The organism is Streptomyces sp. NRRL WC-3742, assembly GCF_000720635.1.
GTDB lineage: Bacteria > Actinomycetota > Actinomycetes > Streptomycetales > Streptomycetaceae > Kitasatospora.
The window spans coordinates 1-56,480 of the sequence record NZ_JOCF01000042.1 but is presented as its reverse complement, the minus strand read 5'-3'; the positions used below and the strand labels follow the sequence as shown (position 1 = coordinate 56,480).

52 protein-coding genes and 2 pseudogenes (1 of these 54 running past the window's edge) are annotated in these 56,480 nt (G+C 73.7%); 35 read left to right on the top strand and 19 right to left on the bottom strand.

Annotation, left to right across the window (positions count from 1 at the left end):
- Positions 1 to 464, top strand: the 3' portion of a protein-coding gene (locus IH61_RS0123055) for an ABC transporter ATP-binding protein (RefSeq protein WP_031072819.1). 262 nt of this gene lie to the left of the window's left edge; only the last 464 of its 726 coding nucleotides appear in the window; its start codon lies beyond the left edge, outside the window; its stop codon occupies positions 462 to 464.
- Positions 465 to 666: 202 nt separating this feature from the next.
- Here IH61_RS0123055 and IH61_RS0123050 read toward each other — a convergent pair whose 3' ends face one another.
- Together IH61_RS0123050 and IH61_RS0123045 are read right to left on the bottom strand one after the other, a co-directional pair.
- The gene (locus IH61_RS0123050) at positions 667 to 2,283 is read right to left on the bottom strand and encodes an alpha/beta hydrolase (RefSeq protein WP_037973235.1); all 1,617 of its coding nucleotides are present in this window, start codon (positions 2,281 to 2,283) and stop codon (positions 667 to 669) included.
- A gap of 218 nt (positions 2,284 to 2,501) precedes the next feature.
- Entirely contained in the window at positions 2,502 to 2,840 is a 339-nt protein-coding gene (locus IH61_RS0123045; protein ID WP_158845189.1) for a hypothetical protein, read from the bottom strand.
- A gap of 103 nt (positions 2,841 to 2,943) precedes the next feature.
- Here IH61_RS0123045 and IH61_RS0123040 point away from each other — a divergent pair, with 103 nt between their 5' ends.
- Complete coding sequence (locus IH61_RS0123040) at positions 2,944 to 3,603, top strand: TetR/AcrR family transcriptional regulator C-terminal domain-containing protein (protein ID WP_031072813.1); 660 nt, start codon at positions 2,944 to 2,946, stop codon at positions 3,601 to 3,603.
- Here IH61_RS0123040 and IH61_RS0123035 read toward each other — a convergent pair.
- On the bottom strand, positions 3,600 to 4,160 hold the full coding sequence (locus IH61_RS0123035; RefSeq protein ID WP_031072811.1) for a TetR/AcrR family transcriptional regulator: 561 nt from the start codon (positions 4,158 to 4,160) through the stop codon (positions 3,600 to 3,602). The two genes, IH61_RS0123040 and IH61_RS0123035, sit on opposite strands and share 4 nt — an antisense overlap.
- 222 nt (positions 4,161 to 4,382) lie before the next feature.
- Positions 4,383 to 4,976 (bottom strand): TetR/AcrR family transcriptional regulator, encoded by a 594-nt coding sequence (locus IH61_RS0123030; protein WP_031072808.1) that lies wholly within the window; start codon positions 4,974 to 4,976, stop codon positions 4,383 to 4,385.
- A gap of 124 nt (positions 4,977 to 5,100) precedes the next feature.
- Between IH61_RS0123030 and IH61_RS0123025 the strand changes: the two genes are divergently transcribed.
- The 11 genes from IH61_RS0123025 (at position 5,101) to IH61_RS0122975 (ending at position 20,760) form a co-directional block, all read left to right on the top strand.
- On the top strand, positions 5,101 to 6,210 hold the full coding sequence (locus tag IH61_RS0123025; protein WP_031072806.1) for an FAD-dependent oxidoreductase: 1,110 nt from the start codon (positions 5,101 to 5,103) through the stop codon (positions 6,208 to 6,210).
- A gap of 55 nt (positions 6,211 to 6,265) precedes the next feature.
- Entirely contained in the window at positions 6,266 to 7,741 is a 1,476-nt protein-coding gene (locus IH61_RS0123020; RefSeq protein WP_031072805.1) for a hypothetical protein, read from the top strand.
- 476 nt (positions 7,742 to 8,217) lie between these two features.
- A complete protein-coding gene (locus IH61_RS0123015) occupies positions 8,218 to 9,390 on the top strand; it encodes an FAD-dependent monooxygenase (protein ID WP_031072803.1) in 1,173 nt (390 codons plus the stop codon).
- A 51-nt stretch (positions 9,391 to 9,441) separates the two neighbouring features.
- Positions 9,442 to 9,963, top strand: a complete 522-nt coding sequence (locus IH61_RS0123010; RefSeq protein WP_031072801.1) for a MarR family winged helix-turn-helix transcriptional regulator — start codon at positions 9,442 to 9,444, stop codon at positions 9,961 to 9,963.
- 117 nt (positions 9,964 to 10,080) lie between these two features.
- The gene (locus IH61_RS0123005; RefSeq protein ID WP_051837732.1) at positions 10,081 to 10,560 is read left to right on the top strand and encodes a hypothetical protein; all 480 of its coding nucleotides are present in this window, start codon (positions 10,081 to 10,083) and stop codon (positions 10,558 to 10,560) included.
- Entirely contained in the window at positions 10,557 to 11,420 is an 864-nt protein-coding gene (locus IH61_RS0123000) for an NmrA family NAD(P)-binding protein (RefSeq protein WP_031072798.1), read from the top strand. The genes IH61_RS0123005 and IH61_RS0123000 overlap by 4 nt, the downstream gene beginning before the upstream one ends.
- A 369-nt stretch (positions 11,421 to 11,789) precedes the next feature.
- Complete coding sequence (locus IH61_RS0122995; protein WP_078911325.1) at positions 11,790 to 15,746, top strand: Pls/PosA family non-ribosomal peptide synthetase; 3,957 nt, start codon at positions 11,790 to 11,792, stop codon at positions 15,744 to 15,746.
- A gap of 50 nt (positions 15,747 to 15,796) precedes the next feature.
- Complete coding sequence (locus IH61_RS41260; protein ID WP_051837750.1) at positions 15,797 to 17,170, top strand: M1 family metallopeptidase; 1,374 nt, start codon at positions 15,797 to 15,799, stop codon at positions 17,168 to 17,170.
- A 173-nt stretch (positions 17,171 to 17,343) separates the two neighbouring features.
- Positions 17,344 to 18,744 (top strand): serine hydrolase domain-containing protein, encoded by a 1,401-nt coding sequence (locus tag IH61_RS0122985; protein ID WP_031072795.1) that lies wholly within the window; start codon positions 17,344 to 17,346, stop codon positions 18,742 to 18,744.
- Positions 18,745 to 19,078: 334 nt separating this feature from the next.
- Complete coding sequence (locus IH61_RS0122980) at positions 19,079 to 19,957, top strand: GNAT family N-acetyltransferase (protein WP_051837731.1); 879 nt, start codon at positions 19,079 to 19,081, stop codon at positions 19,955 to 19,957.
- Complete coding sequence (locus IH61_RS0122975; RefSeq protein WP_031072791.1) at positions 19,954 to 20,760, top strand: lysophospholipid acyltransferase family protein; 807 nt, start codon at positions 19,954 to 19,956, stop codon at positions 20,758 to 20,760. The genes IH61_RS0122980 and IH61_RS0122975 overlap by 4 nt, the downstream gene beginning before the upstream one ends.
- A 13-nt stretch (positions 20,761 to 20,773) precedes the next feature.
- On the opposite strand, the gene IH61_RS43125 is transcribed toward IH61_RS0122975, so the two are convergent.
- Positions 20,774 to 21,694, bottom strand: a complete 921-nt coding sequence (locus IH61_RS43125) for an MFS transporter (RefSeq protein ID WP_267884048.1) — start codon at positions 21,692 to 21,694, stop codon at positions 20,774 to 20,776.
- 125 nt (positions 21,695 to 21,819) lie between these two features.
- On the opposite strand from IH61_RS43125, the pseudogene IH61_RS50350 reads away from it, so the two are divergent.
- Positions 21,820 to 21,987, top strand: a pseudogene (locus IH61_RS50350) (TetR/AcrR family transcriptional regulator); the annotation flags it as partial.
- Positions 21,966 to 22,391 carry a TetR/AcrR family transcriptional regulator C-terminal domain-containing protein gene (locus tag IH61_RS50345; RefSeq protein WP_078911324.1) on the top strand — a complete coding sequence of 142 codons (426 nt, stop codon included), beginning with the start codon at positions 21,966 to 21,968 and terminating at the stop codon, positions 22,389 to 22,391. The pseudogene IH61_RS50350 and the gene IH61_RS50345, both read left to right, overlap by 22 nt.
- 56 nt (positions 22,392 to 22,447) lie before the next feature.
- Here IH61_RS50345 and IH61_RS46150 read toward each other — a convergent pair whose 3' ends face one another.
- Positions 22,448 to 22,732, bottom strand: a complete 285-nt coding sequence (locus IH61_RS46150) for a hypothetical protein (RefSeq protein ID WP_031072785.1) — start codon at positions 22,730 to 22,732, stop codon at positions 22,448 to 22,450.
- A 62-nt stretch (positions 22,733 to 22,794) separates the two neighbouring features.
- Between IH61_RS46150 and IH61_RS49645 the strand changes: the two genes are divergently transcribed.
- Positions 22,795 to 22,926, top strand: a complete 132-nt coding sequence (locus IH61_RS49645; RefSeq protein ID WP_267884047.1) for a hypothetical protein — start codon at positions 22,795 to 22,797, stop codon at positions 22,924 to 22,926.
- Positions 22,927 to 22,995: 69 nt separating this feature from the next.
- Complete coding sequence (locus IH61_RS0122950) at positions 22,996 to 23,994, top strand: YdcF family protein (RefSeq protein WP_031072783.1); 999 nt, start codon at positions 22,996 to 22,998, stop codon at positions 23,992 to 23,994.
- A gap of 115 nt (positions 23,995 to 24,109) precedes the next feature.
- Here the strand turns inward: IH61_RS0122950 and IH61_RS0122945 are convergent, their stop codons facing one another.
- Complete coding sequence (locus IH61_RS0122945) at positions 24,110 to 24,658, bottom strand: PaaI family thioesterase (protein ID WP_051837730.1); 549 nt, start codon at positions 24,656 to 24,658, stop codon at positions 24,110 to 24,112.
- 202 nt (positions 24,659 to 24,860) lie between these two features.
- Between IH61_RS0122945 and IH61_RS0122940 the strand changes: the two genes are divergently transcribed.
- Positions 24,861 to 26,375: an alpha/beta hydrolase family esterase gene (locus IH61_RS0122940; protein ID WP_078911322.1), complete on the top strand. Its 1,515-nt coding sequence runs from the start codon at positions 24,861 to 24,863 to the stop codon at positions 26,373 to 26,375.
- A 23-nt stretch (positions 26,376 to 26,398) separates the two neighbouring features.
- On the opposite strand, the gene mca is transcribed toward IH61_RS0122940, so the two are convergent.
- Positions 26,399 to 27,319, bottom strand: coding sequence for a mycothiol conjugate amidase Mca (gene mca, locus IH61_RS0122935; protein ID WP_031072776.1), 921 nt, complete (start codon positions 27,317 to 27,319; stop codon positions 26,399 to 26,401).
- A 144-nt stretch (positions 27,320 to 27,463) separates the two neighbouring features.
- On the opposite strand from mca, the gene IH61_RS0122930 reads away from it, so the two are divergent.
- From IH61_RS0122930 to IH61_RS44770, 3 genes are all read left to right on the top strand, one after another.
- Complete coding sequence (locus IH61_RS0122930; RefSeq protein WP_078911321.1) at positions 27,464 to 28,192, top strand: TetR/AcrR family transcriptional regulator; 729 nt, start codon at positions 27,464 to 27,466, stop codon at positions 28,190 to 28,192.
- 96 nt (positions 28,193 to 28,288) lie between these two features.
- Positions 28,289 to 28,969 (top strand): DUF6445 family protein, encoded by a 681-nt coding sequence (locus IH61_RS0122925; RefSeq protein WP_031072771.1) that lies wholly within the window; start codon positions 28,289 to 28,291, stop codon positions 28,967 to 28,969.
- Between the two features lie 156 nt (positions 28,970 to 29,125).
- Positions 29,126 to 29,968 (top strand): N-acetylmuramic acid 6-phosphate etherase, encoded by an 843-nt coding sequence (locus tag IH61_RS44770; protein WP_078911330.1) that lies wholly within the window; start codon positions 29,126 to 29,128, stop codon positions 29,966 to 29,968.
- On the opposite strand, the pseudogene IH61_RS0122920 reads toward IH61_RS44770, so the two are convergent.
- Positions 29,851 to 30,354 (bottom strand): annotated as a pseudogene (locus tag IH61_RS0122920) (isochorismatase family protein); the annotation flags it as partial. The gene IH61_RS44770 and the pseudogene IH61_RS0122920 overlap by 118 nt on opposite strands.
- 10 nt (positions 30,355 to 30,364) lie before the next feature.
- Positions 30,365 to 31,051 carry a TetR/AcrR family transcriptional regulator C-terminal domain-containing protein gene (locus IH61_RS0122915; RefSeq protein WP_051837729.1) on the bottom strand — a complete coding sequence of 229 codons (687 nt, stop codon included), beginning with the start codon at positions 31,049 to 31,051 and terminating at the stop codon, positions 30,365 to 30,367.
- A gap of 171 nt (positions 31,052 to 31,222) precedes the next feature.
- Between IH61_RS0122915 and IH61_RS0122910 the strand changes: the two genes are divergently transcribed.
- Positions 31,223 to 32,602, top strand: a complete 1,380-nt coding sequence (locus IH61_RS0122910) for an MFS transporter (protein WP_063763250.1) — start codon at positions 31,223 to 31,225, stop codon at positions 32,600 to 32,602.
- A 248-nt stretch (positions 32,603 to 32,850) separates the two neighbouring features.
- Positions 32,851 to 33,417 (top strand): hypothetical protein, encoded by a 567-nt coding sequence (locus IH61_RS0122905; RefSeq protein ID WP_031072764.1) that lies wholly within the window; start codon positions 32,851 to 32,853, stop codon positions 33,415 to 33,417.
- Between the two features lie 129 nt (positions 33,418 to 33,546).
- Here IH61_RS0122905 and IH61_RS0122900 read toward each other — a convergent pair whose 3' ends face one another.
- Entirely contained in the window at positions 33,547 to 35,040 is a 1,494-nt protein-coding gene (locus IH61_RS0122900; RefSeq protein WP_031072762.1) for a glutamate synthase subunit beta, read from the bottom strand.
- 363 nt (positions 35,041 to 35,403) lie between these two features.
- Between IH61_RS0122900 and IH61_RS0122895 the strand changes: the two genes are divergently transcribed.
- Positions 35,404 to 36,114: a response regulator transcription factor gene (locus tag IH61_RS0122895; protein WP_031072760.1), complete on the top strand. Its 711-nt coding sequence runs from the start codon at positions 35,404 to 35,406 to the stop codon at positions 36,112 to 36,114.
- Positions 36,111 to 37,499, top strand: coding sequence for a HAMP domain-containing sensor histidine kinase (locus IH61_RS0122890; RefSeq protein ID WP_031072757.1), 1,389 nt, complete (start codon positions 36,111 to 36,113; stop codon positions 37,497 to 37,499). The genes IH61_RS0122895 and IH61_RS0122890 overlap by 4 nt, the downstream gene beginning before the upstream one ends.
- A 100-nt stretch (positions 37,500 to 37,599) precedes the next feature.
- Here the strand turns inward: IH61_RS0122890 and efeB are convergent, their stop codons facing one another.
- The 3 genes from efeB to IH61_RS0122875 form a co-directional block, all read right to left on the bottom strand.
- Positions 37,600 to 38,910: an iron uptake transporter deferrochelatase/peroxidase subunit gene (efeB, locus tag IH61_RS41245; protein WP_078911320.1), complete on the bottom strand. Its 1,311-nt coding sequence runs from the start codon at positions 38,908 to 38,910 to the stop codon at positions 37,600 to 37,602.
- The gene (gene efeU / locus IH61_RS0122880; protein ID WP_031072753.1) at positions 38,910 to 40,976 is read right to left on the bottom strand and encodes an iron uptake transporter permease EfeU; all 2,067 of its coding nucleotides are present in this window, start codon (positions 40,974 to 40,976) and stop codon (positions 38,910 to 38,912) included. Before efeU ends, efeB begins: the two co-directional genes overlap by 1 nt.
- A gap of 239 nt (positions 40,977 to 41,215) precedes the next feature.
- Positions 41,216 to 41,548 (bottom strand): hypothetical protein, encoded by a 333-nt coding sequence (locus tag IH61_RS0122875; protein WP_031072751.1) that lies wholly within the window; start codon positions 41,546 to 41,548, stop codon positions 41,216 to 41,218.
- A 389-nt stretch (positions 41,549 to 41,937) separates the two neighbouring features.
- Between IH61_RS0122875 and IH61_RS0122870 the strand changes: the two genes are divergently transcribed.
- Positions 41,938 to 43,593 (top strand): cytochrome b, encoded by a 1,656-nt coding sequence (locus tag IH61_RS0122870; protein WP_031072749.1) that lies wholly within the window; start codon positions 41,938 to 41,940, stop codon positions 43,591 to 43,593.
- Between the two features lie 71 nt (positions 43,594 to 43,664).
- Here the strand turns inward: IH61_RS0122870 and IH61_RS0122865 are convergent, their stop codons facing one another.
- Positions 43,665 to 44,063 carry a hypothetical protein gene (locus IH61_RS0122865; RefSeq protein ID WP_051837728.1) on the bottom strand — a complete coding sequence of 133 codons (399 nt, stop codon included), beginning with the start codon at positions 44,061 to 44,063 and terminating at the stop codon, positions 43,665 to 43,667.
- A 227-nt stretch (positions 44,064 to 44,290) separates the two neighbouring features.
- On the opposite strand from IH61_RS0122865, the gene IH61_RS0122860 reads away from it, so the two are divergent.
- The 4 genes from IH61_RS0122860 (at position 44,291) to IH61_RS0122845 (ending at position 47,889) form a co-directional block, all read left to right on the top strand.
- On the top strand, positions 44,291 to 44,908 hold the full coding sequence (locus IH61_RS0122860; RefSeq protein WP_031072746.1) for a TetR/AcrR family transcriptional regulator: 618 nt from the start codon (positions 44,291 to 44,293) through the stop codon (positions 44,906 to 44,908).
- Positions 44,909 to 44,946: 38 nt separating this feature from the next.
- On the top strand, positions 44,947 to 46,581 hold the full coding sequence (locus IH61_RS0122855) for an FAD-dependent monooxygenase (RefSeq protein ID WP_078911319.1): 1,635 nt from the start codon (positions 44,947 to 44,949) through the stop codon (positions 46,579 to 46,581).
- A gap of 111 nt (positions 46,582 to 46,692) precedes the next feature.
- A complete protein-coding gene (locus IH61_RS0122850) occupies positions 46,693 to 47,349 on the top strand; it encodes an NADPH-dependent F420 reductase (protein WP_031072742.1) in 657 nt (218 codons plus the stop codon).
- A gap of 108 nt (positions 47,350 to 47,457) precedes the next feature.
- Entirely contained in the window at positions 47,458 to 47,889 is a 432-nt protein-coding gene (locus tag IH61_RS0122845) for a YchJ family protein (RefSeq protein WP_031072740.1), read from the top strand.
- Between the two features lie 15 nt (positions 47,890 to 47,904).
- Here IH61_RS0122845 and IH61_RS48720 read toward each other — a convergent pair whose 3' ends face one another.
- Positions 47,905 to 48,963, bottom strand: coding sequence for a polysaccharide deacetylase family protein (locus IH61_RS48720; protein ID WP_051837726.1), 1,059 nt, complete (start codon positions 48,961 to 48,963; stop codon positions 47,905 to 47,907).
- 189 nt (positions 48,964 to 49,152) lie between these two features.
- Here IH61_RS48720 and IH61_RS0122835 point away from each other — a divergent pair, with 189 nt between their 5' ends.
- Positions 49,153 to 49,680, top strand: a complete 528-nt coding sequence (locus IH61_RS0122835; protein WP_031072735.1) for a GNAT family N-acetyltransferase — start codon at positions 49,153 to 49,155, stop codon at positions 49,678 to 49,680.
- On the opposite strand, the gene IH61_RS0122830 is transcribed toward IH61_RS0122835, so the two are convergent.
- The gene (locus IH61_RS0122830) at positions 49,661 to 50,572 is read right to left on the bottom strand and encodes a carbohydrate kinase family protein (protein WP_031072733.1); all 912 of its coding nucleotides are present in this window, start codon (positions 50,570 to 50,572) and stop codon (positions 49,661 to 49,663) included. The genes IH61_RS0122835 and IH61_RS0122830 overlap by 20 nt on opposite strands.
- A gap of 296 nt (positions 50,573 to 50,868) precedes the next feature.
- Here IH61_RS0122830 and IH61_RS0122825 point away from each other — a divergent pair, with 296 nt between their 5' ends.
- The 3 genes from IH61_RS0122825 (at position 50,869) to IH61_RS0122815 (ending at position 53,139) form a co-directional block, all read left to right on the top strand.
- On the top strand, positions 50,869 to 52,272 hold the full coding sequence (locus IH61_RS0122825; protein ID WP_234327299.1) for a M1 family metallopeptidase: 1,404 nt from the start codon (positions 50,869 to 50,871) through the stop codon (positions 52,270 to 52,272).
- Positions 52,273 to 52,511: 239 nt separating this feature from the next.
- The gene (locus IH61_RS0122820) at positions 52,512 to 52,868 is read left to right on the top strand and encodes a hypothetical protein (RefSeq protein ID WP_031072729.1); all 357 of its coding nucleotides are present in this window, start codon (positions 52,512 to 52,514) and stop codon (positions 52,866 to 52,868) included.
- 43 nt (positions 52,869 to 52,911) lie between these two features.
- Entirely contained in the window at positions 52,912 to 53,139 is a 228-nt protein-coding gene (locus IH61_RS0122815; protein WP_031072726.1) for a hypothetical protein, read from the top strand.
- A 14-nt stretch (positions 53,140 to 53,153) separates the two neighbouring features.
- Here the strand turns inward: IH61_RS0122815 and IH61_RS0122810 are convergent, their stop codons facing one another.
- The gene (locus IH61_RS0122810; protein ID WP_031072724.1) at positions 53,154 to 54,689 is read right to left on the bottom strand and encodes a sigma-70 family RNA polymerase sigma factor; all 1,536 of its coding nucleotides are present in this window, start codon (positions 54,687 to 54,689) and stop codon (positions 53,154 to 53,156) included.
- A 134-nt stretch (positions 54,690 to 54,823) separates the two neighbouring features.
- Positions 54,824 to 55,732 (bottom strand): CAP domain-containing protein, encoded by a 909-nt coding sequence (locus IH61_RS0122805; protein ID WP_051837723.1) that lies wholly within the window; start codon positions 55,730 to 55,732, stop codon positions 54,824 to 54,826.
- Positions 55,733 to 56,076: 344 nt separating this feature from the next.
- Between IH61_RS0122805 and IH61_RS0122800 the strand changes: the two genes are divergently transcribed.
- On the top strand, positions 56,077 to 56,286 hold the full coding sequence (locus IH61_RS0122800) for a ferredoxin (protein WP_031072720.1): 210 nt from the start codon (positions 56,077 to 56,079) through the stop codon (positions 56,284 to 56,286).
- The last annotated feature ends 194 nt before the right edge of the window (positions 56,287 to 56,480 follow it).

The following is a 56,480-nucleotide window of genomic DNA, read 5'->3' as shown; positions in this document are numbered from 1 at the left end:
ACGGCCGGCTGGCCCTGCGCCGCGAGCGGATCGGCTTCGTCTTCCAGTCCTTCGGGCTGATCCCGATGCTCACCGCCGCCGAGAACGTCGGCGTCCCGATGCGGCTGCGCAAGGTCTCCCCCGCCGAACGCGAGGAGCGCGCCCACACCCTGCTCGCCCTGGTCGGCCTCGCCGACCACGCCAACCAGCGCCCCGGCGAGCTCTCCGGCGGCCAGCAGCAGCGCGTGGCCATCGCCCGGGCGCTCGCCAACGAGCCCGCCCTGATCATCGCGGACGAGCCCACCGGCCAGCTGGACTCCGAGACCGGCCGCTCCATCATGGAACTGCTGCGCGCGGTGGTGGAGAGCGAGGGCGTCACCGTCCTGGTCGCCACCCACGACCCGACGCTGATGGGCCTGGCCGACCGGGTGATCGAACTGCGCGACGGGCAACTCCTGGAGGCGGCCGCGGAACAGGCTGCCTGATTCTGCAGGAATTCCTCCCGGTCCCGGTCGTCGTCGCGGCCGGGACCATTTCCGTACGCCGATTCGTCGGCGAACTCTGAAAACGTACTTCCCTCTCCCCGAAAACGCGGATGTGGTGGCCGGCAACATCGCCGGCCACCACATCCGTATATCCGTTCTCAGGCCGTCACACCGGCCGTCGCACCGGTCATCACACCGGTCGTCACACCGCCGGGAAGATCTCCAGGTCCGGCTTGAGCAGCTGACCCGGCTGCGGCGCGGTGCCGTCCACCAGGTAGCGGGTGACGAGGCCGTTCAGGGCCTTGCTGCGGCCGACCGCACAGTGCTCGATCGAGTCGACACTGACCAGCACCGCGTTGCCCAGCTGCTGCTGCATCCGCTCGGCGAACTTGTACTGCGTCGCCGGGTCGTACAGGTTGCCGACGACCATCACGGTGTTGGAGGTCTTCCGGTTCCACGGACCCTTGAAGCGCTCGGCGTCGCGGGCCGGGGCCGGCCAGCTGGCGCAGGCCGGGGAGTCGAACGCCTGGTAGCGGCCGAAGGTCGGCGACTCCTTCTCCCACACGTTGGCCGCGTTGGCGAAGACGCTGTCGTTCGACGGGTACGGCTTGTCCTGGCAGTTGACGCCCAGGTACGAGTCGTCAGCGGTGTACTCGGAGTCGACGGGGGCCTCGCGCAGCGCGTGCTTCAGCGGCACGGCCAGCAGGTCCTCGTCCGGGTCCGCGGCGGTGGCCTTGGGCGCGAGCAGCGCGGCCGGGGCCGGCTTCATCGCCCGGTAGGACGCCTGCAGCGACTTGGCCAGCGGGGCCAGCTTGGCCTGCGAGTACAGCGCCCCGGCGACCTCGCTGGTGAAGCTGCTCAGCGTGACCTGCTGGCCGCTCGGCAGGGTGACCGGGCTGGTGCGCAGGTGGTCGCGCAGCTCGTCGAACTTGGCGCGGGTGTCGCCGTCGCCGAAGGCGCAGCGCGGGGCACCGGCGGTCTGACAGCGCTTGAGGAACTCGGCCAGCGCCAGCTCGAAGCCGCCCGCGCGCTGGCGGTCGTACTCCAGGCCGTTGTGCAGGCGCAGGTTGGGGTCGACGTTGCCGTCGACGATGATCGCGCGCACCTTGCTCGGGTACATGTTGGCGTACGTCGCACCGATGAGCGTGCCGTACGAGAACCCGGCGAAGGTCAGCTGGGAGTCGCCGACGGCGCGGCGCATCCGGTCGAGGTCGCGGACCACGTTGATGGTCGACATGTGCTCGATCAGCGGGCCGGCGTTCTGGCTGCAGGCGTCCGTGTAGTCCTGGTCGGCGTCCAGGGTCTCGTCGATCTCGGCCTTGGTGACCGGGACACCGACCATGCGGTTGTTGACCGCGTCGGCGTCCTCCTGGGTCTTGAAGCACTTGAGCGGGTTGCTCCGGGCCACACCGCGCGGGTCGAAGCCGACCAGGTCGAACTTCGCCTGCACCTCGGCACCGAAACGGGTGGTGGTCGCCCACATGTAGCCACTGCCACCCGGACCGCCGGGGTTGAGGAACAGCGAGCCGATGCGCTTGGACGGGTCGCTCGCCCGGTGCCGCAGCATGGCGATGCCGATCTTCGCACCGTTCGGGTCGTCGTAGTCGAGCGGGACCTGGTAGGTGGCGCAGTCGTAGACGCCTGGGTCCGGCTTGCTCGGGTCCGGGTTGCACGGGGTCCAGGCGACAGGGTCGACCTTCGCCTCGGACGCCGTGCCCGGCACCTGGTCGATCGGCGCAGCGGACGCGGCGACGGCGGTGCCGGTGACGAGGGCGAGCGCGCACGTGACGGCGCCGGCCAGCGTGGATATGCGGGTCAAGGAACCTCCTCCGTAGGAAAGGGCGGCCCAAGCCTGTCAGTCTGAGAACTCCGTGTGAAGACCCTCAAAGCACCGTAAATGTTCCAGGCGGCTTCCATTTAGAGGCCGGAATATTCTGTGAATAAACGGACTTGAGACTTCGTTGACCTGACCGGGCGCCAATCCGGCGCTCGGCCCACGGCCGCCCCTCCCCCGGGGTCGAGCCCCCTCGACTCCCGTCAGCCCGCGAGCGGCTTCGACAGGTCGTCCTCGGCGAGCACCTGGTAGACGGCGTTCAGGGTCGGCGGGCCGACCAGGCCCTTGATCCGCTCGAAGCGGCGCGCCTCGACCGGCGCCATCCGCTCGATCCACGCCTGCATCGACTCGGGCCCGTGGTCCCCCTCGATCAGGGCGATCGTGATGATCTCCCGCGAGTCCTCCAGTGCCGAGGCCGAGATCACCTTGGTGCGCGGGTCGTCCGGGAAAACCTCGTCCGGAATCCAGCCCTTGCGGAACTCCTCGTAGTCCACACCCTCGTTGAGCTTGCGCACCATTACGGCGACCAGTCGCATCGTCATCCCCCTCAGTGTTTTTCTTGCAGTGCAAGAAACTGACGTCGACTAGTGTTCTCTTGCACTGCAAGAATTGTCAAGCACCGATCCGCAGCCGGAGGAGCAGCAGATGCCGAGCCGAAGCAGCCGCCCCAGGACGGGCCTCACCCGCGAGAAGGTCATCGACGCCGCCCTCGCCCACGTCGACGAGTTCGGTCTCGCCGCGCTCTCCAACCGCAAGCTCGGCGCCGCCCTCGGCGTCGAGGGAATGACGCTCTACCACTACGTGCCCAGCAAGGCCGCCCTGCTCGACGGCATGGTGGAACGCCTCCTGGAACTCTCCGCCGGAGACCTCTTCGTCGACCCCACCGGCCCCTGGACCGACACCGTCCGCGACTTCGCCGTCGCCCTGCGCCGGATGCTCCTCGACCACCCCGCCATGCTCACCGTGCTCGCCACCCGCCCCGCCGCCACCCCCGCCGCTCTCGCCCTCCTCGAACGCGGCCTCACCGTCCTCGACCAGGACGGCGTCCCCCTCGCCGACGCCCTCGACATCCTCAACTCCGTCGTCCAGTGGACCCTCGGCAACACCCTCGCCGAAGCCGGCGAAACCCCCGACCACGAAGGCACCGAACCCGACCCCGCCCAGTTCGCCTCCCTGGACGCCGACACCTACCCCCACCTCTCCCGGGCCTTCACCACCGGGGCCGGACTCGACGCGGAACAGCGCTTCCACCGCACCCTGCGCATCCTGCTCGCCGGCTACGCGGCCGAACTGCGCGGCGCCTAGGCGCCCGTTCTCAGGGCGGCGGCCACCAGCCCCTCGATCTCCTCCACCCGCACCCCGCCCCCGCCCACCAGCCGGTCGAACACCAACCCGTCGACGCAGGCCAGCAGGGTGGTCGTCCGCGCCTCCGGATCGGGCACACCCTGATCGGCGAGGAACGCCCGCACGGCGGCGCGCCCCGCGTTCTCCCTGGGCACGAGGATCTCCCGCAACTCCGCGTCCCGCACGCTCTCCACCGCACACGCGTACCGGGCCAGCGAGCGGCGGCGCCCCTCACCGGTGAGCCGCCGCTCGATCAACTCGGCGATCCCGTGCACCAGTTCGGCGGACGATCCGATCGTGACCCGCTCCCCCGCCGCCTGCAGCTCGCCCTGGTCCAGCTCCACCAGGCGCCGCACCAGCGCCGTCAACAGCGCCTGCCTGGTCCGCAGATAGGCCGAGGTCGTCCCCACCGGCAGCCCGGCCGCCGCATCCACCGCCCGGTGCGTCAGCCCCCGCACCCCGGCATCCGCGAGCACCCCGATCGCGGCGTCCGCCAACACCGTCCGCCGATCACTCACCGCGCTTCGGCGCCGACCGCGCGCCACCCGTCCGCCACCGGCCGCTCCCCGCCGCCGACCGATCGCCGCAGCTCAGCCACCGCCTCTTCAACCAACGAACCATGGCGTACCGGGCGAACAGTCATACCCCCGACACTACCGCCCACCTGCCCACACGATTCCCGGCGAGCAGCCGCCCGCTCAACCCGAACGGCAGCGCACCGCCGGCACCGCAGGCCGGGGTCAGTTTCCCGGATGGGAGGCCGCCCAGCCGTGTTCGAGCAGCGCGAAGACCTCGTCGGCGGCCCGGCGCGGTTCGGCGTGCCCCAGGATCAGGCTGCGGGACTCCAGGGCGAAACGGGCCAGGGCCGCGCAGCTGACGTCGTCCTCGGGCGCGCCCACGGCCTCGGCGATGGCCCTGGTCAGGGCCGATTCGTAGCGCGTCCACATCCGTTGGGCGTAGTCCCGCAGCGCGGGGGTCTCCTGCACCATGCGCGCGAAGTCGGCGAACCGTGGATCGGCGGCATGGACGGCGAGTTGGCTCTGGCTCATCAGCAGGTGATCACGCAGCGCCTGCGGGATTGACTGGCCCGGGGGCCGGTCGCGCACGGCGGCGACGAGGGCCGCCTCCAGGTCGTCGTCCTGGTCGAAGACCAGGGCCTCCTTGCCGGTGAAGTGCTTGAACAGAGTCGTCACCGAGACATCCGCGGCGTCGGCGACGTCCTTGACGCCGACCTGGTCGTAGCCGCGTTCGAGGAAGAGCTCGAGTGCGGCGTCGGCCAGGGCCTGGCGGGTCTGGGCCTTCTTGCGCTCGCGGCGCCCGGTCGGTTCGGTCACTCTCCCACCGTACCTCAAGGTGCATTCGCTCCAAACACGTAGTCGTTGCACTTATTTAGCGAGTGTGCTTTTGTGGTGATGCCGGACCTCCCGGCAGCTCATCCACCTCCCGAGGAGCACTCCCGTGAACCTTTCTCCTGAACCCCGCATCGCGATCGTCGGCGCCGGCCTCGGCGGCCTCACCTGCGCCCGGGTCCTCCAGCGGCACGGTCGCGCCGTCACCGTCTTCGAACGCGAGGCATCCGCCGACGCCCGCCCGCAGGGCGGCACCCTCGACATGCATGCCGACACCGGCCAGGCCGCCCTGCGTGCGGCGGGCCTCCTCGACCGGTTCCACGACCTCGCCCGCCCCGAAGCCGACGAGTGGCGCGTGCTCGACTTCGCCACCGCCGCCCCCCTGGCGAAGCAGCCGCCGTCCGCCGGCGACGACCGACCGGAGATCGACCGCGGCCAACTGCGCGGCCTGCTCCTGGACTCGCTCACCGACAACACGGTCCAGTGGGACCGCGCCGTCACCGGGGTCATCCCCCTGCCGGACGGCACCTGTCGCCTCCTCTTCGCCGACGGCAGCGCCGAGGACTTCGACCTGGTGGTCGGCGCCGACGGCGCCTGGTCACGCGTCCGCCCGGCGCTGTCCCCCGCCGCACCCCGCTACACCGGCGTCACCTTCCTCGAGACCGGCTTCGACGACTGCGACACCCGCCACCCCGACCTCGCTCGCCTGGTCGGCAACGGATCGATGCTGGTGAAGGGCGCCGGCCGGTCCCTGGTCGCCCAGCGCAACAGCAACGGCCACATCCGCGCCTACATTGCGCTCCGCGAGCCGCAGGACTGGCACATGGCCGCCGGCGTCGACCTCGACGACCACCGGGCCGTACGGACGCAGCTCCTCAGGATGTTCGACGGCTGGGACGAGAGCCTGCGCTACATCCTGCGCAACGGCGACACCGGGTTCGTCAACCGGTCCCTGTTCGTCCTGCCCGCCCCCCACACCTGGGAGCACGTCCCCGGCGTCACCCTGCTCGGCGACGCCGCGCACCTGATGCCCCCGGTGGGGCTGGGCGCCAACCTCGCCATGCTCGACGGCGCCGACCTCGCCCACGCCCTGCTCGCCGAATCCACCATCGGCGCCGCCGTCCGCACCTACGAGAGCGTCATGCTGCCGCGCTCGGCCGAGGCCGCGACGGCCAGCGCACAGGGCCTCGACCATCTCGTCCCGGCGACGGCCCCCTGAACCGGCTCCCGTTCCCAGCGGCGTCACACCGAAGCCCACCTGGCATGCTGGCCGCATGGATGCTGACGATCTGACCCCGGTTCACCTCGACCAGGTGATGGACGGGTTGGCGACAAATTCCGCCCTGCCGGCTCCCATGGTCCGGCGACTGTTCGCATGGCGGCGGGGCGGGGGGAAGGTGGCGATGCGTCCGGACCTCACCGAGGACATGATCGCCGAGATCCTCGCGATCGACGACCACAGGCTCCTGCACAGCCTGGCGCTCAACGACCGGCTGCCGGACCGGTTCCGCCTCCGACTGGCCGCGCATCGGGACGGGGCGGTGCGGGCCGCGCTCGTCATCCACGCCGCGACCGCACCGAGGGAGATGCTGGAAGAGCTCATCGACGACCCCGATCCACGGGTCCGTACGTACCTGGCCCAGGGCCACGAAACGCCGCCCGACCTCCGGGCCCGCCTCGCCGCCGACCCGGACCCCGCGATCCGGGCCGCGCTGGCGAGGCACTGGCCAGGAGCACCGGAGGCGGTCCGCCGGATTCTGTTGACCGATCCCGAGGCCAGGGTCCGCGCTGCGGCCTGTTCGACCTACTACGCGCACGGGCCGCATCCGACACCGCCCTCGGACCTGCTGCCGGCGCTGTTGGCGGACCCGGTGACGCGGGCGGGCGCGGTCATCCGCGCCGTTCTCGACGCGGACACCCTCCAGCGGCTCGCCGCGGATCCGGACAGCAAGGTTCGCGCCGAGCTCGCCCGGCACCCTGACCTTCCGCCACCGGTTCGCGAGGCCCTTGCGGTCGATCCGGACTTGAATGTCCGTGTGAAGGTCTTCGCCCGGCCGGACACGCCCGAGCACGTGCGGGCGCAGATCCACGCCTCGGTCCACGAGCTGTCGCGCTCGGCGGCTGATCCGGACCCTGACGCGGACGACGAAGCGGTCCTCCAGTGGTACGAGAACGCGTTCGCGCCCACCGAACTGCGGATCCTGCGGCTGCCCTGGGTGACGGCCGATCCGCTGCCGCACATCGACTCGCCGTACGTCAGCTTCCGCGTCTCCGCGGCCATCGCCGGCAAGACCCTTCCGGCCGACGCGGTGGCCCGACTGCTCGACGACGAGGAGATGGTCCGCCTCACCATGGCGCACATTGCCCCGCACCTGGTCGATCTCGCGACCGCCGAGAGCATCGAGCGCCGCTACCGGCCCCGGCAGGACAAGTTCACGTTCTGGTGGGACGAGGCGGGGGTGCTGACGTTCCCGCCGGCAACCCTGCGCCGCTTCGCCACCGACCCTGAGCCCCGGCTCCGCTCCTTCGCACCCCGCGATCCGAATCTGCCCCTGGAACTCGCCGAGAAGCTGGCCGCCGACCCCGAAGACCGCGTCCGCCGCGCGGTCGCGCCCCACCGTAACCTCCCGCTCCCCTCCCTGCTCCGTCTCCTCTCCGACTCCTCGGAGCGCGTCGCGGAAGCGGCCGGCGCCTCACCCTTCCTTCCGGGCGAGCACATGGAGCGGCTGCTGAACAGGGCGGGTCTGTAGACCAATTCGCCCAGGCCCTGTACCGGGCCCGCACCGTACAGCCGCCGTGGCGAACCGAGCAGGAGGCGGCGCGCAAGGGCGGCCTCCAGGCCCGGGAGATCAGCATCGACGCCGGCTGGTACTTCGGCCACGGTTTCCGCGTCGTCGTCCTCGACCCCGACTGGGACCACGAGGCCGTCTCCTTCACCACCCCCGATCTCGGCGAGTTCGTCGCCACCCTCGAAGGGTGGATACGCATGATCACCCAGCGGGGGGGAGCTCCCCACGTCGTGAGGTCGGCCCGCGCAACAGGGGTCGGGGCCCGGAGCACCCGGTCACGCAGGCTCAGCGCGCAGAGCAGCGCGCCCACCAGCACGCACGCAAGCACGCCTTGTCCGGAATCCGCGCCACCCCCTCGGCCTCGCCGCCCGTAAGCGAGCAGTACGCTCCTTCTACATCTGTAGAAGACCTGTGGCGAACGAGGGGAAGGGCCGGTCATGAGCGGCAGGAACGCGGTGGTGGTCGGGGGCGGCATCGGCGGGCTGGCGGCGGCGATCGGGTTGCGGCTGGCCGGATGGGAGGTGACCGTGCTGGAGCGGGCCGCCGTCCTGGACGACGCGGGCGCCGGCATCTCGCTCGCCGCCAACGGGATGCGCGCCCTGCAGGCCCTCGGGGTCGGCGAGCGGATCGAGGCGGCCGCCCGGCGCCAGTACACCGGCGGCACCCGCACCCCCGACGGGCGGCAGCTGGCCCGGATGGACGGGCGGGCGCTGGAGCGCGAGCTGGGCGCGCCGATCGTCGGCATCCCCCGCGCGGAGCTCCACCGCGTCCTGCGCGAGGCGCTGCCCGCCGGCTCCCTGGTGGTCGGCGCGGAGGCGACGGTGGTCGCCGGCACCCCCGACCGGCCGCTGGTCCGCCACGGCGACACCGCGCTCGAGGCCGATCTCGTCGTGGCGGCGGACGGCATCCACAGCCGCCTCCGCCGCAACCTCCTCCCTGCTCACCCCGGACCGGTCTACAGCGGCTCGACCGTCCTGCGCGCGATCACCGAGCACCCCGTCGAGGGTCTGCGCACCGACTTCGAGCTGACCTGGGGCCACGGCGCCGAGTTCGGCCACATCGCCTTCCCCGACGGCCGCGCCGAGTGGCACGCCGTCCTCACCGCCCCCGCCGGGGTCCGCCACCGGGACCCGCTGACCGAGATGCGCCGCCGCTTCGCCCGCTGGCACGAGCCGATCCCCGCACTGCTCGCCGCCACCGACCCACGAGCGGTGCTGCACCACGACATCCACGAGCTGGCCACCCCGCTGCCCTCCTACGCGGTCGGCCGGGTCGCGCTGCTCGGCGACGCCGCGCACGCGATGACGCCCTTCCTCGGCCAGGGCGCCTGCCAGGCCCTCGAGGACGCCGTCACCCTCGCGGCGGCCGTCGCCGCAGGCCCCACCGTCGAGGGCGCGCTCGCCCGCTACGACGCGGCGCGCCGCCCGCGCAGCCAGACCGTGGCCCGCGACGCCCGGCGGGCGGGCCGGATGGGCCAGCAGCTCACCAACCCGCTCGCGGTCGGCCTGCGCAACGCCGCAATCCGGCTCACCCCGCCCGGCGCGATGATGCGCACCGTGCTGCGCCACGCCGACTGGACACCGCCCCGGATCGCCCCGCGCGCCGTATGAGTGCGCCCTAGCCACTTGACCGCAGATCTGATTAGGCGCCATATTAGATCCGTGACCGAGCAGCCGACCCCGGATTCAGCCGCCCCCAACCTCGACCAGGCCCGACGCCAGATCGCCCGCTACGGCCTGTCGGCCGACCCGCAGGCCATCCTGGTCGCCGCCCGGCTGATGGCCGCGGGCGCCAGGGTCGGCCAGGCCGGGGAGGTGCACTTCGGGCGCTTCGGGCTCTCCACCGGCCGCTACCGGCTCCTCGCCGACCTGGAGGACCACGGCGGCGAGAAGTCGCCCTCCCAGCTGGCCGCGAGCCTGGGCGTCTCCCGGGCGACGGTGACGGGCCTGGTCGACGGGCTGGAGCGGGAGGGCCTGGTGGCCCGGCGGCCGTCCACCGAGGACGGCCGGGGCAACGTGGTGATCCTCACCGCCCGCGGCGCGGACCGGCTGCGCGAGCTGGCCCCCGAGCACTTCGCCCGGATGCAGGCCATGGTCGGCGGGCTCTCCGTCGAGGAGCGCACGACCTTCCTGGACCTCCTGGGCCGGGTGGTCGCGGGCATCGACGCCCTGACCGCCGACTGACCGGAACACCCCGAGGCGGGCCGCCCCACACCGGCGGCCCGCCTTCCCTCAGCCCCAATACTTAGCCACCTAACCACAAATGCTTAGCCACCGAATCAAATCCCGAGAGGACACCGCATGAGCACCAAGGTCCCCGGCGCTCCCCCGCCCTTCGTCCTGTGGCGCGAGGTCCTGACCGCCTACGCCATGCCCGCCCTCATGGCGGGCGCGGGCGGGGCGATCACCCGACAGCCGGAACTGGTCGCCGCCGCCCTGACCACCATCGGCGGCACCTCCGCCCTCGTGGCCGCCACCCTCGGCGCCCTGCTGCGCCACCGCCCCGTCCGCACCCGGCCGCCGCGCACCCCGCGCGCCCTGGCCGCCGCCCTCCTCGGGCTGGTCTCCGCCGCACTCGGCCTCGCCGTCGGACTGGCGGCCGCGCACTGGCTCCCGCACCTCCCGCACCTGGCCGACAGCCCCTGGCCCCGCCGCCTGCCCATCGACCTCCCGCTCTCCTCGGCCATCGCCGCCACCATCGTCACCTGGCGCTGGCGCGGCAGCCGACGGATCCCCACCGACACCGCCACCACCCCCCTCCCCGAAAGGCAGAACGCATGATCGTCGTCATGGGCGCCACCGGCGCCACCGGAGGCGCCACCCTGCGCAGCCTCTCCGCCCTCGGCGTACCCACCCGGGCCCTGAGCCGCGACCCCGCCCGCCTGGCCGCCGCGCTGGACGGCCCCGCGCTCGCCCTCGCCCGGCCCGTCGCGGCCGACGCCGCCGACCCGGCCTCGCTCCGGGAAGCCTTCCAGGGGGCGAAGCAGCTCCTGCTCACCATGGCCAACGGGCCCCGGCAGGTGCAGTACGAGCTGAACGCCGTCGAGGCCGCGCTCGCCTGCGGGGTGGAGCACATCGTCAAGGTCTCGGCCCCCGCCGCCGAGCCGGACTCCCCCGTCGCCGTCTCGCGCGGACACCACCTCGTCGAGGAGCGGCTGCGCGCCTCCGGCGTCCGAACCACCGTCCTGCGGCCGTACGCCTTCATGCAGAAGCTGCTCCTGCAGGCCCCGGCGATCGCCGCAGGTGTCCTGCCCGGCGCGATGAAGCGGGCGCGGTGCAACTACGTGGACGTTCGGGACGTCGGCGAGGCGGCGGCCGAGGTGCTGACCCGCCCGGAGTCGGCCGGCGGCACGGTGCCGCTCACCGGCCCCCGGCCGTACAGCCACCAGGAGCTCGCCGCCCTGCTGCACGAGCTGCTCGGCCACCCCGTGCGCCACCTGGAGCTGAGCCCGTCCGAGTTCCACGCCCACCTGGCCGGGCGCGCCGGGATGCCCGACTGGCTGGCCACCCACGTGGTGGAGATCCAGCAGCTGGCCACGCTCCGTGAGGAGGAGCCCGACGACGCCTTCACCCGCCTGACCGGACGGGCCCCGCGCACGCTGGAAGCCTTCCTCGGCGAGCACCTGCACCACTTCCGCTGACCGTCGGTGACACCCCGGCGGGCCGGGTTACCAGCCGGTAGCCCGGCCCGCCGCCCGAAGGGAGCACCATTCCCTGTGGCATGGGTCACGATCAGAAAATCGACCTGACGATCCGTCAATTCGACTGACCCACCGTCACCATCGAGGCTCCGGGCCACAGTTGCGAACTGATGCTGCGTCAGATTCGGCCACGGAAGGCCCAGTTGGGCCGAGTGTCACCCTCTGCAACCAAGGCCGTACGGGTCTACCATCGGTCGGGTTGTCCGCTCCGGCCCTGGAGTGGGGTCACCCGATCCGGTGAGTGCTCCCACCGCCCCCAAGGGCCGGGCATCGATCGGGACGGGGCGAGGACGAGGAGCACGGACCGCCATGACCACCGAACCGAGCCAGACACACGAGAGCACGCAGCCGCCGCACAGCGCACCGCAGGCCGTGCCCCAGGCCGTGCCGCACACCGAGCAGGCCGAACCACAGGCTGAGCTGGAGGCCGAACCGAAACAGGCCCTCTTCCGGGGCCGCCCGGCCGCCGAGCCGCGCACCCTGGTCGACGTCCTGGACGCCACCGTACGCGCCCACGGCGACGAGCCGGCGCTGGACGACGGGCGCACCGTGCTCAGCTACCGGGCCCTGGCCGCCGAGGTCGAGCAGCTGCGCCGCCGCCTGACCGCCGCCGGGATCGGCGTCGGCGACCGGGTGGGCGTGCGGGTGCCCTCCGGCACCAACGACCTGTACGTCTCCATCCTGGGCGTGATCGCCGCAGGCGCCGCCTACGTCCCCGTCGACGCGGAGGACCCGGACGAGCGCGCCCAGCTGGTCTTCGGCGAGGCCGCCGTCGCCGCCGTGCTCGGCGCCGAGCGCGCCCTGACCGTCACCTGCGAGCGCGCGCCCGCCCTGGAGCGCCGCCCCACCCCGGCCGAGGACGCCTGGATCATCTTCACCTCCGGCTCCACCGGCAGGCCCAAGGGCGTCGCGGTCACCCACCGCAACGCCGCGGCCTTCGTGGACGCCGAGGCCGCGCTCTTCCTCCAGGAGGAGCCGATCGGCCCCGGCGACCGCGTGATGGCCGGACTGTCCGTGGCCTTCGACGCCTCCTGCGAGGAGATGTGGCTGGCCTGGCGCCACGGCGCCTGCCTGGTACCCGTGCCCCGCTCCCAGGTGCGCAGCGGCGCGGACCTGGGCCCCTGGCTGGCCGAGCAGGAGATCACCGTGGTCTCCACCGTCCCCACCCTGGCCGCGCTGTGGCCGGCCGAGGCGCTCAACGAGGTCCGGCTGCTGATCTTCGGCGGCGAGGCGTGCCCGCCCGAGCTGGTGCAGCGCCTGGTCACCGAGGGCCGCGAGGTGTGGAACACCTACGGCCCCACCGAGGCGACCGTCGTCGCCTGCGCGGCGCTGCTGACCGGCGAGGGCCCGGTGCGCATCGGCCTGCCGCTGGACGGCTGGGACCTCGCCGTCGTCGACGAGGCGGGCGTGCCCGTGGCCCCCGGCGGCACCGGACAGCTGGTGATCGGCGGCGTCGGCATGGCCCGCTACCTGGACCCGGAGAAGGACGCCGAGAAGTACGCGCCGCTACCCTCGCTCGGCTGGGAGCGCGCCTACCGCAGCGGCGACCTCGTCGAGGCCGACCCGGAGGGGCTGCTGTTCCTGGGCCGTACCGACGAGCAGATCAAGCTCGGCGGGCGCCGCATCGAGCTGGGCGAGGTCGACGCGGCCCTTCAGGCCCTGCCCGGCGTGGCCGGCGCGGCGGCGGCCGTGCGCACCGCGCGCGGCGGCAACCAGCTGCTGGTCGGCTACCTGGTGACCCAGGAGGGCTTCGACCGCGAGCTGGCCGTGGAACGGCTGCGCGCCGAGCTGCCCGCCGCCCTGGTGCCGCTGCTCGCACCCGTGGACACCCTGCCCACCCGCACCTCCGGCAAGGTCGACCGGGCCGCGCTGCCCTGGCCGCTGCCGGAGCTGGAGAGCGCCGGCCCGTCCGAGCAGCTGTACGGCACCGAGGCGTGGCTGGCCGAGCAGTGGTCCGAGATCCTCGGCGTGCAGGTCGGCGGCGCCCGCGACGACTTCTTCGCCATCGGCGGCGGCAGCCTGGCCGCCGCCCGGCTGACCACCCTGCTGCGCTCGCGCTACCCGAACGCCTCCGTGCTGGACGTCTACCAGCACCCGACGCTGCGCAAGCTCGCCCGGCACCTGGAGAGCACCGCCGCCGAGAGCGGCGAGGCGCGCACGATCGCCCTGGTGCCGACCAGGGCCAAGCTGCTGCAGCTGCTCCTGCTGATCCCGCTGTTCACCGTGGTGGGCCTGCGCTGGACGGTCGCCCTGCTGGCCGCCGGCAACCTGCTCACCCACCTGGGCGACTTCCCGTGGGCGCCCACCGCCTCCTGGTGGTGGGTCGGCGCGGGCGCGCTCGCCCTGTACACCCCGGCCGGTCGGCTGGCCATCGCCGCCGGCGGGGCGCGGCTGCTGCTGCGCGACCTGCGCCCGGGCACCCACCCGCGCGGCGGGTCCGTGCACCTGCGACTGTGGACGGCCGAGCGGCTGGCCGAGCTGAGCGGCGCGACCGGGCTGTCCGGCGCCTGGCTGACCCGCTACGCGCGGGCGCTGGGCTGCAAGGTGGCGCCCGAGGTGGACCTGCACTCGCTGCCGCCGGTCACGGGCCTGCTCAAGCTGGGCCGGGGCTGCGCCGTCGAGGCCGAGGTGGACCTGTGCGGCTACTGGCTGGACGGCGACCTGCTGGAGGTCGGCGCGGTGAAGGTCGGCTCCGGCGCGACCGTCGGCACCCGTTCGACGCTGCTGCCCGGCGCCAGGGTCGGCAAGCGCGCCCAGGTGCTGGCGGGCTCCAGCGTCGTCGGCCAGGTGCCGACCGGCCAGCGCTGGGGCGGCGCGCCCGCCGCCAAGCTCGGCCGCGCCGAGCGGAACTGGCCGAAGTCCCGCCCGCGTCGCCGGGCCCACTGGGCCGCGATGTACGGCGCCGGCGGCGTGGTGCTGGCCGCGCTGCCGGTGCTGCCCGCGCTCGCCGCGCTGGTGGTGCTCTCCCGCTTCGTCGAGCAGGGCACGGACCTCGGCGGGGCGCTGGGCGGCGCGATGCTGGGCCTGCTGCCCGCCACCCTCGCCTACGGCGCGGTGTACGCGGCGCAGCTCGTGGTGCTGGTGCGGCTGCTGAGCCGCGGGCTGACGCCGGGCGTGCACCCGCTGCACGGGCGGGTCGGCTGGCAGGCGTGGACGGTGACCCAGCTGATGGACCAGGCCCGGGAGGTGCTGTTCCCGCTGTACGCGGGGCTGGTCACCCCGCTGTGGCTGCGGGCCCTGGGGATGCGGGTCGGCCGGCACGCGGAGGTCTCCACGGTTCTGGCCCTGCCGAGCCTGACCACGGTCGGTGACGGCGCGTTCCTGGCGGACGACACCCTGATGGCCCCGTACGAGCTGGGCGGCGGCTGGGTGCGCCTGGGCGAGGCGAAGGTCGGCGAGCGGGCGTTCCTCGGCAACTCGGGGATGACGGCGCCGGGCCGCTCGGTGCCCAAGCGGGGCCTGGTGGGCGTGCTGTCGGCGACCCCGGCGAAGGCGAAGAAGGGCGGCTCGTACCTGGGCATGCCCCCGGTGCGGCTGCCGCGCTCGGCCGACGAGTCCGACCAGAGCCTCACCTACGAGCCCCCGGCGCGGCTGCTGTGGGCGCGCGGGCTGGTCGAGGTGACGCGGGTCGTGCCCGTGGTCGCCTCGGGGGCCCTGGGCCTGCTGACGGCGGCGGCGCTGACCTGGCTCACCGACACCTCCCCGCTGCTGGCCGCGGCGCTGTCGGGCCTGGTGCTGCTGGCGGCGGGAACCGTCGCCTGCCTGGTCGCGGTGGCGGCGAAGTGGCTGCTGGTCGGGCGGTTCCGGGCGGTGGAGCACCCGCTGTGGAGCGGTTTCGTGTGGCGCAACGAGCTGGCGGACACCTTCGTCGAGGTGCTGGCGGTGCCGTGGCTGGTCGGCTCGGTGCCGGGCACGCCGGTGCTGAACCTGTGGCTGCGCTCGCTCGGCGCCAAGGTCGGCCGGGGCGTGTGGTGCGAGAGCTACTGGCTGCCGGAGGCGGACCTGGTCACCCTCGGTGACGGCGCGACCATCAACCGTGGCTGCGTCGTGCAGACCCACCTCTTCCACGACCGGATCATGCGGATGGATACTGTGGTCCTCCGCGAGGGCGCCACCCTGGGCCCGGGCGGGATCGTGCTGCCCGGCAGCACGGTCGGCGCGCGCAGCACCCTGGGCCCGGCCTCGCTGGTGATGCGCGCCGAGTCCGTCCCCGCCGACACGCGGTGGCTGGGCAACCCCATCGAGGCGTGGCAGACCACGTCGTGACCACCCGTCCCGGCCCCACGAGCGCCGGCCCCCAGGAAGTGCACGCCCCCGTGAAGCCCAAGCACCTCCCGGCCGTCGCCGGCGCCCCGGACCCGTACTTCCCCGACAGCGGCGACCACCGCTTCCGGGTGCACCGGTACGAGCTCGCGCTGGACTACCGGCCCGGCCCCAACCGGCTGGCCGGGTCGGCCCGGCTCAGCGCAGTGGCCGACACGGCGCTGGACGCCTTCGCCCTCGACCTCGCCGAGTTCCGCATCGGCCGGGTGCTGGTCGACGGCAAGGCCGCGAAGTACACCCACCGCGGCGGCAAGCTGCGCATCCGCCCGGCCCGGGCGCTGGCGGCGGGCGCGGCCTTCACTGTCGAGGTGCACTACACCGGCAACCCGCGCCCGGTGCGCAGCCCCTGGGGCGGCGTGGGCTGGGAGGAGCTCGAGGAGGGCGCGCTGGTGGCCAGCCAGCCGATCGGCGCGCCGTCCTGGTACCCGTGCAACGACCGGCCGGCCGACAAGGCCACGTACCAGATAGCGGTGACCACGCCCTCGCCGTTCACCGTGGTGGCGAGCGGGCGGCTGCTCACCCGTACGACCCGGGCCTCCAGCACCACCTGGGTGTACGAGCAGAGCGCGCCGACCTCGCCGTACCTGGTGACGGTCTCCATCGGGCCCTACCGGCCGGTGCCGCTGGCCGCGCGCCCCTCCGTGCCGCAGACCGGGTACGCGCCGGAGCGGCTGACGGCCGACTTCGCGCGGGACTTCGCCCGGCAGCCGGAGATGATGGAGTACTTCGGCCAGGTCTTCGGGCCGTACCCGTTCGGCGAGTACACGGTGGTCCTCGCCGACGAGGAACTGGACGTGCCGGTGGAGGCGCAGGGCGTCGCCACCTTCGGCACCAACCACCTGGGCGGCGGCTGGGAGCGCGAGCGGCTGATCGCCCACGAGCTGGCGCACCAGTGGTTCGGCAACAGCGTGACCATCGCGAACTGGCGGCACATCTGGCTCAACGAGGGCTTCGCCAAGTACGCGGAGTGGCTCTGGTCCGAGCACGCCGGTGGCCCGGCGGCGGCCACCCACGCGGCGGCCGCGCACTCCCTGCTGGCCTCGCTGCCGCAGGACCTGCGGCTCGGCGACCCGGGGCGCAAGCTCATGTTCGACGACCGGCTGTACCAGCGCGGGGGCCTGGTGGTGCACGCGCTGCGCCACCACCTCGGCGACGACGCCTTCTTCGCGATGCTGCGGGACTGGACCGCCGTGAACCGGCACGGCGTGGTCTCCACCGAGGACCTGGTCACGCACACCGCCCGGTACGCCGGGGCGTCGCGGGAACCGCTGGAGTCGCTGTTCGAGGCGTGGGTGCACCGGCCCGAACTGCCGGAGCTGCCGGGCCGCGGCCCCGGGGAGTTCGTTCGCCGGCTGTTCATTCGCTGAGGCCGGGACGGGGCTCGGATTGCCCGCTGAGGCCGGGACGGGGCTCGGATTGCCCGCTGAGGCCGGGGCGCGGGCTCGGATTGCCCGCCGAGGCCGGGGCAGGGTCATTCGCTGAGGCCGGCGCGGGAGTTATTCGCTGAGGCCGGGATGCTGGCTCGGCTACTGTCGCCGGCATGCCGAACTTCGATCATCAGACCGACCTGCCCGCCGAGCTGCTCCCGGCCACCCAGCGCGCGCTGCTGCACCGGATCGCCGTCGCCCAGTCCGAGGGCCGCACCCCCTCCCTGGTCGCCGGCGTCCTGCGGGGCGGGCAGCCGGTCTGGAGCGGCGCCCGCAGCATGATCGACGGGCACGCGCCGACCCCTGACGTCCAGTACCGCATCGGCTCGATCACCAAGACCTTCGTGGCCGTGCTGGTCCTGCGGCTGCGCGACGAGGGCCTCCTCGACCTCGCCGACCCGCTGGGCCGCCACCTGCCCGGCACCCCCGCCGACGGGGTCACCGTCGCCCAGTTGCTCTCGCACTCCTCCGGGCTCGCCGCCGAGACGCCCGGGCCCTGGTGGGAGCGCACGGAGGGCTCGCTGCGGCCCGGACTCGGCGACCTGCTGGAGGACGAGCGCCCGCTCAAGCACCCGGCCGGGCGGCTGCACCACTACTCCAACCCCGGCTTCGCGCTGCTCGGCGCCCTCGTCGAGCAGCTGCGCGGCGAGCCCTGGGGCGAGGTGCTGCGGCGCGAGGTCCTGGAGCAGCTGGGCATGGACCGCACCAGCCTGCTGCCCGAGGCCCCGCACGCGGGCGGCTTCGCCGTCCACCCGTGGGCCGACGTCATGCTCCCCGAGCCCCTCACCGACACCGGGCGGATGGCCCCGGCCGGCCAGCTCTGGTCCACCGGCGCCGACCTGGCCCGCTGGGCGGCCTTCCTCACCGCCGGTGACGAGAAGGTGCTGTCCTCCGCCACTCTCGCCGAGATGCGCCGCCGAGGCGTCGCCCCCGGGGACGAGGAGTGGGCCTCCGCGTACGGACTGGGCCTGGCGCTGATCCGCCACCAGGGCCGGACGCTGTACGGGCACTCCGGCTCGATGCCCGGCTTCACGGCGGGCCTGTGGATCAGCGAGGCGGACGGTCTGGCCGCCTACGCCCTGTCCAACGCCACCACCGGCGACACCCCGCGGGTGGCGGCCGAGCTGATCGGCCTCGTCGCCACGCACGAGCCCCCGCTGCCCGAGCCCTGGCGCCCGCTCGAGACGGCGGACGCGGACGACGAGCTGCTGGCGCTCACGGGGCCCTGGTACTGGGGCGCCGCACCGCAGGCCCTGCGACTGCGGGCCGGACGCCTCCTGGAGCTCGGCCCGCTCGGGGGCGGGCGGCGGGAGTCGCGGTTCGAGCCGCAGGCCGACGGCACCTGGCTCGGGCTGGAGGGGTACTACGCGGGCGAGACGCTGAGGGTCGTCCGGGGCGCGGACGGAGCGGTCAGCCACCTGGACGTCGGCTCGTTCGTCTTCACCCGTGAGCCGTACGGGCCGGCCGCGGTGGTGCCGGGCGGGATCGACCCGCGGGGGTGGCACGCGGGCTGAGCCTCCCTCGGAGGGCCGCCGGGGGGCGACCGGTGGCCCCCGGAGAGCGGTCGGGGGGGCGGCTGGAGGAGTGCGGGGGCGTGCATGACAGGTGCGCGCCCCCGTTGTCCACCCATGCCGAACGGCCGTCCGGTGCCCGGGAGATGGCGTACGGGCCACGGGTGGTCCCATTCAGCAGTTGCACATCTGCGCTCCTCCGCGCCGCAACGTGGATGCCAACCGGCTCGGACATTCATACGGGGACCGGTTCGCGACCATGCCCGACACCTGCGAGCCGGGACGGTGCCTGGGGAGACCACGGCACCGCCGATCGTGCTGCCCTGGAGGGTCCGCCATGACCACCGTCCCCACGTACGCTCCGACCGCAGTCGCCCCCACCCACGAGACCCCGGCGGTCCCGGCCGTGCCGGCCCAGCGCCACCAGCCCGCCCCGACCGGCTACACCGTCTCCCTCGCCCGCGACGAGGACGACGTCCGCGCCGCCCAGCGGCTGCGCCACCGCGTCTTCGCCGCCGAGCTCGGCGCCGTCCTGAACAGCCCGCTCTCCGGGCTCGACATCGACCCCTTCGACGAGTTCTGCGACCACCTGCTGGTCCGCGAGCAGGAGACCGGCGAGGTGGTCGGCACCTACCGGCTGCTGCGCCCGGAGGCCGCGCGGCGGGCCGGACGGCTCTACTCGGACGGGGAGTTCGACCTCTCCGCCCTCGCCCCGATCCGCCCGGACCTGGTCGAGGTCGGCCGCTCCTGCATCCACCCCGACCACCGGGGCAACGGCGCCGTCATCAACCTGATGTGGGGCGGCATCGCCCGCTACCTGGTCGACACCGGCAACACCTGGGTCGGCGGCTGCTGCTCGATCGACCTCGCGGACGGCGGCGCCGAGGCGGCCCGCGTCTGGGACACCGTCAGCGCCAAGTACCTCGCCCCCGACGAGTACCGCGTCACCCCGCACCGCCGCTGGGACGCCACCGGGGTGCCGCGCGCCGAGCGCGGCGCGCTGCCCGCCCTGCTGCGCGGCTACCTGCGGCTCGGGGCCTGGGTCTGCGGCGAGCCCGCGTACGACCCGGACTTCGGCTGCGCCGACCTGTACGTGCTGCTGTCGCTGAAGCGCACCGACCCGCGCTACCTGCGGCACTTCCTGTCCGGTGCGGCCCAGGCGCAGCCCTCCGGCACGTCCGGCTCCTCCGCTCCCTCGGCCCCCTCGGTCCCGTGAGCGTCTGGCTGCCGACCGCGCCCTGCCGTCCGGAGACCTGCCTCGGCGAGCAGGCTCCGGCGGTACCGCACCCCCTGCGGGTCCTGCGGCTGGCCTCCTGCGTGGCGGTCGTCCTGACGGGCGTCGCGCTGAGCGTGCCGGTGAAGCTGCTGCCGTACGCGGCCCGGACGCCGCTCACCCGGCTCTGGGCGCGCGTGCTGCTGCGCAGCCTCGGGGTCACGGTGCGGCTCAGCGGGGCGGGCGGCAGCGGCGGGGCCCTGGTGGTCGCCAACCACGTGTCCTGGCTGGACATCCCGCTGCTCGCGGTCGGGCGGCCGGGGCGCTCCCTCGCCAAGACCGAGGTCCGCAGGTGGCCGGTGCTGGGGCACCTGGTCGCCTGGGGCGGCACCGTCTTCCTCGACCGGGACCGGCTGCGGACCCTGCCCGACACCGTGGCGGCGGTGGCCGCGGTGCTGCGCTCCGGGCGTCCGCTGATCGTCTTCCCCGAGGGGTCGACCTGGTGCGGCCGGGAGAGCGGACGCTTCCGCCCGGCGCTGTTCCAGGCTGCGGTGGACGCGGGCGCCGTCGTCCAGCCGGTGACGATCCGTTACCGACTGGAGGACGGCACGCCCACCAACGCCGCGGCCTTCATCGGGGACGACGGGCTGCTCACCTCCCTCGCCCGGGTGGTCGCCGTCCGCGGGCTCGTCGCCGAGGTGACCTTCCGTCCGCCCATTCCCCCACCCGGACCGCAGCCCACCCGGGCGGGCGCCCGCCGCCAACTCGCCCGCGCGGCCCAGGCGTCGGTGGTCGGCTTCCACTGAGGTGCGCGCCGGATCACCGGATCACCGGATCGCCGGATCGCCGGGTCGCCGGATCGCCGGGTCGCCGGATCGCCGGGTCGGGCGGCGAGGCGTGGCCGCCGCCCGACCCCGTTCGGGACTCCTGCGAGCTGGGCTGGGGGCGGGTGGCCCGGCCGAGGAGGACGGCGACCAGGGCGGCGGTGACGGCCAGCGCCACCGAGCCGCTGCGCAGGGCGAGATGGATGCCGTCGACGAAGGCCCCGTCCACCGCCTGCCGCACCGGGCCGGGCCAGGCAGGGCAGGGCAGGGCAGGGCAGGGCCACGGTGGCGGCTCCTGCCCCGTGGGCCCCGCCGGTGGGGCGTTCGCGATCGGGCCGAGGGCCTCCGGCGGGCCGCCCAGCCGGTGCAGCGAGGAGGTCAGTTCCTCCGTCATCCGGCTGACCATGAAGGCGCCCAGCAGCGCCCCGCTGAGCCCGCCGTCACGGAACCACCCGAGCTCCAGCATCGGTTCGGCCAACCGCAGTTCGAGCACCAGGAAGGCGACCAGCAGGACAACCCCGGCGGCGCCGCAGCCGAGCACCACGGCACTGGTCCAGCCGCGCGAGGTGCCCTCGATCAGGGCGTAGACCAGCAGGCCCAGCCCAGCCGAGGACAGTACGAAGCCGCCGTAGTCGATCTTCCGGGCGCGCGACGGGATCTCGGGGAGGACCTTGGCCGCGAGCACCACCCCGGCCACGCCGATCGGCGCGTTGATCCAGAACACGCTGGACCAGCCGAGGTGGTCGACCGTCGGGCCGCCGATCACCGGGCCGACCGAGACACCGAGCGCGGAGACCCCGGACCAGAGGCCGATGGCCTTGGCCCGTTCGGCCTCGTCGGTGAAGACGTGGCCGAGCAGACTGAGGCTCGCGGGCGTCAGCAGCGCGGCCCCGACGCCCTGGACCATCCGCGCCACGACCAGGTCGAATTCCCTACCTGCGGATTCACCCGCGAAGCCGCCGTGGCCCTGTTGATGCGCCGCACCGCACGATCGGCGCCACCGCACCGATCCGCTCGACCACTGGAGGCGTCCGAACAGCCATGCCGGAGAATGACCACGCGACACCCGCCCTGACCAGGGACGCCCTCGCCCAGGCAGCGCTGCGCGTGCTCGAGCGGGGCGGCCTCACCGGACGGTCGATGCGCAAGATCGCCGCCGAGGTGGGCGTCAAGGCTGCCTCGCCGTACTGGCACGTCCGCAACAAGGAGGAGCTGCTCGACCTCCTCAACGACGCCGTCCTGGCCAAGGCCGCCCCCCGCCCCGCGAGGGCGGCTGGCGCGAACAACTCGCCGAGTGCTGCCACCGCTACCGCCGGCTGCTCCTCGACAACCGCGACGCCGCCAAGGTCATCTCCGGTCGGCTCGTCCCGGGCCCGTGCATGTTCGACCTGATGGAGGACAAGCTCGACCGGCTCCGCTCCACCGGGTTCTCCGCTCCGACACTGCCGACGTCCGCTTCGAGTTCTGCGTCCAACGCGTCCTCGACGGGCTCTCGCCCGCACTCCTCCCGCCGGAACGCCGCTGACCACCAGGCCCGACCTGCGGTAATGCCCCCAGAGCACTGCTACCATGACCCGAAGGTCAAGGGCAGGCAAAGAATGGCGGGGGCATGAGCGACGCTCAGGCGGGCACGGCCGACCCCGATGTCGGTCTCTCAGGTGTCGGTCCCTCAGGTGCCGGTCACTCCGGGGCGGGCGAAGGCGAGCCGACCGGCCATCAGCCGGGCGACCCGACCCCCGTCCCCGGCGGGCAGGTCGGCCCTATCACCTTCGTCGCCCGGAAGGCCGGCGGCTGCCTCGGCGAACTGCTCCTCGAGCTCGTCGGCGGCGCCCTCGCGATGGCGCTCACCACGGCCGCGCTCGCCGCGGCCTTCTACGGCGTCAAGCTCCTCCACCGCGCCAGCGCCGTCGGCGCCTACGGAGTGGCCGCGCTCGGCCTGCTCGCCCTCGTCCACGGCATCCGGCAGCTGCGCCGGCCCAGGGAACGGCGCAGCCGTGCCGGGCGCACGGCGCAGCCGTGCCGGGCGCACGGCGCAGCCGTGCCGGGCGGTTCACCGCCACCGCCACCTCCGTACTCGGCGGCTGGCTGCTCCTCTGCGTCGGCTACGCCTCCTTGGACGCCGCCTTCGGCCTCAACATCGGGCTCTGACACCCGACTTACGACCCCTGGCCTGTGACCCCGACTCGGACCCACCGTGCTGCGCCTACGATACGAGTCATGATCGCCTACCTCCCTGCCGCCTTCTTCTTCCTGTTGTTCGGCATCGGGGTCCTGCGAGACCGCCGCCGGTTCAGCAACGCCGTCCTGCTCGGCATCGCCGTCTCCCTCCTCTCGCTCGCCCTGCTCGCCGAGCTGCGCCACGCGCCCACCCTGGTCGTGGAGTTGGCGGCGGTCGCGATCGTGCTTCTCCCGGCCATCGGCACGGTCGCCCTGGTCTGGTTCCTGATCGCCAACGGCCTCACCATGATCCGCAAGGAGGGCCGCCGACCCGCCAACCTGCTGTCACTGCTCGCGGGGCTCGGCATCGTCGCCCTGCTCGCCCTGATGGCCGCCGCCATCGCCACCCGCTCGCCCCGCCTCGCCATCCTCGCCGGAACCGCGCTCCTGGTCGTCGGCTACATCTCCTTCCTGTTCGTCTGCTTCGTCGGCTACGCCTTCCTGTACGGCCGCCACCGGCCGCGCCGGGACGTGGACTTCGTGGTCGTCCTCGGCTCCGGACTGATCGGCGGTGAGCGCGTCCCGCCGCTGCTCGCCAGCCGGATCGACCGGGGCCGGGAGGTGTACGAGCAGCAGGCCGCCCGCGGCAACCCGCCGGTGCTGATCACCTCGGGCGGCCAGGGCCCGGACGAGAAGCTGCCGGAGTCCCACGCGATGGCGAACTACCTGACCGAGCGAGGCTTCCCGGCCGAGCACGTCGTACGGGAGGACCGCTCGCGCACCACCGAGGAGAACCTGCTGTTCAGCAGGGCCCTGATGGAGCAGGCCAAGCCCGACTACCGCTGCGTGGTGGTCACCAACAACTTCCACGCCTTCCGTGCGGCCCTCCTCGCCCGCAAGACCGGGGTCAACGGCCACGTCTTCGGCTCCCCGACCGCCGCCTACTACTGGCCCAGCGCGACGATCCGCGAGTTCGCTGCCGTCTTCCTCTCGCACAAGTTGATCAACTTCGGAATCTGCGGCCTCCTCGCTCTCTGTGGTCTCCTCGCCATCCTCTGACCGGCACCGACGGCACCACCCGCGCCGTTCGGGCCCGGTTGACGGGCCGGGGCGTCCGGCCCGACAACCAGGCCCGACAACCGGCCTCACAACCGGCCCGACAGCCGGCGCCCTCTCAGGCCGCCGGACGCGGGGCCAGGATCGCGCAGGTCGTGGTGCCGTGGGCGTAGAGCTTGCCGTTCTCCACACCCACCACCCGGGCCTCCGCCGTCGCCATCGTCCGCCCCAGGTGCAGTACCTCGCCCTCGCACCGCAGCAGCCCCGAATCCGCGAACAACGGGCGCAGCATATGGACGTTGAGCTGTGTGGTGGTGTAACCGACCCCCGCCGGAAGCCGGCTCAGCACCGCGCAGCCGAGCGCCGAGTCCAGCAGGGTGGCCAGGTAGCCGCCGTGCACGGTGTTCATCGGGTTGTACAGGTGCTCACCCGGCTCGCCCTCGAACACCGCGATGCCCGGCTTCACCTCGGTCACGTGGAAGTCCATCGTGCTGCAGATCGCGGGCTCCTGAATCCGCCCGGCGATCATCTCCAGCAGAATCTCCTCTCCAGTCAGATGGGTGTACTCCGCCAGCGGCGGGCCCACCGTCCAGGTGTGCGTCCGGGAGCGCGGCTCCCCGCCCTCCGCAGTGCCCTGCCCGTCGTCACCGATCTCATGGTTCGTCATGGGATCAACCTGCCCTGACCGTCCGCCGCTCTCAAGTGCCCCCTGCGGGAGGGCGAGTGGCCAAGCACCGCGAAACCGGACCATGTCGGCCCGCACCATTCCGGGGCGGAGGACCCCGGCTCACCGTCACATGGCTCCCGGCCGCGGCCCGCGCCACCCTGCAAGGGATCGGCCCCCACGCCGACCCCACCCAGGAGCCCCCATGTCCCTGTGTTCCACCCTGCCCCGGCTGCGCCCCGCCACCGCCGCGTTGCTGACCGCCGTCGCCCTCACCATCGGCGCAGCCACACCCGCGCCGACCTCCGCAACCACCGCCGAACCCTCGACCGCCACCACCGCCAACGCCACCAACTCCGAAGCCACCGACGCCACCGACGCCTTCCAGCAGGTGACCGGATTCGGCGCCAATCCGGGCCATCTGGCGATGTACACCTACACGCCCGCCGCCCTGCCCACCGGCACTCCCCTCGTCGTCGCCCTGCACGGCTGCACGCAGAGCGCCACCGACTACTACCGCAACTCGGGCTGGACCACCTTCGCCGACCGCTACGGCTTCGCGGTGGTGTTCCCGCAGACCGACAGCACCAACAACCCCCTCTCCTGCTTCAGCTGGTTCGACACGACCAAGGACGCCCGGGGCGTCGGCGAGGCCGAGTCGGTGGCCGAGATGGTCGCCAAGGCCGAAGCCCTGTACGGCTCGGACGCCCACCGGGTGTTCGTCACGGGCCTCTCGGCCGGCGGCGGGATGGCCGCCGACCTGCTGGCCGATTACCCCGACGTGTTCGCCGGCGGGGCGATCGACTCCGGCCTGCCCGCCCGCTGCGCCTCCACCCAGGCGGCGGCGAGCAGCTGCCAGAACTCCGACCAAGGCTTCTCGCCCGCCCAGTGGGGCGACAAGGTCCGGGCCGCGTACCCGGGTTACACCGGGCCGTGGCCCCGGGTGGCGATCTGGCAAGGCAGTGCCGACACCGTGGTGAAGCCGGTGAACGCGACCGAGCTTCGCGATCAGTGGACGAACGCCCAGGGCTTCGGCCAACAGGCGAGCGGCACCCACAGCCTGCCGGGCGGCACCACGGAGGAGGACTACGCAGCCTCGAACGGACGGCCGGGCGTGGCGCTGTTCACCATCCCCGGGATGGCCCACGGACTCGCCGTCCACCCCGGCACGGGCCTCGACCGGTGCGGGGCGACCGGCACCTATTACCTCGACACGATCTGCTCCAGCTACTACACCTCGCTCTTCTGGGGACTGGACGGCGCCGGCCCTGGCACCCCCGGCCTCCCGGCACCGACCGGGCTGACCGCGACCCCGGTCGGACAGGACTCGGCCGCCCTCAGCTGGCAGGCCGTCAGCGGAGCCTCCTCCTACCAGGTCTACCGGGACGGCTCCCCGATCGGCAGCAGCACCGCCACGTCCTACACCGACACGGGCCTCTCCCCCGCCACCGCCTACGGCTACGCCGTGGCCGCCGTGGACTCGGCAGGAGTCACCGGCGCCCGCTCGCCGGCCGTGACGGTCGCCACCGGCGGCAGCGCGCCGCAGTGCTTCACCGACAGCAACTACGGCCATGTCCAGGCGGGCCGGGCCACTCAGCGCTCGGGCCTGACGTACGCACTCGGCTCGGGCCAGAGCATGGGCCTGTGGAACGTGTTCGTCACCCACACCCTGAAGCAGACCGGCCCGGGTTACTACGTCCTCGCCGACGGTCAGTGCTGACCGGGGGACGATCGAACGGCGGTTCATCCACTCCCCTCCTTACTGTTCTCGCCCGTGCCCTCCGGGCGCAGCCCCTCGAACAGGTCCGTCTCGACCCGCCCGCCCCCAGTGCCCGGCGCCGCCACCAGGCTCCGGGCCAGGTGGTAGTCCTCCGTCGGCCAGACCTCGCGTTCGAGGTCCCGGGGGTGGGCCATGAAAGCGACGCCCGCCTGCACCTGGGTGGCGTGGGCCAGCAGTGCCGCGTCCCGTACGGCGAACTGCTCGGCGCAGGCGATCCGCGTGGTGGTGGCGAGGGCGGGCGGGGTATCGGGCCAGCCGGCGAGCAGCTCGCCCATGGGCGAGGGCGTGCCCCTGGCCGTCATGGCGTCGTGCAGGGTCTGGAACCAGGCCCGCGAGAGAGCCAGGTGGTAGTACAGCTTCGCCACCTGCCAGGGCTCCCCCGCCGCCCGGTACCGGGCGGCGTCGGCCGCCGCCTCGACGGCCTCGAGCGTCACCCGGTGCGTCATCACGTGGTCGGGGTGCGGATAGCCGCCCGTCTCGTCGTACGTGATCACCACCTGCGGGCGGAACTCCCGGATCAGCGCGACCAGTGGACCGGCCGCGACCTCCACCGGTTGGGCCGCGAAGCAGCCTTCGGGCAGGGGCTCGCCCGGGCCGGGCATCCCGGAGTCGACGAAGCCGAGGAACCGCTGTCGCACGCCGAGGATCTCCCGGGCCGAGGCCATCTCCCGGCGCCGGATCCGGGCGAGATCCGCTCTGACCTCGGGCGTGTCCATGGCCGGGTTGAGCACCGATCCGCGCTCGCCTCCCGTGCAGGTGGCGACCAGGACGTCCACCCCCTCGGCCGCATAGCGGGCCAGGGTGGCCGCGCCCTTGCTGGACTCGTCGTCGGGGTGGGCGTGCACGGCGAGCAGGCGCAGTCGGGTCTGGTGCTGGATCAACATCGGGGCCTCCCAGGAGGTTCGGTCGGCGGCCACGGTGGCCACCCGAGGAGAACTTAGGACGGTCCCAGTCATTAGGTCAAGACAATTAATTAGGTCGAGCATAAATAGTGTGCTCGACCCAGAGAAGTGCGCTATGGTCGCGCCATGACGAAGCCCAGCCCCGAATCCGCCCCCGAATCCGCCCCCGGAACCGCGGCCGCCCCCAACCTCCGCGAGCTCAACAAGCGCCGCACCCGCGAGGCGATCTCGCACGTCGCAACCAGGCTCTTCATCGACCAGGGCTTCGACCGGACGACCATCGCCGAGGTCGCCACCGCCGCCGGCGTCGCCAAGATGACCGTCACCAACCACTTCCCGCGCAAGGAGGACCTGCTGCTGGACCTTCACGAGGAACTCGTCGGCCGACCCGCACGAGCGGTGGCCGCCCGCACGCCCGGCGAATCCGCGCTCGCCGCGCTGCGCCGCGACTGCCTCTCCGCACTCGACCGACACGACCCCCGACTCGGCTTCGCCGACCAGGCGTTCGCCCGCACGATCGCCGACAGCCCCGCCCTCCTCGCCCGACTCCGCGAGCTGCACGAGCAGGGCGAGACGGCCCTCGCCGAGGCGCTCGCGGAGGCCGCCCACCCGACACCCACCGCCAACCACACCGACACACCCCACACGGACACACCCCACGTCGACTTCGAGAGCCGGGTCGCCGCTGCCCTGCTCGCCGCCGTCGACCGGTCGGTGTTCACCGAGGTGTTCCGCCGCATCCTGGCCGGGGAGGAGCACCCCGCCATCACCGCGGCGGTGCGCCCGTCAGCCGTCCTGGCCTTCGACCGACTGGAGGGTGCCCTCGGAGGCTTCGCCGTCCGCCCCACGGACTGACCCCACCAACCACTCGGGCCCCCAATAGCCCGCCTTGACGAAAGGTTGACCTGTTCACGGCAGAAGCTATAAGCACACCAGACCTATCGTCGGCCCATGCCCCCACAGCCCCTGCGTCCCGCCACCCTGCCGGTCCTGCCCTACCGCAAGCCCACCCGCGGCCGGGACTACTGGGTCCTCGACAACGTCCTGGCCGACCCCGACGCCGTCCGTGAACGCTGCCTGGCGCGAGGGGACTGGACCGAGGGCTACCCGTACCGTCCCGAGACGTGGCCGGGCCTGCGCACCATGCCCGGCCTGGAACCCGAGGAGCTGACCCGGGTCGAGGCGCTGGTCCGCAAGGCCACCGGCGCCTCCCGCCTCTGGGTCCAGAGCACCCCGGGCGGCGGCACGCTCAACCACAACTGCATCCAACTCGTGGGCGCGGGAGAGTCGGAGTCCCGTCCGCACACCGACTCCCGCGCACTCTGCCGCTACGCCGCCGTGCTCTACCTCAGCCCGGGCGCCCCCAAGGACGCCGGCACCAGCTTCTACCGCCAGCAGTTCCCCGGCGGCCGCCTCGGGGGCAACCTGGTCGACGCACCGCACAACAACCTGGTCGAGGCGCTGGGCACCCGGCGCGTACCCGCAGACCACTTCGTCGAGGACGTCCGCGTCCCCAACCGGTACAACCAACTGCTGCTCTACCACGCCAACCTCATCCACAGCGCGACGAGTTACTACGGCGTCGAGCTGCCGGAACGCCGAATGACGGCCGTCTTCTTCTGGATGGCCTGACACCCCGCTCCCCGGTCGGCCCGGGCGGGAGCCGCCTCCCTCGGCCCCGCCTGGAACCCGAACCGTTCGCCCTCGCCCTCGCCTTCGCCAGCCCGGCCGCCCGTCTCTCCACCCTCGGGCTGGTTCGGACGCGTCGTGTCCGGGGACGGTGACGGCATGGAGAACCCCGAGCCGCTTCCGGCCACCGAGGCCGTCCACCCTGCCTGGGTGGGCATCGACGAGTTGGCCACGCTCGATCTGCTTCGGCTGATGAACGCGGAGGACCGCACCGTCCCACTGGCCGTGGGCGCCGAGTTGGAGGGGATCGCCGTCGTGGTCGATGCGGCTGCGGCTCGGATGGCGGCCGGTGGGCGGCTGATCTACGTGGGTGCGGGAACGGCGGGGCGGCTGGGGGTGCTGGATGCCTCTGAGTGCCCGCCTACGTTCGGCACCGATCCGGGGCTCGTGGTCGGTCTGATCGCGGGTGGGCCGTCGGCCCTGACCACCGCGGCCGAGGGTGCCGAGGACCGCCCGGACCTCGCAGAGGCCGACCTCGCCGCTCTCCGCCCGACCCCGGCCGACACGGTGGTGGCTGTGTCGGCCTCGGGGTGGACGCCCTACGCGGTGGCCGCCGTGCGGGCCGCCCGCGCGGCGGGTGCGCTGACGGTGGCTCTTGCCTGCACCCGTGGCTCGGTCCTGGCGCAGGCTTCCGAGCTGGCCGTCGAGGTGGTGGTGGGCTCGGAGGTGCTGGCCGGGTCGAGCCGTCTCAAGGCGGGCACGGCGCAGAAGCTGGTGCTCAACCTGCTGTCGACCGCCGTGATGATCCGCCTGGGCCGGACGTACGGAAATCTGATGGTCGATCTCCGGGCCGCCCCACCCCCCGCTGCCCCGCCTCACCCCAACCGCAGTTCCTCCGCCGCCACGACCTCGCCGAGGCGCGGGAAGTCCAGCTCCACCGAGGCCCGGTGCTCCTCCGCCGTGAGCGCCGCCATCGCGTCCTCGACGAACACCACCTCGTAGCCGTGGTCGCTGGCCACCCGCGCGGTGGATTCCACGCCCAGGTTGGTCGCGATCCCGGCGAACACCAGGGTGTCCACCTCCCGTGCCGTCAGCAGTTCGTGCAGCCCGGTGCCGTGGAAGCCGCCGATGGTGCGCTTCACGACCACCTCGTCGGCCACCGCGGCGACCTCCGCCGCCAGGTCGCTGCCGGGCGGCTGTTCGGCGACGTTCGGCCGCTCGACCCGCACCGCGACGACCAGCCCGCCGGCCTCCCGGAAGGCGCGAGCGAGGCCGAGGGAGGCGGCCAGCACCTCCGAACCGGGGCGCGGCGCCAGCTGGTTGGCGATGATCCGGTCCATCAGGTCGATCAGGACGAGGGCCGTACGGCGGGCTTCGAGAGTGGTCACCCGCCTCACGCTAGCGCACCCCCGAATCACCCTCCCCGCCCACACCCGCGTTCCCGCCCGCGTTCCCGCCCGAGCCCGCGCCCTCACGCGCGATCTCGAACCGGAAGCCCTCGATCAGCACCCGCAGCCCGTACTCGAAGTCCGCGTCGTGGTCGGTCATCCGCAGCACGTCCACGGCCTCGCTCAGCAGCGGCAGTCCCTCCAACGCCTCGTCGGGGAAGGGCTCGCGTTCGGCCGCGTTCTGGAGCCACGCCTGTTCCTCGGCGACCCAGCCCATGATGTACCGGTCGACGGTGAGCAGCAGCCGCAGCGCCGTCCGGGGCCGCAGTCCGGCTTGGCACAGGGCGCTCAGCTGGGCCTCGACGGCGGGCAGTTCGTCGGCCGTGGGCAGGGTGCCGGCGTGCACCCGGGCGCCGTCGCGGTAGGCGAGCAGCCCGTTGCGCTTGGCGCGGGCGTCGGCGGCGATCCACTCCGGCCAGCGGTCCGGTTCGGGGGTGCGGTCGGGCGGCAGCGCCTCGGCGAGCATGGCCTCCGCCATGAGGTCGAGCAGTTCCCGCTTGTTCTTGAAGTGCCAGTACAGCGCCGGGGACTGGACGCCGAGCTCGCGGGCGAGCCGCCGGGTGGTGAGCCCGTCGATGCCCTCCTCGTTGAGCACGCGCAGCGCGGTGCGCACCACCTCGTCGCGTTGCAGCACCATCCGCGACCACTCCTTCCCGCCTACGAGACCGAGGCCGAACCCCTGCGGAGGAGCAGAAGAAATCGACTTGCCCCCTCACCTTATCGCCGATAAGTTCCCGAGCTGGAATTTATCAGCGATAAGGACCGCCGTCGCGCCCACGCCAACGGCACCGAAGGGATCGACTCCCGCATGTCCTCACGTCCGTCCCCACGTCTCTCCTCACTCCTGTCCGCCCTGTCGTCCGGCCTGTCCGGACTGCTGCCGAACACCGCCCCCTGGCGCGGCTCCCGGGACTTCCGACTGACCTGGACCTCCGGCACGGTCACCATGCTCGGCTCGATCTTCACCATGACCGCGATCCCCCTGCAGATCGCCCACCTCACCGGCTCGCCGCTCGCCGTGGGCGCCGTCGGCGCGGTCGAACTCGTGCCCGTGATCCTGTTCGGCCTGTACGGCGGCGTGCTCGCCGATCGTGCCGACCGGCGCACCGTCGCCCTGGTCACCGAGATCGCGCTCGCCGGGCTGAGCGCGCTGCTGCTGGCCAACGCCCTGCTGGGCACCCCCGCCGTCTGGCCGCTGTACGTCGCCGCTGGGGTGGCGGCCGCCCTCCAGGGCATCCAGCAGCCCTCGCTCGATGCGATGATCCCCCGCCTGGTGCCGCACGACCAGCTGGTGGCGGCGGGGGCGCTGCTGTCTCTGCGCGGGAGCATCGCCACCGTGGCGGCCCCGGCCGCCGCCGGGCTGCTGATCGCGGGCGCGGGCGTCCCATGGGCCTACCTGGTCGACCTCGTGACCTTCCTGGTCTCGATCGCCCTGCTCGCCCGCGTCCGCCCGGTGCCCTCCGAGCGCGACGCCGAGGCGCCGCAGCTCGGCGAGTTCCTCGAGGGCGCCCGCTACGCCGCCCGTCGGCCCGACCTGATGGGCACCTACCTGGCCGACTTCGCGGCCACCGCCTTCGCCCTGCCCACCGCCCTGTTCCCCTTCCTCGCCGAGGAGTTGGACGCGGTGTGGGCGCTCGGCCTGCTCTACTCGGCGGCGGCGGTCGGCAGCCTGCTCGCGGCCGCGACCGGCGGCTGGACGGAACGCGTCCACCGGCACGGCCGCCTGGTGCTGCTGTCCGTCGCCCTGGTCGGAGCGGCCACCGCCGCGGCCGCTCTCGCCCCGAACGTCTGGACCGTCCTGCTCTGCCTGGCCCTCGCGGGCGCCGCCCACTGGATCGGCGACACCTTCCGCGGCGCCATCTGGAACCAGTCCATCCCGGACGAACTCCGCGGCCGCGCCGCCGGGTTGGAGATGCTGATCGGCTCCGCCGGACCCGCCCTCGGCGACCTGCGGGCCGGGGGCCTGGCCGCCCGGCAGGGCATCCTCGCCTCGCTCCGCACCGGGGGCCTGCTCTGCCTCGGCGGCGCCGCCGTCCTGTCGGCCGCGTTCCCCGCCCTGTGGCGCTACGACCAGCGCGCACGCGGGCACCGCGCACACGACCAGCGCGCGCACGGGCAGGACACACACGGCCAGGACGCGCACGGCCAGGAGCCGGAGCCCGCAGAGCCCGCGGAGCCCGCACACTGACGTCGGCTCAACCGCAGCGCCGGACACCCAAATCCCATACGCATACGAGCCATCCGCCCACCGCCCACCTCGGCAAGCCGCCCCGTGAACCAAATCGACGTGGCCGCGTCAAGCGAAGACTTGCCCACGGATTGCCGACTGATGCTTCGTCAATCGTTCACCACACGAGGTCTACCCGCATAGACGATCCAATGATGCCATGGACACATCGCCCGGCCGCCCGAGCCCGGCCCACTCCAGGAGCCCCCATGCCTCGCCCCCACCGTCTGGCCACCGTCCTCGCCACCGCCGCCCTGACGGGCGCCGCCCTCACCACCGGCGCCGCCGCCCACGCCGCCCCGGCCGCCCACACCGCCGGCTCCACCCTCGCCGCGAGCTGCTCCCAGGCGTACCTCCCGCTGCCCGACCCGGCCTGCACCCCCGGCGCCACCAACCCGGACGTCAGCCAGGACACCATCGACTCCACCATCTGCGTCGGGGGCTACAGCACCTCGATCCGCCCGTCCACCAGCTACACCAACCGCCTCAAGATCCAGCAGATCGCCCAGTACGGCTACGACGACACCAACACGGCGGACTACGAGGAGGACCACCACATCCCGCTGTCCCTCGGCGGCCACCCGACCGACCCCCGCAACCTGTGGCCCCAGCCCCGCTACGCCACGGGCTCGAACGGCAACACCGCCGCCGACAAGGACACCGTGGAGTACAAGCTCTACAAGGCCGTCTGCAACCACCAGGTGGACCTGGTGCCCGCCCAGCAGGCCATCGCCACCGACTGGACCACCGCGCTGTCCGTCCTCGGCCTCGGCTGATCACCCCAGCGCCCGCCCTCAACGGCGCCCGATCACCACTGCGGCTCATCACAACTGGCGCGCGATCACAGCCGCGCCTGATCACAGCTGCACCTGATCACAGCCGCGGCTGATCACACCTGCAAGGGTTCACAGACCGAGCGCCCGCGCCGACGCCCCGATCGGCGCGGGCAGCTCGGTCCACCCGCGCAGATAGCGGTCCACCGCCGCGGCCACCGCCCGGCCCTCCGCGATCGCCCAGACGATCAGCGACTGCCCGCGCCCGGCGTCTCCGGCCACGAACACCCCGGCCGGACCGGCGGCGAAGCCCTCGTCCCGCTGCAGGGCGCCGTCCGGCCCGGTGGCGAGGCCGAGTTGGGCGAACAGCGCGTCCGGCTCGGGCCCGGTGAATCCCAGCGCGAGCAGCACCAGCCGCGCCGGCACCACCCGCTCGGTGCCGGGTCTCGGGCCCCGGTCCCGCGGGTCGGCCTCGGCGAAGCGAACGGCGCCCAGCCGACCGTCCGGCCCCGGCTCGAAGCCGACCGTGGCCGCCGCGAACACCCGGGCACCGGCCTCCGCGGCCCCGCACTCCTCGTGCGAGGTCGTCTCCCGCTCGACCTTGGGATGGACGGGCCAGGGCTGCCCTGCCGCCCGGCGCCCGGGCGGCCGGGGGTTGATGTCCAGTTGCGTGACGGAGGCCGCGCGCTCGCGCAGCGCCGTGCCCAGGCAGTCCGCCGCGGTGTCCCCGCCGCCGACGATCACCACGTCCAGCCCCTCGGCGGACAGGGGCGAGACCGGGCGGTCGCCCTCGGCCACCCGGTTCGCCCAGGTCAGGTACTCCATCGCCGGATGCACCCCGGGAAGGTCCCGCCCCGGCACGGGCAGCTCCCGGCAGGCGGTGGCACCCACGGCGACCACCACCGCGTCGTACCCGGCGCGCAGCTCCGAGCCCGGTACGTCCCGCCCCGCCCACACCCCGGTGCGCAGCACCGTCCCTTCCTCCCGCAGCTGGTCCAGGCGACGGTCCAGCCGGTCCTTCTCCAGCCGGAACGGCGGGATGCCGTACCGCAGCAGGCCCCCGGCCCGGTCCTCCCGCTCGTACACCGTGACGGCGTGCCCGGCCCTGGTCAGCTGCTGGGCGGCGGCGAGCCCCGCCGGGCCCGAGCCGACCACCGCGACCCGCCGCCCGTCACCCCGCCCCGCCCATCGCTCCACGGGCAGGGGACGGTCCCAGCCCTGCTCCCACGCCCGGTCGGCGAGCGCCAGTTCCACGTTCTTGATCGCCACGGCCTTGATCGTCACCGCCGCGCTCTCGATGGCGAGCACGCAGGCGCTCTCGCAGGGCGCCGGGCAGAGCCGCCCGGTGAACTCGGGGAAGTTGTTCGTCGCCAGCAGCCGCTCCGCCGCCGCGTGCCAGTCGCCCTCCGCCGCGAGCCGGTTCCACTCGGGCACCAGGTTCCCCAGCGGGCAGGCGCTGTGACAGAAGGGCAGTCCGCAGTCCATGCACCGCGCCGCCTGCGCGCTCACCACCGGCAGCGGCGGGCCCGGCCGGTACACCTCGCGCCGGTCCCCCAGCCGTTCCCGGGCGTCACGCCGCTCCCGCTCGCTGCGCGGGGTGGTGAGGAAAGCCATCCGGTCCGCCATGAGAGCCTCCGGCGGGGGCGTGCCGACGTCGTGCCCGGCGGCCCGCGCGGCGGCGCGCCACCGTGAGGCAACCGTACGCCCTCGAGGTACTCCGCAACACCCCGAGCGCGGGCCCGAGCGCAGGCCCGAGCGCGGGCCCGAGCGCAGGCCCGGGAGCAGGCCCGAGAACACCCGGACGCACCCCGAGCGCACCCCGAGTGCAGGCCGGCGCGCACCCCGAGCCCCCACACCAGCCCCCACACACGCCCCCGGCGCGCGCCACCACTCCGTACGCCCCCGAAGCACCGCCCAAAAGCCGCATCCGAGCCCGAAGCCCCGACCCGCCCTCACCCGTCGTGGCCACGCCAGGGAGAATCCCTCGTCATGAGCCACACCGTGCTGATCGCCGAGGATGACCGGGCCATCCGCGACTCGCTCACCCGCGCGCTCACCCTGGAGGGGTACCAGGTCCGCACCGCCCCGGACGGCGTCCAGGCCCTCGCCCTCCTGGCCGAACATCGCCCCGACGTCCTGATCCTGGACGTGATGATGCCCGCGCCGGACGGCCTGGAGATCTGCCGCCGCCTGCGCGCCGCCGGCGACCGCACCCCCGTCCTGATGCTCACCGCCCGCGTCGAAGTCCCGGACCGCATCGCGGGCCTGGACGCCGGGGCCGACGACTACCTCGTCAAACCCTTCGACGTGGACGAGCTCTTCGCCCGGCTGCGCGCCCTGCTGCGCCGCAACCCGCCCGACCCCGCGCCCGGGTCCGGGCCCGGATCCGGCCCCGCCGAGGAGGTGCTCACCGTCGCCGACCTGCGCGTGGAGCCCTCCGCCCGGCGCGCCTGGCGGGCCGAGCGCGAACTGGAGCTCTCCCGCACCGAGTTCGACCTCCTGGAGCTGCTGGCCCGCAACGCCGGCGCCGTCCTCGACCAGACCACCCTGTACGAGCGCATCTGGGGCTACGACTTCGGCCCCGGCTCCAAGAACCTCGCCGTCTTCATCGGCTACCTGCGCCGCAAGCTGGACCTGCCCGGCCTGGCCCCGCTGATCCACACCGTCCGCGGCGTCGGCTACACGCTGCGCGAGCCGTGACGGGCCCGCGCCGCCGCCTGGTGAGCCTGCCGCGGCCGGGACTGCGCACGACCGTCGCCCTGGTCTTCGCCGCGATGGCCGCCCTGGTCGCGGTCCTGATCGGCACCCTCGGCTACCACTCCGCCGCGCGGCTGATCCGCGACGACGAGACGGACGACTTCACCTCGGCCGTCCGGGCGGTGAGCGGCCAGGTCCAGAGCCAGAAGCTGTTCCCGGGGGACTTCAACGGCCCGACCGGGCTGGGCGAGCAGCTGCTGCACCCGGTCCGGGTGACCGCCCAGGCCCTCGACTCCCACGGCGCCGTCCTCCCCGGCACCTCGCACTTCGACCTGCCGACCACCGCGGAGGACCGCGAGCTCGCCGGCTCCCAGGATCCCGGCCGCACGGCGACGGGGGTGCGCAGCCCCAACGGTGTCGTCTGCCGGGTGGGCGTGATCTCGCTCGGGAACGGCCGGGGCGCCGTCCAGATCGTGCAGCGGCTCGACGACATCGAGGAGCTGCTGGCGGAGCTGCGGCGACAGATGATCGCGGTGGTGGCCGTCGTCGTCCTGGTGGCGGGAGCGGCCGGGTGGCTGGTCGCCGGTCGGATCACCGGCCGCCTGGTCCGGCTCACCGACGCGGCCGAACTCGTCGCCGCCAGCGGCCGGTTGGACGTGTTCGTGCCCGCCCGAGGGACGGACGAGGTGAGCCGGCTCGCCCGGGCCTTCGACCGGATGCTGGTCCGCCTGGCCACGGCCAAGGAGAATCAGCGCCGGCTCGTCCAGGACGCCGGACACGAGCTGCGCACCCCGCTGACCAGCCTGCGCACCAACTTGTCCGTCCTGCCCAGCCTGGACCGGCTGCCGCCGGCCGAACGCAACGCGCTGATGGCCGATCTCGCGGACGAGGCGCGGGAGTTGACCCAGCTCGTCGAGGAGCTGGTGGCCCTGGCCGCCGACCGCAAGGCGGACGAGGAGCCGACGCGGGTGGCGCTGGCCGAACTCGTCCGCACCGCCGCCGCCCAGGCCCGCCGGCGCAGCGGCCGGGAGATCACCGTGGACGCGGACGACTCCGTGGTCACCGCCCGCCCGGACGCGCTGGCCCGCGCGGTGGCCAACCTCCTGGAGAACGCCGCCAAGTTCGACCCGGACGGCACCGCCCCGATCGAGGTGGTGGTGCGCGACGCCCGGGTCGAGGTGCGCGACCGGGGCCCGGGCATCGACCCGGCCGACCTGCACCGGGTCTTCGACCGCTTCTACCGCGCCACCGCCGCCCGCAGCCTGCCCGGTTCGGGCCTCGGCCTGGCCATCGTCCGCGAGGCCGCCCGCTCCCACGGCGGCTCCGCGTTCGCAGCCAACCGCGAGGGCGGCGGCGCGGTGATCGGCTTCACCCTGGACCCACGCTGAGGACGTGCCGGCCGCCACTGCCCTTCCGGGCGTGCCGGATCGACGGGCCCCGGCGGCGAATCGCCGGGGCCCGTCCCCGCGGAACCGGACCGACCCGTCGTCAGACGGCGGCCAGCAGCCCCCGCCCGAGCCAGTCGGCGTTGTCCTTCACTCCGGGCAGGACGAAGAAGTACCCGCCGCCGGTCGGCGAGATGTAGTCGACCAGCGGCTCGTCGATCAGCCGGGTCTGGGTGGCCTCGAACTGCCGCACCACGTCCTGCTGGTAGCAGCAGAACACCAGGCCCATGTCGAGGTTGCCCGCCTTGTCCACGCCCCGGTCGTAGTTGAACCCGCGGCGCAGGATGCGCGAGGTGTCGGTATCGGCGGTGCGAGGGTTGGCGAGGCGGATGTGCGCCTTGAGCGGGATCGCCTTGCCGTCCGGGTCCTTGGCGTAGTCCGGGGTGTCGTTCTCCGCGTGCCCGTCCAGCGGCGCGCCGGTGTCGCGGCGGCGGCCGAACATCTTCTCCTGCTCGGCGAGGGTGACGCGGTCCCAGAACTCGATCAGCATCCGGATGATCCGGATGACCTGGTAGCTGCCGCCGGTGGCCCAGGCGGGCTCGCCCGCGCCGTCCTGCACCCATATCAGCCGGTCCATCTCCCTGGAGGAGGTGGTGTCCGGGTTGACGATGCCGTCCTTGAAGCCGAGCAGGTTGCGCTGGGCGCCGTCCGGGCGGGACTGGTTCTGGAAGCCGTCGATGCGCCAGAGGATCTGCAGGGCGCCGCGGGTGTGCCGGGTGATGTCGCGCAGGGCGTGCAGCACGGTGTCCTGGCGGTCGGCGCAGATCTGCAGCGAGAGGTCGCCGTGCAGTTCGGCGGCCTGGAGGTTGTCGTTGGGGAAGGTCTTCATCGGCGCGAGCTTGACGGGCTTCGCCTTGGCGAGGCCGTAGCGGTCGTCGAAGAGCGAGGCGCCGACGCCCACGGTGACGGTCAGGTTGTCCGTGGTCACGGTCGGGCCGAGGATGCCGCTGTCCGCGGGCGGCGCGCCGACGCCGAGGTCGGGCGGGGTGCCTCCGGCGGTGAGGAAGCGGATGCGCTCGGTCAGGGTCCTGAGGAGGTCCTCGAGGCCCTTGCGGTCCTGGGCGATGACCTGGCAGGAGACGAAGGCGGCGTAACCCGGGACCGGGGTGGTGACGCCGGCCTGGTGGGCGCCGTGGAAGGGCACGAGGCCGTTCGACGCCTGCTTGGTGTCCCCGGCGGCGGCCGTGCCCGTACCGAGGGCGAAGGAGGCGCCGCCGGCGATGACGGCGGCCCCGGCGCCCGCGCCGAGCGCGGCGCGCATGAAGCCGCGGCGGGCCGGTCCGGCCTCTGCCGCCGTCGGGGCGGCGTGGGCGAACGGGCAGGTGCCTCCGGCGGCTGCGGTGTGGTCGGTCATCAGGCGGCCTTCCGGATCTCGAGCAGGGCGGGGACGGGCGAGAGGTCTTCGAGCAGCTGGCCGGTGGCGCCGTTGATCTGGCGGCGGGTGTCGGCGGGCAGCTTGTCCAGCGGGGTCCAGCCCTCGGGCTTGTGCGCGGCCGCGACGAGGTCGCCGACCCGCTTCATCCCGGCGTTGACGCGCACCAGCACCTGCGGGTCGCGCTCGTCGAGCAGCGGCTGCAGGACGGTCAGCAGCTCCTGGGTGCCGGCCAGGTTGGCCTGCGTGGTGGCCAGGTTGGTGCCGCTGCCCTGGTCGGTGTCGCCGGTCAGCTCGAACTGCAGGGTGTTCTCGAGGATCTCGTGGGCGCGCAGCGGCAGGTCTCCCGGGTCGAACTGCTGCCCGGGGAAGTCCTGCACGAGCTTGGCGACGTCGCCGGAGAGCTGGTCGGCGACCCCCGTCAGCTCCTCGGCGGACTGGCCGTGCCACAGGCCGTACTCCAGCCGCAGGAATCCGGAGAAGTCCTTGTCCTGGGCCTTGTCGGCGAGGCCGTCGGGGCGGCCGTTGATCTTGCCGTCGAGGTCGGCGAAGGTGCCGTAGGCGGCGCCGAGCGAGGCGTACTGGAGGTGGGCGGTGAGCCAGTCGGCCTTCGCGGTGGCGAGGTCGCCCGCGTGGATGTCGGCCTGGAGCTTCCCCGTCTCGGTCAGCAGGGTCGCGAGGCCCTTGTTGACGTAGCCCTTGTAGGTGTCGAGCGGGCCCTTGAGGTCGTCCTCGGCGACGGGCTTGACGGCCTTGACCTGGGCGCCGCCGGTGACGTGGACGGCGGCCGAGGTGACGGACTTCCCGCCGGTGGGCACGCAGCGCCAGGCGTAGTCGCCGGAGCCGATGGTGGCGGTCAGCGCCCGGGTGGTGCCGGGGGCCAGGCCCTCGATCTCGCCGTAGACGGCGCCGGTGCCGGGGTTGACCAGGTACACCTCGGAGACCTTGTCCCCGGTGTTGTGCATCTGGAAGACCTGCTGGCCGGGCAGCGGGGTGGTGAAGCCGTGGCCGCACTCCGCCTCGGAGACGGAGACGGTGGAGGAGCTGTCCCTCTTGCCGTCACTGGCCGCGATCACCACTCCGGCCACCACCACGGGGACGGTCACCAGCGCGGCCGGCACCACCCAGCGCGGACGCCCGGAGCGCACGGGCTCGGCGGGCTCGGCCTTCGACTCCGGCTCCGACTCGGCCGGAGCGGCAGCCGGAGCAGCAGCCGGGGCGGCCGGAGCAACAGCCGGCTTGCGCACGCCCTCGACGAACAGCGTCATCACGACGCACAGGTACGCGACGTACCCCAGCACCTGCAGCACCGTCATGGTGACGGTCAGGTTGAGCGTGCCCTGGACGAGCGTCGCGTACCAGGACGAGGCGTCCAGGTGCCCGCTCAGGTCGACGGCGTACGTGCTGCCGCCGCCGACCAGCCCGGACTCCTGGAGGTCGCGCAGCCCGTACCCGAGCACGCCCGCCGCGACCACGATCAGCCCGGCGCCGGTGATGGTGAAGAACCGGGTGAGGTTCATCTTCAGCGCCCGCCGGTACAGGCCCCAGCAGAGCCCGGCGGAGAGCAGCAGGCCGACGGCGGCGCCGAGGAGCGGGCCGGTGGACTCCCCGGCGGTGCGCACGTTGGTCCAGAGGAAGAGCGAGGTCTCCAGCCCCTCGCGGGCGACGGCGAGGAAGCTGGTGAGCACCAGCGCGCCGGCGCCCACGGCGAGCGAAGCCTGCACCTTCTCCTTGAGGTCGGCGGAGAGGGTGCGCGCCGAACGGCGCATCCAGAACACCATCGCGGTGACGAAGCCGACCGCGATCAGGCTGAGCACCCCGCCGAACGCCTCCTGGGCGTGGCCGGAGAGGTTGGCCGCGGTGAAGGTGAGCACCGCTCCGAAGCTGAGGCTGAGCGCGACGGCCGCCGCGACGCCGGTCCACACCTGGGGCAGTCGGGCCCTGTGGCCGAAGCGGACGAGCGTGGCGACGAGGATCGACACGATCAGTCCGGCTTCCAGGCCCTCCCGAAGCCCGATCAGAAAGCTCGGAAACGCTTCATCCCACATGCAGCGGGCTCCTCCCCCGGGCCGCCCCGGGTCGTACCGGTCCTGAAGCCCCCGACGCCGGCTGCGGGAGGGGCGGCACAACCGAACGCCCCGGACGGCAACGGTCCAGGGCGTCACGGATTAGCTTAGGCAAACCTTAGGGCCGGGCCGGTCAACTGCACCCCTCGATCGAGTAAGAGTTCGGTATGAGAATGCCCGTGCGATGGTCAAAACCGCAGGTCAACACCGTGCCGCGCGTCTCACCCCCACCACTGCCCGGGGAGGGCCTCCGGCTCGTCCGGCACGGCCGCGCTCACCGCCAGGGGCTCGGCGGCGGTGACGAGCAGCCCGCCGTCCGCCGTCCCGGCGACGAGATGGCCGCGCTCGCGCAGCACCGCCGCGGCGGCCTCGACGACCGCCGCGCGCGCCGCTCCGGACGGCGGTCCCTCGGGCCCGTCGGCGAGCCGCCACCCGACCACCACCCCCTCGGGGCCCGGGCCGATCCGCAGCGGTGAGGCGCCGGGCGCGGTGTCGAAACCGGCGCGGGCCAGGGCCTCGGTGACGTCCTCGCAGAGTTCAGGGTGTTCCACCATTGGCGCAGCGTAGGCCCGAGCCCGTGCGACCCCTCGGAGCCGCGCGCGCCGGAGCGCCGCAACGGCACCCGACCGCAGCAGCCGCACCCGTACGGCCGTCCGGCGGACGCCCGATCGGGCGTCAGGGACCCCCGTCCGGCCCGACACGAGCCGCCGGACGGGCCGATGGACGTGCACAGTCGGCCCCCTGCGGACAGCATGTCAGAGTAAGCGCTTCATCACTCTGAGCAGCGGGACCGGCGGATCGGGCCGATCCGCCCGCCGGTGCGTCCGGCGGGTCCCGCATCGAGAGGTCCCATGATCACCACACTTCGTCGGCCGGCCGTCGCGCCGGCGGGCCTCCCCGTCGGCACGCGGGCTTGTACGCCGAGGACGCCGGGGAGCCAGTCGTGAGCACCGACCAGCAGTCGAAGCCGGGACCGGTCACCAGCACCCGCGCCAAGCCGGCGAACAAGGCCGAGGCCCTCGCCGACTGGACCGACGGCCGGCTCGGCGTCTACTCCCTCGCCAAGGCGAACCTGCGCAAGATCTTTCCGGACCACTGGTCCTTCATGCTGGGCGAGATCGCGCTCTACACGTTCGTCATCATCATCCTCACCGGCGTCTGGCTGACCCTGTTCTTCAAGCCGAGCATGGGCGAGGTCGTCTACGACGGCTCCTACGTGCCGCTCAAGGGCATCCGGATGTCGGAGGCGTACGCCTCGACGGTCGACATCAGCTTCGAGGTGCGCGGCGGCCTGCTGATGCGCCAGATCCACCACTGGGCGGCGATCGTCTTCGTCGCCTCGATGCTGACGCACATGCTGCGCGTCTTCTTCACCGGGGCGTTCCGCAAGCCGCGCGAGATCAACTGGGTCTTCGGCGCGCTGCTGCTGTTCCTCGGCATGTTCGACGGCTTCATGGGCTACTCGCTGCCCGACGACCTGCTCTCCGGCACCGGCATCCGGTTCATGGAGGGCGCCGTCCTGGCCGTCCCGATCGTCGGCACGTACCTGCAGTTCTTCATGTTCGGCGGGGAGTTCCCGGGCGTCGACATCGTGCCGCGGCTGTTCACCGTCCACATCCTGCTGATCCCGGGCATCATGGTCGGCCTGCTCGCGGCCCACCTGATCCTGGTCTTCTACCACAAGCACACCCAGTTCGCGGGGCCCGGCCGCACCAACGACAACGTGGTCGGCATGCCGCTGCTGCCGGTCTACATGGCCAAGGCCGGCGGCTTCTTCTTCCTGGTCTTCGGCGTGGTCGCGGTGATGTCCGCGATCGCGACCGTCAACCCGATCTGGGCGTACGGCCCGTACCGGCCCGACCAGGTGTCCACCGACGCGCAGCCCGACTGGTACATGGGCTTCTCCGAGGGTCTGGTGCGCGTGATGCCGGGCTGGGAGATCAGCGTCTGGGGCGGGCACACCCTCAACCTCGGGGTGTTCGTCCCGCTGGTGATCTTCCCGAGCGTGCTGATGGCCATCTGGTGCTGGCCGTTCCTGGAGGCGTGGGTCACCGGCGACCGCGGCGAGCACCACATCGCCGACCGGCCGCGCAACGCCCCGGTGCGCACGGCGTTCGGCGCGGCCTGGATGAGCCTCTACCTCATCCTGCTGGCCGGCGGCGGCAACGACCTGCTGGCCACCCACTTCCACCTGTCGATCAACGCGATCACCTACGCGGTGCGCGCGGGCTTCTTCGCCGTACCGGTGATCGTCTTCGTGATCACCAAGCGGTGGTGCCTGGGCCTCCAGCGGCGCGACAAGGAGAAGGTGCTGCACGGCCGGGAGACCGGCGTCATCGAGCGGCTCCAGCACGGCGAGTTCATCGAGATCCACGCGCCGCTGCCGCAGGGGCGGCTGCACACCCTCACCTCGCACGACCAGCCGCAGCCCTCCGAACTGCCGCCCGCGGTGGACGAGAACGGGGTCGCGCGCAGGACGGGCCTGCTGACCCGTGCGCGGGTGAAGCTGTCGCGCGGCTTCTACGGCGAGGGCAGCCAGATCGCCAAGCCGACCAGCGAGGAGCACCACGAGATCACCAGCGGCCACGGCCACCACTGATCCCGCCTCGAACACACCTCGAACACAGCGAAGGCCCGCCGCACACGCGGCGGGCCTTCGTCAATGGAGGGTCAGCCCCGCAGGACGGCGGGGACGACGGCGAGCAGCGCCGCCGCCAGGGTCACGGACAGGCAGAGGGCCGCCCAGCGGCCGCAGATGCGGCGGCACTCGGCGCGGTAGCGGGCGGCGAGGCGGCGGCAGCGCTCGACCGCGCGGTCCACGACCTCCTCGGCGTAGCGCAGGCGGTCGGCGGTGTACGCCTGCTCGAGGCTCTCCCGCTCGGCGGCGGGCAGCCAGGGGAACTGCTCCGCGAAGGCCCGGGCGTCCCGTTCGGCCGCCGCGACCTCGGCCTCCCAGGCGAGGAACCCCTCCAGCCTGGCGAGCCCCAGCCGGGACTCCCCGCGGCCGCCGCCCGTCGGCCCGCCCTGCCGCGGGGCCCGTGCTCTCGGCGGACGCCGTCTGCCAGCCATGACCGCTCCTCGTGTCCTGTCGGGTCGTCCCGTCGGCACGCCGTCCGGGACTCGCTCCTGCGGTGGATCGCTCCGCGACCACGCCACTACTACCAGTGACCACGTGCAGCCCACCGCCCGACTCGCCGACCCCTTCGGCGGCGCCGCCGATCCGGGCCGACCGGCAGTTCGAAGTTGCGTGCTGCGCATACTTGCGCGGCACGCAACTTTCCCGTCAGAGTGGGCGCATGACGAAGGAGCAGCCCGGTCTACGGGAACGGAAGAAGGCCGCGACCAGGGAGGCGATCACCTGGGCGGCGCTGTGCCTGGCCGTCGAACGCGGGCTGGAGAACGTCCGGGTGGAGGACATCGCGGCCAGGGCCGGGGTGTCCCCGCGCACCTACAACAACTACTTCTCCAGCAAGGCGGAGGCGATCGTCGCCCGCCACCACGACCGCATCGCCCTGGCCGCGGAGGAACTGCTCGCCCGCCCGGCCGAGGAACCGCTGTGGGAGGCGCTGACCCACGTCCTGATCGCGCGCTTCGAGGGCGCGACCGAGGACCCGGACCCGGAATGGACCTCGGCCGTACGGCTGGTACTGAGCCGACCGGCCCTGCAGGCCGAGTTCGCCCGGGGCGGCGCGGTGGCCCGCACGGGCCTCGCGGCCGCGGTGGCCGCCCGCACCGGCACCGACGCCACCCGCGACCTCTACCCGAGGCTGGTCGCCGCCGTGGCGCTGGCCGCGGTCGCCGCCGCCAACGAGCAGTACCTCGCCGCCGACCCGGTGGTGCCGTACCGGCCGCTGCTCGCCGCCGCGCTGCGCCAGGTGGCGGCCGGGCTGCCTGCTCCTCCGCCGTCCCCGTGAAGTCCCATGAAGTCACCGTCCCTGAAGGGGGATACGAGATGCGCACGAACTCGACCACCGCCGACATCACCGACATCACCGACATCGACGACGCCGACGACACCGACGACACCGCCGACGTCGTGGTCGCGGGCGCCGGCCCCGTCGGCCTGATGCTGGCCTGCGAGCTGACCCTGGCCGGGGTCCGGCCGGTGGTGCTGGACCGGCTGACCGAGCGTTCGACCGAGCAGAAGGCCAACGGCATGGTCGGCCAGGTGGTCCGGCTGATGGACCGGCGCGGCCTGTACGAGCCGCTGGGCGGCACCGGCACCCCGCAGCCCGTTCCCCGGTTCGTGTTCGGCGCCTTCCCGCTCGACCTGAGCCCGGTGCCGGACAACCCGCTGAGCATCCTGATGACCCCGCAGGACCGGATCGAGGCGGTGCTCGAGGAGCGGGCCCTCGAGCTCGGCGTCGAGTTCCGCCGGGGCTGCGAGGTCACCGGCTTCAGTGAGGGGGCGGACGGCATCACCGTCGAGTACCGGGGCCCGGACGGGCAGGGGCGGCTGCGCGCCCGGTACCTGGTCGGCGCGGACGGCGGGCGCAGCACCGTCCGCAAGCTCGCGGGCATCGGCTTCCCCGGTGTCACCTCCACCGACCCGGTCTCGTTCACCGGGCACGTGGCACCGCTGGAGGGCCTGCGCACCACCGGGACCGGCGCGCTGCTGCTGCCCGGATGCCCGACGCCGATCGCGCCGTTCACCCACACCCGTACCGAGCACGGCGTGGTGATCGTCGCCCCGGTCAGCCCGCAGGCCACCCTCCTGGCCGCCGTGGAGTGGGGCCGCCCGGCTCCCGAGGAGGCCGAACCCGCCACCCTGGAGGACCTGCGCGCCGCGCTGCGGCGGGTCACCGGCGCGGACCTGGAACTCGCCCCCGCCCCCGAGGGCTTCCCGCGGGGCGTACGGCTGCAGGCCGGGCACAACACCCGGCTGGCCGAGCGCTACCGGCAGGGCCGGGTGCTGCTGGTCGGCGACGCGGCACACGTGCACGCCGCCGCCGGAGGCCCGGGCCTCAACCTCGGGCTGCAGGACGCGGCCAACCTCGGCTGGAAGCTGGCCGCCGACATCCTGGGCTGGGCGCCGCAGGGCCTGCTGGACACCTACGAGGGCGAGCGACGGCCCGTCGGGGAGCGGGTGTTCATGCACAGCCAGGCCCAGATGGCGCTGATGGCCCCGGGCGACGGCATCACCGCGATCCGGGCCCTGTTCGGCGAACTGCTCGCCCACCCGGACAACCTGGGCCGGATCGCCTCGCTGATGGCGGGCAGCGACGTCCGCTACGCCGTCGACTGCGCGCACCCGCTGGCCGGGCGCTTCGCCCCGGACCTCACCGTGACGACCACCGAGGGCACTGCCCGGCTGGCCGAACTCACCCGCACCGCACGGCCGTTGCTGCTCGACCTCACCGGCGGGCCCACCGGCGGTCCCACCGGCGACTCGCGCGGCCTCGCGGACCGGGCGGCGGGCTGGAAGGAACGGGTGGACGTCGTGGCGGCGCAGTGCGAGCAGGCGCCCGCCGACGCCCTGCTGCTGCGCCCGGACGGGTACGTCGCCTGGGCCGCCGGGCCCGACGCGGCCGACCCGGACGGGCTGGAGCGTGCACTGAGCACCTGGTTCGGCGCGCCCCGGGCCTGAGCCCCGCCGCTGAAACAGGCCGCGCGAGCGGCCCGGCGTCAACTATCGTCGTCGCGGCCCGTGCCGCCAGGGGCGGGCCGTCATCTGACGGAACGACGGGACGGGGACGCAGTGCGCGTCGGAATCATCGGCACGGGCATGGTCGGGCAGACGCTGGGGAGCAAGCTGGTCTCCCTCGGCCACCAGGTCACGCTGGGATCGCGGAGCAAGGACAACGAGAAGGGCCTGGCCTGGGCCGAACAGGCGGGCCCCGACGGCCACACCGGCACGTTCGCGGAGGCCGCGGCCTTCGGCGAGGTGGTACTGAACGCCACCGGCGGCACCGTCTCCCTGGCGGCGCTGCGCGCGGCCGGGGCCGAGAACCTCGACGGCAAGCTGTTGATCGACATCTCCAACCCGCTGGTGTTCGGCCCGGACGGCCAGGTGAGCCTCGACCCGGTGAACACCGACAGCGTCGGCGAGCAGATCCAGCGCGAGTTCCCCGGGGCGAGGGTGGTCAAGACCCTCAACACGGTCAACCGCGAGCTGATGGTGGCCCCGGAGAAGCTGGCCGGCGAGCACAACCTCTTCGTCGCCGGGAACGACGAGGCCGCCAAGGCCGAGACGGTCGCCCTGCTCGGCGAGTTCGGCTGGCCGGCCGAGTGGATCATCGACCTCGGGGACATCGCGGGCGCCCGCGCCACCGAGATGATGATGCCGTTCTGGCTCCGGGTGATGGGCAGCCTCGGCACCGCCGAGTTCAACTACCGTATCCAGCGAGCCGGTTGATCCGAAAGGCACGCCCGACGACACGCCCTGAGCCCGCCCCCGCGCGCACACCGCCGCCGGGGGCGGGCCCGGCGCGTCCACGGGCGGCCGGTGGGGGAGAATGGGGGCATGTCCCGACGTCACCCCGAGCCCCGCCCGGCCGCCCCCCGGCTGCTGCCCTCCTCCCCCTGCCCGTGCGGGCTGCCCGGCACGTACGGCGACTGCTGCGGCCGGCTGCACCGCGGGGCCGCGGCGGCGAGCACCGCCGAGTCGCTGATGCGCTCGCGCTACAGCGCCTTCGCCGCGCGGGACGAGGCGTACCTGCTGCGCACCTGGCACCCGGACACCCGGCCCGCCGAGGTGGAGCTGGGCCCGGGGCTGCGCTGGACCGGGCTGGAGGTGGTCGCCACCACGGAGGGCGGGGCCTTCCACTCCCAGGGGACGGTGGCCTTCCGGGCGCACTGGACGGAGGGCGGCGAGGAGGGCGTGCTCACCGAGAACAGCCGCTTCGTCCGGCACGAGGGCGCCTGGGTGTACGTCGACGCCCTCTCGCTCGGCTGATCCGACCGACCGCCCCTACAGGTAGTCGTCCAGGCGGGCCAGGGTGAAGCCGGCCGCGGTGACGTCGTTGACGACCTTGCGCAGCAGGTCCGGCATGGTGGCCTTCCAGATGTCGGTGCCCCGGAAGTGGGTCAGGATGATGTCGCCCGGGTGCAGCTTCTGGTCGTCGTAGCGCCAGTCCATGCGGTCCGGCCACGCCTCCTCGTTCCACATCGGCACCGCCTGCACACCGCAGGAGGCGGCCGCGCGCAGGGTGTCGTCGTTGTACTCGCCGTAGGGCGGGCGGAAGAGGCGGGGGCGGGTGCCGATCTGCTGCTCCAGCTGGTCCTGCTGGCGACAGATCTCCGCGCGCTGGGTCTCGTAGTCGAGGACCTTGAGGTTGCGGTGGTTGATGGTGTGGTTGTTGATCTCCACGCCCTGGGCGTGCAGGTCGCGGAAGTAGCCGTAGTTGTCGCGGGCAAGGTAGTCGGAGACGAACGCGCTGACGGGGACGCCGAGTTCGTCGAGCATCCGGTTGAACTCCGGGTCCTTCTCGGCGCCGTCGTCGACGGTCAGGAAGACCACCTTGTCCTCGGTGGGCACCCGGTAGACGACGGGCGGCCGGCCCTCCTTCATCTTGACGCCGGTGGTCGGGCTCAGCGCGACCCTGGCCGCCGGGTGCGGCGCCTTGAGCGGCGGAGTGGTGACGCCCCAGCGCTGGGCGGTCTCGAAGGCGGCGCGCACGGTGGCCTCCTGTCGGGCCACCGCCTCGCTGCTGCTCTCCTCCTCCTTGCGGGCGAGGCCCGGCAGCAGCGGCGGTGCGGCCGGCGGGCGGGCGGTGCCGCGCTCGGCGACGGCGGGGGCGGCCGCGTTCGCCCCGGCGTTCGCGCCCGCGTTCCCCCCGGCGTTCGCCCCTGCCTTTCCCCCGGCCTCCGCGGCGACGGCCGCGGTGGCGCCCGCCGCGGCCGCGGGGGCCGCCGGGGCGGGCTGGGGCCGGTCGGGCGCGGCCGGGCCGGCGCAGCCGGAGACGACGGCGGAGAGGCAGACGGTGGCCAGCAGCCCGGTTCGCGCCGCTCTCCTCTGACTCCCCCTCAACCCCCCATTAATCCGACTATCTGATGGTCTACTCATGAGGGCACTGCTCCCCCGTCTCGAGCCCCCGCCAACCCTCCATCACCCGTGCGGGGCAACGACGCGCCGGGCACCTTGCCCATCCTTTGCCTGGCCCCACCTGCGGAGAAAACCCGATTGCGGCCGACGGGCAGGACCGGCGATCATGCGCGCATGACCGACACCGCGCGCCCGACCGACCGCTGGACCGTCACCCCGGAGGACGTGACCGCCCCCGAGGCCCAGCGGCTCCTGCGCGACTACTACGACGACGTGGCCAACCGCTACTACCGCCTCCACCTCGGCCGCGAGGGCACCCCCGAGGAGCTCGAGACCGGCTTCGCCGACTCCCCCAGCGACGACCTCGCCGCGCCGACCGGCGTCTTCCTGCTCGGCCGCCACGACGGCACCCCCCAGTCCTGCGCCGGGCTGCGCCTGCGCGAGGACGCCACCGTGGAGCTCACCCGCGTCTTCGTCCGCCCCGCGCTGCGCGGCACCGGCGGAGGCGCCCGGCTGCTCGCCGCCGTCGACGAGGCCGCCCGGGCGCTGGGCGCCCGCCGCATCGTGCTCGACACCCGGCTCGACCTGGTCGAGGCCCGCGCCCTGTACGGCCGCCACGGATACCGCGAGATCCCCGCCTACAGCGACGGGCCCTACGCCGAGATCTGGTACGCCAAGGAGCTCACAGCGTCGGCGAGTTGAGCTCGCCCGCACCCCGCAGGGCCGCCTCCAGCTCCGCCGCCGAGGGCGGGTTGGCACCGGGACGGGAGACGGTGAGGGCGGCGGCCGTCACAGCCTCGGCCAGGCAGCCCGCCAGGTCGGTGCCGTCGGCGCGGGCGTGCAGGAGGGCGGCCATGAAGGAGTCCCCGGCGCCCACCGTGTCCGCGACCCGCGCGGGGACGGCGGGCACCCGCAACTCCTCGCCCTCCGAGGTGAGCGCGAAGGCACCCCGCTCGCCCAGGGTCACCGCGACCACGGACGGGCCGAGGGCCAGCCAGCGCCCGGCCACCGCCTCGGGCCGCTCACCCGGGTACAGCCAGGCCAGGTCCTCGTCGCTGGCCTTGACCAGGCCGCTCAGCGCCACACAGCGCTCGACCCTCCGCACGGCCCCGGCCCGCTCACCCATCAGCGCGGGGCGCACATTGGGGTCGTAGCTGACCGGCACCCGGCCGCGCCAGCGCTCCACCAGGGCGACCACGGAGGCGGCTCCCGGTTCGGTGACGGCGCCGATCGAACCGAGGTGGACGGCGGCGGGCGGCGCCTCGAGGTCCACGGGCGGCAGCGTCCAGCCGATGTCGAAGGTGTACTGCGCGCGCCCCTGCCCGTCCAGGCGGACCACGGCCGAGGGCGTGCGCGCCGACTCCGCCGCCCGGACCGTCACTCCGGCCGACTCCAGGTGCGCCCGGATCAGCCGCCCGTTGGCGTCCGGACCCAGCTCCGTCAGCAGCACCGCCGGGCGGCCCAGCCGGGCCAGGCCGTACGCGACGTTCGCCGGGCTGCCGCCGGGGTGCACCACGTCCGGGGCGCCGTCCGTGCGGACGATGTCGGCGACGCACTCACCGATCACCAGGACGGGGGAATCGGGGCTGGTCACGGGCAGGCTCCTGGCGTCCGGTGCGGGCGGCGGTCGGGCGCCAGCCTACGGCGTGCCGGGTGCGGTCACAGGAGGGCTGCGGGCACAGAAGTACGGCCGCCGGATCTGGCCAGGAGCTCCGGCGGCCGTGACCCCGTCCGTCAGGGGACGAAGTGATTCCGACACTAGGCACGGCACGGGCGGGCCGCCAGCACGGTGGGCCGTCCGGGGGATCACCGCGTGTCGCGGGGAGCGATTGGCTAGGGTCCGGCGGTGTGCTGACCCGTCTGCGCAAGGCCCGTGCCGTCCTCGCCCTGGTGCTCGGAGGACTACTGCTGTCCGGCGCCGTCCCGGTGGCGAATGCGGCGGACGGGCTGGGCGACCCCGTCTTCCCCGAGCTCGGCAATCCCGGTTACCGGGCCCTCGCGTACGACCTCGCCTTCGACTACCGGGGCGACACCCGCACCGTGGAGGCCACCGCCGCCGTCACCGCGCGGATCGACCGCGCCCTCGCCGAACTGCGGCTGGACGCCCTCGGGTTGGCGGTGCACGCGGTGCGCGTCGACGGGCGGCCGGCCCGGTTCGCCATCCGGGACGAGAAGCTGGTCGTCACCCCCGAGCGGCCGCTGCGGCGCGGCCGCACGGCCCGGGTGAGCGTCGAGTACACGGCCGATCCCCGCGCCCGGCTGCCGCACACCGCCTGGGTCCCGACGCCGGACGGCTTCGCCGTCGCCCCGCAGCCGGACACCGCGCACACCGTGTTCCCCTGCAACGACCACCCCGGCGACAAGGCCCGCTTCACCGTCGCCGTCACCACCCCGGACGGCCTGACGGGTGTGGCCGGCGGGGAGTTGACGGCCACCGAGCCCCTGGGCGACGGCCGCACCACCCGCCGGTACGTCTCGCGGGCGCCGATGGCCACCGAGCTGCTCCAGCTCTCCGTCGGCGACTACACCGTGCGCGAGCGCACCGGCCCGCACGGGCTGCCGGTGCGCGACGTCGTCCCCACCGCCCGCGCCGCCGACCTCGAACCGGCGCTCTCCCTCACCCCCGGCCAACTCGCCTGGGCGGAAGACAGGTTGGGGCCCTTCCCGTTCGAGACCTACGGCCTCCTGCCGGTGAACACCGACGACCCGGCCGCCTTCGGCTTCACCGGACTGGAGACACAGACCCTCACCCTGTACAAGCCCGGCTTCCTGCTCAAGCCCGAGCCGGCGATCGGCTCGCACATGATGCACGAGATCGTCCACTCCTGGTTCGGCGACAGCGTCACCCCCGCCACCTGGGCCGACCTCTGGCTCAACGAGGGCCACGCCGACTACTACGGACTGACGTACCGCTACGAACGCGGCTGGCCCGACGACGCCGGGCACACCACCCTCACCGACCGGATGCGGGAGGTCTACCGGCAGGGTGACCGGTGGCGCCGCGAGGCCGGGCCGGTCGCCGCGCCCACGGCCGAGCACCTCTTCGACGACCAGCGCTACCTCGGCGGCGCGCTGGTGCTGTTCGCCCTGCGCGAGAAGGTCGGCGAGGAGACCTTCTCCCGGATCGAGCGCGCCTTCCTGACCCGCTACCGCCACGGCAACGCCGACACCCGGGACTACGTGCGGCTCGCCTCGGAGATCTCGGGGCAGGACCTGGACGGGTTCCTCGGGGCATGGCTGTACGGGCGCCGCACCCCGCCGATGCCGGGGCACCCGGACTGGACGGTCGGGTAGCGGAGCAGGTAGCGGACCGGGCCGCGGGGCTCCGCGCCCGTACGCCGGGTTTGCGTCCGCGCGCCGGTGTGCGCCCCTGGCCGGACAGGTGGCGCGTGGCCCATCGTGGTACCCACGGCCCGCCCGCCGCCCGGCCTTGCCCCGGTCGGCTCGCGGGCCGTCCACCTTCCCCCCGGTCCCTGGCGGGGTGATGATCAATTCGGTCGAGGGGGACCGGCCCCTCCGAGTAGCCTCGCCGCATGGACGATCAGGAGCAGTACGCGCTGTACCGGGCGGACGCGAAGGTGCTGGCGGCGATCGGGGAGCACGTCCACGCCCAGGTCGACCGGGTGCCGCTGCGGCTGCCCCGGGCGCTGGCCCAGGCCGCAGTGGACGCCTGGGAGCGGGACGACGAGGGCGACCTCGGCGAGGAGACCTTCGAGCAGTACGAGCTGCGCGGCCAGGCCGGTGATCTGGCGCTGCTCGGCCTCACGATCTCGGAGCGCGGCCGCTGGGAGGGCGAGGAGGTCGTCGTCGACCTGCACGTCTCCTACGCCGGGGCCGCCTTCGACGCGTACGTCGAGGCGGCGGGGCCGGCGTTCCGGCGGCGGGAGTGACCGTTCCGCGTAACTCGGGCGGCGGAGTCTCGTTGGACCGGCCATGAAGAAGCGCAGCATGCTCGCCGTCGCCTCCCTCGCCGTGGGGGTCGTCGCCTCCCTCACCGCTCCCTCCGCGCACGCCAGTGCCGTCGGCGGGCAGGAGGGCCTGCCCGGGCCGCTGAGCGGCGCACCGGAGGTGCTGCCGGGGCAGGTCGGGGACGCCGGCGGTGTGGTCGGCTCGGCCACCGGGTTCATGACGGGCTCGGCGCCGGGTCTGACGCCCGCGTAGGTCGGGGCACCTGGTCAGGCCATCGGCGCGGCGAGGTCCTGCGTCCAGTAGGTGGCCGTCGGAGTGGTCGCGAAGCCGACGCCGACGTCCTTGAAGGCGCAGTCCAGCAGGTTGGTCTGGTGGATGCCGCCGTCCATCCAGCGGGAGACGACGGCGGCGGGGGTGGTCGGGCCCCGGTCGAGGTTCTCGCCCCACTGGGACCAGCGGTAGCCGGCGGCGGTGATCCGGGCGTCGGCACGGACGCCGTCGGGGCCGACGTGGTCGAAGTAGCCCCGGGCCACCATGTCGTCGACGTGTTTCTGGGCCGCGGCGTGCAGGCGCGGGTCGATGCGCAGCGGGCCGCAACCGGCCTTCGCCCGCTCGGCGTTGACCAGGTCGACGAGCTGGCGCTCGGGGTTGGGCGGCGGGGCGGTCGGCTTCGCGGTGGTCGCCGTGGGTGTCGGGGTCGGTGTCGGCGACGCGGTGGGCGTCTCGGCCGGGGCCGGTGTGAGGGCTGCCGCGGCGGCGGTCGCCGGAGCGGTGTCGGGGGCTGTGGCCGGGGTGGTCGGCGCGGGTGCGGCCTGCTGGGGCGGTTCGCTGTGCGGCCAGACCAGGGCGAGGGTGGTGACCGCCAGGACGGCGGCCGTGCCGCCGGTCAGGGCGGCCTTGCGGGTGACGAAGCCCGTCCAGCCGCTGTGCCCGCCCGCGGTGCTCCCGGCGTGCTGGGCCGCCGTCGAGGCGGCGGTGGCCGCGGTGTGCTGGAGGGGCAGCGCGGTGGGCAGGCTCGGCGGGAGCGGCACCAGGGCGAGGCCCGCGAGCAGCCCCTCGGCGGGGAAGAGGTCGCGGCCGAGGCGGTCGCAGTCGGCGCAGCCCCGGACGTGGCGGGCGATACGCTTGCGCCACACCGAGTTGGGGGTGCCGTCGAACCCGGTGGTCAGTTCGGCGAGTTCGGGGCAGCGCGGGTAGGCGCCGAGTGCCCGGACCACGACGCGGCCGGCCTCCAGCTGCTTCTTCATCCGCTGGACGCGTACGGCGGTGTGCTGCGGGCTCAGGTCGAGGGCTTCGGCGAGTTCGGCGCGGGTGAGTTCGCCGGACGCCTCCATCCACCAGAGGGCGAGCAGTTCGCGGTCGTCCGGGTCGAGCCAGCGGGTCGCCTCGGCGACCTCGCGGCGCTGCCCGGACAGGCCGAGGCGCAGGATGGTCAGGTCGGTGAAGTCGGCCCGGGGGTCGGCGAGCTCCCAGGTCTCGTCGAGGCCCCCGACGGTGGGCTGCTGCCGGCCGTCGGCGTGGCGGCGGCGGATCTGGTTCATCGTGATGGCGACCAGCCAGGAGCGGAAGGCGTCGGGGTCGCGCAGCCCGTCCAGGCCGTCGAGGGCGCGGATCATGGTCTCCTGCGCGACGTCGTCGACGTCGGCGTGGCCGCCGAGGGCCCGGCCGGCCACGTTGTAGACGAGCGGCAGCCAGGCGGCGGCCAGCGCCTCCTGGGCCTGCCGGTCACCTGCTTGGGCCGCCCTGACCAGGGTGCTCCCGGTCCGGTTCCGCACGTCCCTGCCGTGCACCTCAGCGTTCATGGTCCGCACTCCGTCTTGCCGTGTTTCCGTCCGCCGCTGCCTCCTCGGAGACTCGTGGGGAGTGATCAGATAACAACAATGTGCGCGGAATCGGAAAATCGGCTCTGCTCGGCATCCCCGGATAGGGGCCGCACTCAGGACGGGGAGGCGAACACCTGGGTCCACCAGGGGCCGCCGGAGCCCGTGCGCACGCCCACCCCGAGCTGCTTGAAGGAGCAGTTCAGGATGTTCGCCCGGTGGCCGGGGCTGTTCATCCAGGCGTCCATCACGGCGGCCGGGTCCTTCTGGCCCCGGGCGATGTTCTCGCCCCAGGTGCTCCAGCGGTAGCCGGCGGCCTCGATCCGCTGGTCGGCGTGCTGGCCCTCGGGGCTGGCGTGGTCGAAGTAGTTGCGGTCGGCCATGTCGTCGCTGTGCACCTGGGCGGCACTGGCCAGTCGGGAGTCGGCGGTGACCGGGCCGCAGCCGGCCTTGGCCCGTTCGACGTTCACCAGGTCGAGCACCTGCTGGGCGTAGCCGGGGGACGCCCCTCCCCCGGCCGGGGTCGCCGGGGCGCCGGTGGCGGAGCGCTGGGCCGTGCCCGTACCGGTGGCCCGGGCGGCGGTCGGGGTCGGCTTGGCGGAGGCGGTGGTGGCTGTGGGCGTCGGGGTGGCGGTCGCGGTGGAGGACGCCGGGGCGGTGGCCGTCGGTACGGCCGTCGGGCTCGGGCCCGCCTGCGTCGGCACGACCGCCGTGCCGAGCGCTCCGGCCCCGGGCACCTGGATGCCGTCGTGGGTGCCGACCTCGGCCTCGATCAGGGAGTCCGCCGCCAGCGACTGGGCGGCGGAGTCCCGGTCGGTCTGCTTCCCGCCGAACGCCGCGTACCCGGCGCCGGTCAGCGCGGCGACCAGCCCGGTGCCCGCCACCGCCGCGACCACCGCCGCGACCGGCAGCAGGGCGCCCCGGCGCTTGCCCCGGCGCCCCCGGCCCGCCTGGCGCCGGTCCGCACGCCGGGAGGCCCTGCCTTCGACGGCCGGGAGGATGGTCGTCCTGTCGTCGCTGTTCACGTGGTCACGCTTTCTGTCCGGGCCGGCTCGATCGGGTCCTGGGGTCGGGTGCCGACACCTGGGAGACCCCTGCGCGGCGCGCCGATAACAGAAATGTCCGAACGGATGTCCGGGAGCTTCCGACGTACGGCCTCGCGAGTGGCCTGCGGGGCTTCGACCTGTCCGAGTGACGTCGATTCAAACCTCCGGTTCCGCCCAACCGTTCCGGATGGGGGCGAATCGGCCATTCTCGACAAGACCCCCGACGGGCGATCCGTGGACGGACGGATGGCGGTTAGGTTGGCAATGACAACGAGAGGCGCTCGCCCCCAGGTCGGCGCCGCATCGACGAGAGGTGCCCGCCCATGCAGGTGAGCGTCGACCGGGACCGCTGCTGCAGCTCCGGCATGTGTGTCACCAACGCCCCCGACATCTTCGACCAGGACGACCGGGACTCCCTGGTGAGACTCCGTCAGACCTCCTTCCAGCCCGAGCAGTTCGCCGCCCTGAGGCTGGCCGCCGACCTCTGCCCCGGCGGCGCGATCAGCGTCACCGAGGACGACCGGCAGAGCTGAGCACGACTCCGCAGGCACCCGGCCCGTTCCGCCGCCCGCCCCGCTCCCACCAGAACCCAGGACTCCGCGACGCGAGGAGACCCCCGTGACCACCACACCCACCGCCCCCGAGCCCCCCCGCCACCCCCCCCCCCCCCCCCCCCCCCCCCCCCCCCCCCCCCCCCCCCCCCCCCCCCCCCACAAAACCCAGGGCT

Coding starts and splice junctions, on each gene's coding strand:
- IH61_RS0123045 (WP_158845189.1), bottom strand. CDS start 2,840: ATGACGATGCGACTGGTCGCCGTAATGGTGCGCAAGCTCAACGAGGGT.
- IH61_RS0123040 (WP_031072813.1), top strand. CDS start 2,944: ATGCCGAGCCGAAGCAGCCGCCCCAGGACGGGCCTCACCCGCGAGAAG.
- IH61_RS0123020 (WP_031072805.1), top strand. CDS start 6,266: ATGGATGCTGACGATCTGACCCCGGTTCACCTCGACCAGGTGATGGAC.
- IH61_RS0123015 (WP_031072803.1), top strand. CDS start 8,218: ATGAGCGGCAGGAACGCGGTGGTGGTCGGGGGCGGCATCGGCGGGCTG.
- IH61_RS0123005 (WP_051837732.1), top strand. CDS start 10,081: ATGAGCACCAAGGTCCCCGGCGCTCCCCCGCCCTTCGTCCTGTGGCGC.
- IH61_RS0123000 (WP_031072798.1), top strand. CDS start 10,557: ATGATCGTCGTCATGGGCGCCACCGGCGCCACCGGAGGCGCCACCCTG.
- IH61_RS0122995 (WP_078911325.1), top strand. CDS start 11,790: ATGACCACCGAACCGAGCCAGACACACGAGAGCACGCAGCCGCCGCAC.
- IH61_RS0122985 (WP_031072795.1), top strand. CDS start 17,344: ATGCCGAACTTCGATCATCAGACCGACCTGCCCGCCGAGCTGCTCCCG.
- IH61_RS0122980 (WP_051837731.1), top strand. CDS start 19,079: ATGACCACCGTCCCCACGTACGCTCCGACCGCAGTCGCCCCCACCCAC.
- IH61_RS0122950 (WP_031072783.1), top strand. CDS start 22,996: ATGATCGCCTACCTCCCTGCCGCCTTCTTCTTCCTGTTGTTCGGCATC.
- IH61_RS0122945 (WP_051837730.1), bottom strand. CDS start 24,658: ATGACGAACCATGAGATCGGTGACGACGGGCAGGGCACTGCGGAGGGC.
- IH61_RS0122940 (WP_078911322.1), top strand. CDS start 24,861: ATGTCCCTGTGTTCCACCCTGCCCCGGCTGCGCCCCGCCACCGCCGCG.
- mca (WP_031072776.1), bottom strand. CDS start 27,319: ATGTTGATCCAGCACCAGACCCGACTGCGCCTGCTCGCCGTGCACGCC.
- IH61_RS0122930 (WP_078911321.1), top strand. CDS start 27,464: ATGACGAAGCCCAGCCCCGAATCCGCCCCCGAATCCGCCCCCGGAACC.
- IH61_RS0122925 (WP_031072771.1), top strand. CDS start 28,289: ATGCCCCCACAGCCCCTGCGTCCCGCCACCCTGCCGGTCCTGCCCTAC.
- IH61_RS44770 (WP_078911330.1), top strand. CDS start 29,126: ATGGAGAACCCCGAGCCGCTTCCGGCCACCGAGGCCGTCCACCCTGCC.
- IH61_RS0122915 (WP_051837729.1), bottom strand. CDS start 31,051: ATGGTGCTGCAACGCGACGAGGTGGTGCGCACCGCGCTGCGCGTGCTC.
- IH61_RS0122910 (WP_063763250.1), top strand. CDS start 31,223: ATGTCCTCACGTCCGTCCCCACGTCTCTCCTCACTCCTGTCCGCCCTG.
- IH61_RS0122905 (WP_031072764.1), top strand. CDS start 32,851: ATGCCTCGCCCCCACCGTCTGGCCACCGTCCTCGCCACCGCCGCCCTG.
- IH61_RS0122900 (WP_031072762.1), bottom strand. CDS start 35,040: ATGGCGGACCGGATGGCTTTCCTCACCACCCCGCGCAGCGAGCGGGAG.
- IH61_RS0122895 (WP_031072760.1), top strand. CDS start 35,404: ATGAGCCACACCGTGCTGATCGCCGAGGATGACCGGGCCATCCGCGAC.
- efeB (WP_078911320.1), bottom strand. CDS start 38,910: ATGACCGACCACACCGCAGCCGCCGGAGGCACCTGCCCGTTCGCCCAC.
- efeU (WP_031072753.1), bottom strand. CDS start 40,976: ATGTGGGATGAAGCGTTTCCGAGCTTTCTGATCGGGCTTCGGGAGGGC.
- IH61_RS0122875 (WP_031072751.1), bottom strand. CDS start 41,548: ATGGTGGAACACCCTGAACTCTGCGAGGACGTCACCGAGGCCCTGGCC.
- IH61_RS0122865 (WP_051837728.1), bottom strand. CDS start 44,063: ATGGCTGGCAGACGGCGTCCGCCGAGAGCACGGGCCCCGCGGCAGGGC.
- IH61_RS0122860 (WP_031072746.1), top strand. CDS start 44,291: ATGACGAAGGAGCAGCCCGGTCTACGGGAACGGAAGAAGGCCGCGACC.
- IH61_RS0122855 (WP_078911319.1), top strand. CDS start 44,947: ATGCGCACGAACTCGACCACCGCCGACATCACCGACATCACCGACATC.
- IH61_RS0122845 (WP_031072740.1), top strand. CDS start 47,458: ATGTCCCGACGTCACCCCGAGCCCCGCCCGGCCGCCCCCCGGCTGCTG.
- IH61_RS0122835 (WP_031072735.1), top strand. CDS start 49,153: ATGACCGACACCGCGCGCCCGACCGACCGCTGGACCGTCACCCCGGAG.
- IH61_RS0122820 (WP_031072729.1), top strand. CDS start 52,512: ATGGACGATCAGGAGCAGTACGCGCTGTACCGGGCGGACGCGAAGGTG.
- IH61_RS0122815 (WP_031072726.1), top strand. CDS start 52,912: ATGAAGAAGCGCAGCATGCTCGCCGTCGCCTCCCTCGCCGTGGGGGTC.
- IH61_RS0122810 (WP_031072724.1), bottom strand. CDS start 54,689: ATGAACGCTGAGGTGCACGGCAGGGACGTGCGGAACCGGACCGGGAGC.
- IH61_RS0122800 (WP_031072720.1), top strand. CDS start 56,077: ATGCAGGTGAGCGTCGACCGGGACCGCTGCTGCAGCTCCGGCATGTGT.